General features: G+C 41.0%; 39 protein-coding genes (1 of these 39 only partly in view). 7 read left to right on the top strand and 32 right to left on the bottom strand.

The genetic code is table 11. The annotated features are described in order from the left end of the window. Window positions 1-371: 371 nt before the first annotated feature. Window positions 372-815 carry a helix-turn-helix domain-containing protein gene (locus NBH15_RS10955; protein WP_250822673.1) on the bottom strand — a complete coding sequence of 148 codons (444 nt, stop codon included), beginning with the start codon at window positions 813-815 and terminating at the stop codon, window positions 372-374. A 201-nt stretch (window positions 816-1,016) separates the two neighbouring features. On the opposite strand from NBH15_RS10955, the gene NBH15_RS10950 reads away from it, so the two are divergent. The 6 genes from NBH15_RS10950 (at window position 1,017) to NBH15_RS10925 (ending at window position 5,426) form a co-directional block, all read left to right on the top strand. Continuing rightward, a complete protein-coding gene (locus NBH15_RS10950) occupies window positions 1,017-1,457 on the top strand; it encodes a hypothetical protein (RefSeq protein WP_128135036.1) in 441 nt (146 codons plus the stop codon). 121 nt (window positions 1,458-1,578) lie between these two features. Beyond that, a complete protein-coding gene (locus NBH15_RS10945; RefSeq protein WP_010800923.1) occupies window positions 1,579-2,622 on the top strand; it encodes a sugar kinase in 1,044 nt (347 codons plus the stop codon). Window positions 2,623-2,655: 33 nt separating this feature from the next. Further along, a complete protein-coding gene (locus tag NBH15_RS10940) occupies window positions 2,656-3,324 on the top strand; it encodes a bifunctional 4-hydroxy-2-oxoglutarate aldolase/2-dehydro-3-deoxy-phosphogluconate aldolase (RefSeq protein ID WP_010800924.1) in 669 nt (222 codons plus the stop codon). A 3-nt stretch (window positions 3,325-3,327) separates the two neighbouring features. Continuing rightward, entirely contained in the window at window positions 3,328-4,731 is a 1,404-nt protein-coding gene (uxaC, locus tag NBH15_RS10935; protein ID WP_010800925.1) for a glucuronate isomerase, read from the top strand. A gap of 135 nt (window positions 4,732-4,866) precedes the next feature. Then, complete coding sequence (locus NBH15_RS10930; RefSeq protein WP_010800926.1) at window positions 4,867-5,127, top strand: hypothetical protein; 261 nt, start codon at window positions 4,867-4,869, stop codon at window positions 5,125-5,127. Next, window positions 5,124-5,426 (top strand): type II toxin-antitoxin system RelE family toxin, encoded by a 303-nt coding sequence (locus tag NBH15_RS10925; RefSeq protein ID WP_010800927.1) that lies wholly within the window; start codon window positions 5,124-5,126, stop codon window positions 5,424-5,426. Before NBH15_RS10930 ends, NBH15_RS10925 begins: the two co-directional genes overlap by 4 nt. Before the next feature lie 85 nt (window positions 5,427-5,511). On the opposite strand, the gene NBH15_RS10920 is transcribed toward NBH15_RS10925, so the two are convergent. From NBH15_RS10920 to NBH15_RS10905, 4 genes are read right to left on the bottom strand one after another with little or no spacing between them, the layout of a single operon-like run. Continuing rightward, a complete protein-coding gene (locus tag NBH15_RS10920) occupies window positions 5,512-6,639 on the bottom strand; it encodes a DUF4998 domain-containing protein (RefSeq protein WP_250822672.1) in 1,128 nt (375 codons plus the stop codon). Window positions 6,640-6,666: 27 nt separating this feature from the next. Further along, window positions 6,667-7,854 carry a DUF5000 domain-containing lipoprotein gene (locus NBH15_RS10915; protein ID WP_250822671.1) on the bottom strand — a complete coding sequence of 396 codons (1,188 nt, stop codon included), beginning with the start codon at window positions 7,852-7,854 and terminating at the stop codon, window positions 6,667-6,669. Window positions 7,855-7,875: 21 nt separating this feature from the next. Continuing rightward, window positions 7,876-9,792, bottom strand: a complete 1,917-nt coding sequence (locus tag NBH15_RS10910) for a RagB/SusD family nutrient uptake outer membrane protein (RefSeq protein WP_010800929.1) — start codon at window positions 9,790-9,792, stop codon at window positions 7,876-7,878. 18 nt (window positions 9,793-9,810) lie between these two features. After that, window positions 9,811-13,053 (bottom strand): SusC/RagA family TonB-linked outer membrane protein, encoded by a 3,243-nt coding sequence (locus NBH15_RS10905; protein WP_284706469.1) that lies wholly within the window; start codon window positions 13,051-13,053, stop codon window positions 9,811-9,813. 590 nt (window positions 13,054-13,643) lie between these two features. Between NBH15_RS10905 and NBH15_RS10900 the strand changes: the two genes are divergently transcribed. Continuing rightward, window positions 13,644-14,153, top strand: coding sequence for an RNA polymerase sigma factor (locus NBH15_RS10900; RefSeq protein ID WP_010800931.1), 510 nt, complete (start codon window positions 13,644-13,646; stop codon window positions 14,151-14,153). Window positions 14,154-14,212: 59 nt separating this feature from the next. Here NBH15_RS10900 and porW read toward each other — a convergent pair whose 3' ends face one another. From porW to NBH15_RS10765, 27 genes are all read right to left on the bottom strand, one after another. Further along, the gene (gene porW, locus NBH15_RS10895) at window positions 14,213-17,830 is read right to left on the bottom strand and encodes a type IX secretion system periplasmic lipoprotein PorW/SprE (protein WP_250822669.1); all 3,618 of its coding nucleotides are present in this window, start codon (window positions 17,828-17,830) and stop codon (window positions 14,213-14,215) included. A 47-nt stretch (window positions 17,831-17,877) separates the two neighbouring features. Then, on the bottom strand, window positions 17,878-18,684 hold the full coding sequence (locus tag NBH15_RS10890; RefSeq protein ID WP_250822668.1) for a metal ABC transporter permease: 807 nt from the start codon (window positions 18,682-18,684) through the stop codon (window positions 17,878-17,880). A gap of 77 nt (window positions 18,685-18,761) precedes the next feature. After that, window positions 18,762-19,181, bottom strand: coding sequence for a phospholipase (locus tag NBH15_RS10885; RefSeq protein WP_250822667.1), 420 nt, complete (start codon window positions 19,179-19,181; stop codon window positions 18,762-18,764). Between the two features lies 1 nt (window position 19,182). Next, entirely contained in the window at window positions 19,183-20,412 is a 1,230-nt protein-coding gene (locus NBH15_RS10880) for a 3-phosphoshikimate 1-carboxyvinyltransferase (RefSeq protein WP_250822666.1), read from the bottom strand. Window positions 20,413-20,678: 266 nt separating this feature from the next. Next, window positions 20,679-20,960 carry a hypothetical protein gene (locus NBH15_RS10875; protein ID WP_122326950.1) on the bottom strand — a complete coding sequence of 94 codons (282 nt, stop codon included), beginning with the start codon at window positions 20,958-20,960 and terminating at the stop codon, window positions 20,679-20,681. Window positions 20,961-21,158: 198 nt separating this feature from the next. After that, entirely contained in the window at window positions 21,159-21,614 is a 456-nt protein-coding gene (locus NBH15_RS10870; protein ID WP_250822665.1) for an HU family DNA-binding protein, read from the bottom strand. A 256-nt stretch (window positions 21,615-21,870) separates the two neighbouring features. Continuing rightward, complete coding sequence (locus tag NBH15_RS10865; RefSeq protein ID WP_250822664.1) at window positions 21,871-22,968, bottom strand: DUF4998 domain-containing protein; 1,098 nt, start codon at window positions 22,966-22,968, stop codon at window positions 21,871-21,873. A gap of 82 nt (window positions 22,969-23,050) precedes the next feature. Then, on the bottom strand, window positions 23,051-24,250 hold the full coding sequence (locus NBH15_RS10860; RefSeq protein ID WP_250822663.1) for a DUF5000 domain-containing lipoprotein: 1,200 nt from the start codon (window positions 24,248-24,250) through the stop codon (window positions 23,051-23,053). A 29-nt stretch (window positions 24,251-24,279) separates the two neighbouring features. Then, window positions 24,280-26,196 carry a RagB/SusD family nutrient uptake outer membrane protein gene (locus tag NBH15_RS10855; protein WP_250822662.1) on the bottom strand — a complete coding sequence of 639 codons (1,917 nt, stop codon included), beginning with the start codon at window positions 26,194-26,196 and terminating at the stop codon, window positions 24,280-24,282. 12 nt (window positions 26,197-26,208) lie between these two features. Next, a complete protein-coding gene (locus NBH15_RS10850) occupies window positions 26,209-29,679 on the bottom strand; it encodes a TonB-dependent receptor (RefSeq protein WP_443146938.1) in 3,471 nt (1,156 codons plus the stop codon). A gap of 112 nt (window positions 29,680-29,791) precedes the next feature. Further along, window positions 29,792-31,009 carry a FecR family protein gene (locus NBH15_RS10845; protein WP_250822661.1) on the bottom strand — a complete coding sequence of 406 codons (1,218 nt, stop codon included), beginning with the start codon at window positions 31,007-31,009 and terminating at the stop codon, window positions 29,792-29,794. A gap of 58 nt (window positions 31,010-31,067) precedes the next feature. Next, the gene (locus tag NBH15_RS10840; protein ID WP_250822660.1) at window positions 31,068-31,664 is read right to left on the bottom strand and encodes an RNA polymerase sigma factor; all 597 of its coding nucleotides are present in this window, start codon (window positions 31,662-31,664) and stop codon (window positions 31,068-31,070) included. A gap of 534 nt (window positions 31,665-32,198) precedes the next feature. Next, complete coding sequence (locus NBH15_RS10835) at window positions 32,199-32,654, bottom strand: HU family DNA-binding protein (RefSeq protein ID WP_250822659.1); 456 nt, start codon at window positions 32,652-32,654, stop codon at window positions 32,199-32,201. Between the two features lie 227 nt (window positions 32,655-32,881). Further along, window positions 32,882-34,354, bottom strand: a complete 1,473-nt coding sequence (locus NBH15_RS10830; protein ID WP_250822658.1) for a TolB family protein — start codon at window positions 34,352-34,354, stop codon at window positions 32,882-32,884. Next, a complete protein-coding gene (locus NBH15_RS10825) occupies window positions 34,341-36,023 on the bottom strand; it encodes a DUF6057 family protein (protein WP_250822676.1) in 1,683 nt (560 codons plus the stop codon). The genes NBH15_RS10830 and NBH15_RS10825 overlap by 14 nt, the downstream gene beginning before the upstream one ends. Window positions 36,024-36,167: 144 nt before the next feature. Beyond that, the gene (locus NBH15_RS10820; RefSeq protein ID WP_250822657.1) at window positions 36,168-36,848 is read right to left on the bottom strand and encodes a DUF4998 domain-containing protein; all 681 of its coding nucleotides are present in this window, start codon (window positions 36,846-36,848) and stop codon (window positions 36,168-36,170) included. A gap of 24 nt (window positions 36,849-36,872) precedes the next feature. Beyond that, window positions 36,873-38,045, bottom strand: a complete 1,173-nt coding sequence (locus NBH15_RS10815) for a DUF5000 domain-containing lipoprotein (protein ID WP_250822656.1) — start codon at window positions 38,043-38,045, stop codon at window positions 36,873-36,875. A gap of 25 nt (window positions 38,046-38,070) precedes the next feature. Continuing rightward, complete coding sequence (locus NBH15_RS10810; RefSeq protein WP_250822655.1) at window positions 38,071-40,014, bottom strand: RagB/SusD family nutrient uptake outer membrane protein; 1,944 nt, start codon at window positions 40,012-40,014, stop codon at window positions 38,071-38,073. A gap of 12 nt (window positions 40,015-40,026) precedes the next feature. After that, window positions 40,027-43,248, bottom strand: a complete 3,222-nt coding sequence (locus NBH15_RS10805) for a SusC/RagA family TonB-linked outer membrane protein (protein WP_250822654.1) — start codon at window positions 43,246-43,248, stop codon at window positions 40,027-40,029. 734 nt (window positions 43,249-43,982) lie between these two features. Beyond that, on the bottom strand, window positions 43,983-45,782 hold the full coding sequence (locus NBH15_RS10800; RefSeq protein ID WP_250822653.1) for an alpha-L-fucosidase: 1,800 nt from the start codon (window positions 45,780-45,782) through the stop codon (window positions 43,983-43,985). 26 nt (window positions 45,783-45,808) lie between these two features. Further along, the gene (locus tag NBH15_RS10795) at window positions 45,809-47,593 is read right to left on the bottom strand and encodes an alpha-L-fucosidase (protein WP_244050560.1); all 1,785 of its coding nucleotides are present in this window, start codon (window positions 47,591-47,593) and stop codon (window positions 45,809-45,811) included. 42 nt (window positions 47,594-47,635) lie between these two features. Beyond that, window positions 47,636-49,123, bottom strand: coding sequence for an alpha-L-fucosidase (locus tag NBH15_RS10790; protein ID WP_250822652.1), 1,488 nt, complete (start codon window positions 49,121-49,123; stop codon window positions 47,636-47,638). Window positions 49,124-49,166: 43 nt separating this feature from the next. Beyond that, on the bottom strand, window positions 49,167-50,414 hold the full coding sequence (locus NBH15_RS10785) for a uroporphyrinogen decarboxylase family protein (protein WP_128132808.1): 1,248 nt from the start codon (window positions 50,412-50,414) through the stop codon (window positions 49,167-49,169). Between the two features lie 36 nt (window positions 50,415-50,450). Beyond that, window positions 50,451-51,479, bottom strand: a complete 1,029-nt coding sequence (locus tag NBH15_RS10780) for an L-rhamnose/proton symporter RhaT (protein ID WP_250822651.1) — start codon at window positions 51,477-51,479, stop codon at window positions 50,451-50,453. Between the two features lie 6 nt (window positions 51,480-51,485). After that, window positions 51,486-52,187, bottom strand: coding sequence for a vitamin B12 dependent-methionine synthase activation domain-containing protein (locus NBH15_RS10775; RefSeq protein ID WP_250822650.1), 702 nt, complete (start codon window positions 52,185-52,187; stop codon window positions 51,486-51,488). After that, a complete protein-coding gene (locus NBH15_RS10770) occupies window positions 52,184-53,182 on the bottom strand; it encodes a uroporphyrinogen decarboxylase family protein (RefSeq protein WP_250822649.1) in 999 nt (332 codons plus the stop codon). The genes NBH15_RS10775 and NBH15_RS10770 overlap by 4 nt, the downstream gene beginning before the upstream one ends. Before the next feature lie 6 nt (window positions 53,183-53,188). Continuing rightward, window positions 53,189-53,525, bottom strand: the 3' portion of a protein-coding gene (locus NBH15_RS10765) for a cobalamin B12-binding domain-containing protein (protein ID WP_250822648.1). The gene runs 332 nt beyond the window's last position; only the last 337 of its 669 coding nucleotides appear in the window; the start codon falls outside the window, past its right edge; the stop codon is at window positions 53,189-53,191.

Below are 53,525 nucleotides of genomic sequence, written 5' to 3'. Positions count from 1 at the left end.
GCTATATCGTTATTAGTTAATAATGAATTTGATACAATACAAAGTTAACTAAAATGGTATAGCTTTTGTAGTGCTATCTCGTGCTATCCGTCTTTTCCGATTTTAAACATAGGAACTATTTTTAGAATGAAACAAAATATGAACAAATCTCCATATTCTAATGAAGCCTCTGGCATAAATTGACTTGGATCAATTCAAAATAAGGGGGAATTCTCGTTTTAAACGAGCCAAATTTCGTTTTAAACGGGGTTAAGGTTCGTTTTAAACGAGATTTTACCCGTTTTAAATGAACTTGAAGTCCGTTTTAAACGAGATTTGGCCCAGTCAATGATTTGAGTTATGATTCAAGTCCTACTTTCATAGATAAATCTTTATTTCTTTTCGTTCAATAGCTTTTCCAATAAGGCTACCTTTTCTTTTTCATTTGCCATCATACGTTCGTATAGGGATGCATTCTCTTTAGATAGTTCGATAATCTTTTCAACAGGGTGAATAATTTTTTGATCGTTAAACTCTCCTGCATAACCGATTCCACTGTTAATACTTCCATTCTCAAAATTATTATTCTCAATAACCACAGAAATCGGCGTCTCTTCCATATTTTCAATAACTTCGGGTGCCACTTTCAGGATAGACGCAATTTTTTCCATATAATCTTTTCCTATTACTTTTTGTTGTTCCAACTGGGAGACGAACTGCTGGCTAACACCCAATTCATTAGCTAACGTTATCTGTTTCATACCTTCATATCGGCGTATCTTACCGACATTAGCACCCTGATGAACTCTACTATCCTTTACATTTTCAGTTTCCATGTTATATATCTTAATTTAAGAATGAAACAAATATATAAACAAATCTCCATATTCTGATGAAGATACAAGGATATAACAGAACATCCGATATTTTTTCTCCTTGTATGAAATTGTAAAATACAAGCCAACAGCTGAATCTTTACAAGTAAAACAACTACAGCCTTTCAAAATTATATGCAGTCTTTTGCATAAAGAATTGTTATGAATAAAATATACACATTACTTTTAATGGCATTAGCCCTATCTTTGCTGGTGTTTTGGACCAGCAAAGAAAAAAGAGAGAAAGAGCCGTTTTGTATTATTTACCATGTTGCCGTACATACACTATCTGCACGCAAACTTATAATCACATATACAAACACCAATGGTCTTGTACAGGAAACCTTTACCGGTAAAAAATGGGAAAAGAAAGTTTGCTTATCCCCCGATGAGATCGCTTCGTTACGGATAGACGAAATCACCGATCCCGGAAAAGAATATCAGTCTTGTTTACCAGAACAAGAAGAATTACAGGACCCAATGGCCCGCGACTTTGCCATAAAACCCCTTTCTATATGGATCGAACATGAAAAGAAAACAGTACTCAATGCTGGATACAACCATTTGCAAATATCATTGCTGACTTCTGAAATAGATCGGTGATTGACAATAGAAACAAAATATGTTCGTTTTAATTCCATTTTGTATAAATGTTTTCGCACACACATAGTAGGAAATTAAATATAAACTACTACTTTTGCACTGGAATATAAAAGTTTATGCCATGGATAAAAAAGTAATCACCTTTGGAGAGATAATGCTCAGACTGGCCACACCAGATTATCTCCGTTTCAATCAGACAAATCAATTGAATGCTACCTTCGGAGGTGGCGAAGCTAACGTTGCCGTATCGCTGGCAAATTATGGGATCGACACAGAGTTCGTAACCCGTTTGCCGAAAAATGATATTGCTCGTGCCTGTGTTATGGATTTACGTAAATATGGTGTCGGAACCTCCCACATCGTTTACGGAGGCGACCGCCTGGGTATCTACTTCCTGGAAACAGGAGCCGTAGCCCGTGCCAGCAAAGTTGTTTACGACCGTGCCCATTCTTCTATTGCTGAAATAGAAGCAGGAATGATCAACTGGGAAGAAGTGCTGAAAGATGCCTCCTGGTTCCACTGGACCGGTATCACTCCGGCTATCTCACAAGGTGCTGCCGACGCTTGTCTGGAAGCTATCCAGGCTGCCAATAAACTGGGTGTACCTGTATCCTGCGACCTGAATTATCGTAAAAACCTCTGGAAATACGGCAAAAAGGCTTCTGAAGTAATGCCTGAACTGGTTGCCGGTTGCGATGTGATTCTGGGAAATGAAGAAGATGCAGAGAAAGTATTCGGTATCAAACCGGAGGGCTTCGACGTTGCACAGACTGAAGGCCAGGTAAATGCAGCTGAATTCGAATCGGTTTGCACACAATTGATGGAAAAATTCCCACGTGCAAAGAAAGTGATCATCACTTTGCGTGGTTCTATCAATGCCAATCATAATACATGGGGCGGCGTTCTGTATGCTGACGGTAAATTATATCAGTCACGCCGTTACGATATTACTCATATCGTCGACCGCGTTGGTGGCGGCGACTCTTTCATGGGGGGCCTGATCTACGGTTTGCTGACTTATACTACAGACGACCAGAAAGCACTCGACTTCGCTGTCGCTGCTTCCTGCCTGAAGCACACCATCTACGGTGACTTCAACCAGGTAACTGTCGACGAAGTGGAAAAACTGATGGAAGGCGACGGATCGGGAAGAGTGTCGAGGTAATTGAAAATTGAGAATTGAAAATTAAAGAGAAAGATGGCTAGATTTAGTAAAATGCAGGTATTGGATGCGATGATCAGCACCGGAATGGTACCTGTTTATTATAATAAAGATATAGAAACGGCTAAACAAGTATTAAAGGCTTGTTATGATGGCGGAGTACGTGCATTTGAATTTACCAATCGCGGAGACTTCGCTCATGAAGTATTTGCCGAACTAGTAAAATATGCTGCGGTAGAATGTCCTGAAATGGTTTTAGGTATCGGTTCTATCGTCGATCCGGCTACGGCTGCCCTGTTCCTGCAACTGGGTGCCAACTTCGTTGTCGGCCCGTTGTTCAATCCGGAAATTGCGAAGGTATGTAACCGCCGCCTGGTTCCTTATACACCGGGATGCGGATCTGTTTCGGAAATAGGATTTGCACAGGAAGTGGGATGTGATTTGTGTAAAGTATTCCCGGCCGGGAATGTGGGTGGTCCTTCTTTTGTCAAGAATATCAAAGCACCGATGCCATGGTCTATGATTATGGCTACAGGAGCGGTCGAACCGACAGAAGAGAACTTATCGGCCTGGTTCAAGGCTGGCGTTACTTGTGTAGGAATGGGTTCCAACCTGTTCCCTAAAGAATCCATTGCAGCCAAAGACTGGAATGCCATCACTGCTCTTTGCAGCAACGCATTAAGTATCATCAAAAAATACCGTTGATATATGAAACCTTTTCTTGATTCAGATTTCCTGCTACAGACGGAGACAGCCAAAAAACTGTATCACGAACATGCAGCGAAGATGCCGATCATTGACTATCATTGTCACCTGATCCCGCAGCAGATAGCCGACAACTACCAGTTTGCCGACCTGACAGAGATTTGGTTGGGCGGAGACCATTACAAATGGCGTGCCATGCGTGCAAACGGTGTTCCCGAAGAATATATTACCGGTGACAAACCGGCATTCGAGAAATTCCAGAAATGGGCGGATACCTTGCAACATGCTATGCGCAACCCGCTTTACCACTGGACTCACCTGGAACTGAGCCGCATATTCGGTGTCGATAAGGTGTTGAATCCTTCAACTGCACGTGAAATATACGACGAATGTACAGCCAAACTGCAAACCCCGGAATTTCGTGCGCAGGCCATCATGGAACGCATGAATGTGGAAGTTGTTTGTACGACTGACGATCCGGTCGATTCACTGGAATACCATAAAGCGATCCGTAACACTTCGTTGAAGACGAAAGTTCTTCCTACCTGGCGTCCGGACAAGGCGATGGCTATCGAAAATGTAGTTGCTTACAATGAATACCTGACGAAGCTGGAAGCAGCTTCCGGCATGTCGATCCTTTCTTTTAAAGACTTGTTAGCGGCTTTACAGAAACGTCATGACTTCTTTGAATCTGTCGGTTGCCGCGTATCGGATCATGGTTTGAGTACATTCTACGCAACTCCTTATACCAATGCCGAGATAGAGGCTATCTTCATGAAAGCCCGAATGAATAAGGCATTGACCGGCGAAGAGATCGACAAGTTCCGCTCTGCCATGTTGTATGAACTGGCTGTTATGGATGCCCGCAGCAACTGGGCACAACAATTCCATATCGGTCCGACACGTAACAACAATGCCCGCATGTTCAAAAAGCTGGGTCCGGATACCGGATACGACGCTATCGGCGACCTGGAAGTGGCAGAACCGATGGTTCGTTTCCTCAGCCGCCTGGAAGAAGAAGGAGCATTAGCTAAAACAATATTCTACAACCTGAACCCGAAAGACAGTGCCGTAATGATGACTACGGCTTACAGCTTCAACGACGGTTCGCTACCGGGCAAGATGCAGTATGGCGCCGGCTGGTGGTTCCTGGATCAGATCCATGGCATGGAAGACCAGATGAACACGCTGTCCGATCTGGGCCTGCTGAGCCGTTTTGTCGGAATGCTGACCGATTCACGCAGTTTCCTGTCTTATCCGCGTCACGAATACTTCCGCCGTATCCTTTGCAATATGCTGGGTAAAGAAGTGGAAAACGGCGAATTGCCTGTTTCTGAAATTCCTTTCATCGGTAAGATGGTAGAGGATATCAGTTATAAGAATGCGAAAGAATATTTTGGATTTTAAGATCAATAATTTAAGAAATGACGGAAGCGAAGGTTCGTAGAAATGAATCTTCGCTTTTTTATGACATACATGATATATACCGTATATATTGTATATATCATATATATTCCATATCTTTACCAAAAATTCAAAGTGATGGATGCAGTAATACCAACAAATAAAAGAAAAGTAATCGATCTGAAAGACGATACCTTTAGATCATTATCCGTAATGGCAGCACAACAGGGTACTAATCTTAAAAGACTTATTGAAAGCCTTCTAGATCGTACTGCAGAAGAATATAATGATACGGCTATGTACCGAATGCTATCGGAACAAAGACCAGAGGGGAAAATCAAACTTAACCCACAGGAAAAGAAAGATTTTGAAAACTGGTTAGGATTGGATATCAAATGAATGTAGACTTCTCGAAAGACTTTGAAAAAAGTGTCCGGAAATTATCCGGAAAAATACTTTTGTCTGTAAAAGAAGTGATCCAGGAAGTCATCGATGCTAAAGATCTGGATGATATAACGCACTGCATAAGACTTACCGGCTATGATTATGTATATCGGATCAGGATCGGGGATTACCGAGCTTTCTTTGTGTTTCACGTTCAAATTATTGGCGATACGGTAATGTTTGAATATCTGGTATCCAGGGGAGAAGCATACAATAAGAAAATACAACAAAAGCTAAGAAGGAAAGATAAATAAAACAACCACTTATACGGGAAAGGATGTACCAACCGTCACTGATTGATACATCCTTAAATAAAATAATTAGTACTATGAAAAACGATCACTTGCCATAAATATACACTTCTGCAATGTTAGTAAAAGGTTCACGGTTACTATCCGGCAAGAGGATCTTCATGTAACGGCCCTGGTTTGTATCTATTGATACGGGAACAGGCAATTCCAAACTATCACCATCACCGAACACTCCGGTTACCAACTGAATCCAATCTGTAGCGTTGGCATCCGGACTATTTCCTATATAAATTTCAACACTTTTCGTATCGGTGGTACCAGGACGGCGATAAACTTCTATTTTCGACATTTCTTTCGATGATTCCATATCTATCACAGCCCAATGCGGCAGAGGTGTATTTCCATCCGTATAATTGGAATGCCACCAGGTATCCAGTTTGTCATCAATGATCGCATCTTTCCCACCACCGTCACTAGCAGTTTCGTCGGAAACGGTTACCGTCCATCCGCTACGATCGAACTTGTATTCGGCAGGGAAAGCCTCATCATACTTACTCCATGCCGTATAAAAAGTATCGATTGACTCTTCTTCCGGAATAAATAAAGAACGGAACTCAAACTCTTCACCCGCCTTGGCATCCGGACAGAATGTCGTATATTCTGCCGACGACATCCGGATAATACTTTCCGTACCATCATTTTTTACGTATCTGACTTCATTGGCTAATAAGCCTTCTGCAGCCGAATACCATTCCACCGAACCGCCTTTGTCCGTAAGTGAAATATCCTTTATACGACGGTCCATTAGGGAAACCTGATAATTCTCACCATAGGAAGTTCCAAAATCTGTTACAGACAAAGAACGATGGTCGAAATTATCCACCAGTTGTACAGTGAATGTATATGACTTCTCTTCCATGTTATCCAATACGACCTCGATGCTGTCATAGCTTGAATTAAAGGATACCGGAATAAGCAATGAATCCAATCCGTCGTTCCAATACAGATTTACCGATTTCACATTTGGAGAATTATATGTCCTGCAAAAAAACAGAATACGCTCTTTTCCCGCAATGAACGCAATTGAATCCGGTTTAGGAGCATAAATGATCTCTCCGCCTTCAATATACTCTTTATGCACATCCATAAAATCTTCACAGGAAGTAATCAGGAGAGTGCATGCTATAAATACTAATAAACTATATATTCTTTTCATGGTTTATATATTCTTTTTTAATTTATACTATTCAACCACTTCCCCATACAGATCCACCTCTGCCGGATGAGTAAAGGCAGAACCACCCCAGGTACTCAATATCTTAAGACGGATATAGCGTATCGGTTCCTGTGACAATTCAAAAGCAAATTCATGTCCTTCTTCAGCAGCCGTAATATCTTCATCCGTCACTGTTCCGCTCGGAGATCCGGAAGGTTTGACAACCAGACAATCCATCACTTTTTCCCATTCACTCCAGTCACCGCTCTGCGAAGGTGTTCCCGTCCTTTTGAACACATACACCTCGAAATCCAACGGATTTCCCCAGTTATAATACGAATCGGAATATTTACGCTGGAACATCACAACACGGCTGGGTTTCGCAACACATCCCAGATCGATGGTAAATGCGGCAGGCATGGAATTGGATGCCGAATGGCCGAAAGTATCATGGTCGTCGTCGATCAGATAGCTGTCCATCCCCTCCCAATTGGTAAAGCTGGCATCAGAACCCAATTTCATAACGACCATTTTCTTTTTATTCAGTTTTTCTTCGAAAAGCGGTGTTATCTGACCTTCCGAAGGGAAAATAGTATCGGAAGCGTTGTCAAAGTTATCCCGCATGATCATCCCGAAATAACGAGGCTCGGCTTTATAGCCGCGCAAACTATAACGGTTCGAATCAGCTTCCGAAGTCATAATACGCATAGTCTGCATTTGCCCCAGCGAATCCTGTGCAAGAAACTCCATCGTCAAGGGAGCTTTGTCTTCATTCCGCCAGTTATATTGGGCACCGCCAAAATCCTGTACGATCGATATTGTCTTGATGGCTTTACTCAAAGAAGACTCCAACGGAGTAAAAGTCACTTCCACAGGATCCGACAATTCCTGAGCACGATTGATCACATAAATATTCGCTTTATTCGGGATGGTATCGTTATATCCTTCTATTTTGATCTTATTCTCATAAAAAGAAGCGACTCTTTCCGTCTCTTTTCCATTCGTAAGCGTATAAACGGCTTTCACTGCCAGGATATCTTCCGAATTGGGAATGCGGTAGGAAACGACGGCACCACCGGCTATCGGTTCCACATTTACATCGGTCACCACTCCGGGTTTTCCCAGACTTCCGGTTATAGGTTCCAGTGTCTTTTCCGAACAAGAGCAAAGCAATAGAACCGAAGTCAGTATACTGAAATAATATTTCGTTTTCATAATTCTGTATTACATTATTAATTACCACCCCGGATTCTGTACCAATTGCGGATTATTCACAATATCAGATTCTGGTATCGGGGCAAAATAGTTTTTATAAGTAAATGACTGCGTATAGACCGTAGTCAAAGTATAATAATCCACGACCTCTTTGGCATTGACATTCCAACCCTGTATCAGACGGTTCTGCTCTTTCTGGGCTGTTTTCCAGCGGCGGCTGTCCCAATAATAAACACCTTCACAAGCCAGTTCGATTTTACGCTCACGCTGAATGATCTCACGCATGCCGACTTTCGTAGACGGTTTATTAGCCTGATTCGAATATTTCTGCCAGCTTTCCACCACTCCTTTCAAACCGGCACGTTCACGTACCATGTCCACATACTTATAAACTTCCGCATCGGGAGCATCTTTCGATTCATTCAAAGCTTCGGCGCATAGTAAGAGAAGGTCGGCAAAACGCATATCCGGAAAAGCATAGTTTTCCCAGCTGATATCATTGGCATTACGGAAACTGGAATTGATCGAAACCAACTTTTTGGGCCAATAACCTGTCGCATTATAATTACCCGGATTGGCTACCGAAGAAAATTCACCGAACCGATTTTTAGGATATAGACACTCCGCATCGTCATCCGGTACGTTCTTATATGAGTTCCCATACCATTTACCACGGTCAAAACCTAATGTCGAATAAAAACGAGGCTCACGGTCAAAATTCATAGCGGCAGTCTGCTCACCTTTCTGAATATAATATTTATGATCCTCGTCTCCGGTCCGCACATTGAAACGATTCGAATAATCATATTCTTTGTCTTCCTCAATAGGAACACCATTTTTAGAATAAAACTGTTCGACCGTCGCCATCGACACACTCATACGTGTTCCATAGTTTAAAGAGGTTGCCTGCTCCAGATAACAGATGCATTCTCCCTGCAAACCACTATTTACCGGATAAGAAGAATTTCCCCATACCAACTCACAATTCCAGCGGTCACTTACAGAACCACGCAATGTCTGTACCAATTGAGTTTCATCCGAAAGAGTTTTAGTAGCAATATAATCGGAAATCTGGTACAGACGGATACCAGCACTCTCACAAATATCGACAGCCTCTTTACAAGCCTCCGCAGCCTTTTGCCAACGTGTTTCATCATACGTCTGATTAAAGAACGGTTCCCCGTTATAATTACGGAAACTGTTATAATCCGTATTCCCGTTAAACAACGGGCTGGCCCAATAGACTAAAACTTTTGCTTTCAACATATAAGCTGCCGGACGGGCAAAACGGCCTAATTCACTAGTCTGGTTTTCAATCACCAAAGGAAGCGGATCGCCTTCTATTACTTCATCCAATAATTCCAGGATATAGGCAAAGCAATCATCAACTTTTTCACGATATACCCTGACACCTTGTGTTGATTCGTTCACCGGTATATTTTCACGCAAAGGACAGATAGGGCCGTAATAGGTCAGCAAGTAAAAGTGCATATAGGCTTTAATCAGTTTAACTTCTGCAATCATACGCTTAATTTCGTACTGGTTCAGATCTTTTACACCAACAATTCCTTCCATAAAAGTATTACACTCACGAATACCTGCATACAAAGAACGGATCATGCTACCTGTACCACCCCAATAATTGATCAAAGCACTGGTAGGGCTATCGGTTCCCAGCCCGAATTTCATACCACCGGAAGTACTCCCTTCTTTATTAAAGATCATCTCTAACGATCCGAATATTCCCGGATTCTCGTTCCATCCGGCCGACTTTGGCATTCCCCAATAACAGGTAGCCAGATATTGTTCAGCTGTATACCGGTCTGAAAAGGCATTATCCAATGTCGGAACATTGTCCGGAACAACATCCAGATAGTTACAGGAGGCTATTGAAAAAGCCGTACATATATATATTAAATATTGATATATCGATTTCATATTTTCCGTTTTATTAAATTAGAATCCTAAATTAAGTCCCACATTGATCACACGTTGAACAGGATAACCTAATCCGTTACCTGCCATTTCAGGATCCCATAGTTTAAATTTGCTCCAACAAAGCAAATTAGTTCCACTCACATAAAAACGTAAGTTCTGAACCTTGAACTTCTTCACCAAATTTTTGGGTACAGTATAACCTATTTCCACAGATTTCAATCGAAGAAAAGTAGCATCCTGCATAAACCAGGTACTTGTCTGATTGTTATTTTCAACTGACTGATTTGCCAAACGAGGCCAGAAAGCATAAGGATTCCTGTTATTTTCCGACCAATAGCTATTAGCTATCACATCCAGCACTGCATTTTGTCCCAGCAAACCATCTTCACCATTCTCTCCGGCATCTCCATCTAAAAACGGAGTGATCTTTTTAAGATCCAGCCAGAAAGACTGGCGTCCCGACCCCTGGAAAAAGAAAGAGGCATCGAGTCCTTTGTAACCTACCGACAGACCGAAACCATAATTAATCTCCGGGGTTGTCGGATAACCGATAGGAACTTTATCCAATTCCGAAATTTTACCGTCACCGTTTACATCACGATATTTAATATCACCCGCCATATATTCACCGAATTGGGTAGGAGAATTTTTTACTTCTTCTTCATCAACAAACAAACGTTCTGCTATATATCCCCATGTCTGTCCCAACGATTTGCCAACTTTCGACAACCAAGGAGTTTCACTGTAATCCGGTTCTTCCCATTCCACAGCCTCGCTCGTTGCATACGTAAACGTTCCGCGTCCTGTGATCCATAAATCTTTATTGAAACTCTTCTCATAATTCAGTTCCATATCCACACCTTTACCTTTCGCCTTTCCTAAATTAGCCTTTACATCAGGAATGATCCCCATTGTATTCGGGATTATACGGTTCAGCAAAATATTTTCCCGCCGTTCCGTGAAATATTCAACATTGGCTGAAAGCCCAAATACCGTACGCATTTCTGCTCCCACATTCAATTTATAGGATTTTTCCCATCCAATCTCATCATTGGCATAACGGTCTACAATAATCCCCCCCGGATTGTAATTCAATTGAGTACCCCAATTCACATTCCGGCCACTGCTATTCAATGTTACTTGCGACAGATAATAGAACCGGTCATTACCATCTCCAATCTGATCCTGGCCTGTCAAACCGTAAGAGGCCTTAAACTTAAACTGGTCAAACACTGTCGTCAGAGGTTCGAAAAAGCTTTCTTTTGAGAGCATCCAGCCACCGGCTACAGAAGGAAAGAATCCCCAGCGATTATTTTTGGAAAAACGTTCCGAACCATTATATCCAAAAACGAACTCACCGAAATAACGCCCATCATAATTATAGGCTGCACGTCCGGCTAACCCCATATTACGCCCGGGTAAAGACAATTGAAGATTATCGGCTATACCCGTCTTTTTACTTTGCATTGTATAAACTAACAAAGCATTTACCCCATGTTTGTCAAAATTACGGGTGTATTCTGCTGCTCCTTCCAGATAAAAATTCGTATTTACATATCTATTTCCCGGATTATAATTAATCCATTCCGTACCGGTAGCCGGATTCAAACGATTCAGTTTATAAGTATTATTCTGAAGATTATAAGATGATATATTATAAAAGAAAGGAGAATAAGCACGGTCTACCGAATATTCAGAATAACGGTCTATATTGATCTTTGCACGGATAGCAAGTCCTTCGGTCAACATATCCAACTTCTGCTTACCTTCGAATTGAACCAGCATCGTATTCTTACTATAATCATTATACCCCTTCAATGCCTGTGCATACGGGTTTACATAATTACCGGCACCATAGTTACCGAATAAGATATGCTTGGAATATGCGTACTGTTCATCCGGTTCATAATAAGGTTTGAATAATACGGGATTGGCCATCATCACTTCCTTGTACATAAAAGAACCGCCGCCGATAGGTCCTGTATATTCATCAAACGTTCCGCTCATACGCAATACCAACTCCGTTGTTTTTGTCAGGTTGATATTGATATTCGAACGGATCGAATATTTCATCAGGCTGATATTAGAATTAAAATTATTTCTTTTATCGACTTTCATGTTACCATTGTCTTTCGAGACATTGGCAGCCACATAATAACGGGCAACCGTTCCACCACCGCTAAGGCTCAGATTGGCACGCTGGTTGGAGATCACATCGTTGAACATGGTATCATACCAGTCCGTTGTCGGGAAAATATTCGGATATAATCCACGTTCGGTCATCGTTATTTTTTCTTCCGAATACAAAGCCAATCCCAGTGGGGCACGGGTTTTAATCGCTTCATTCTGCATCCGCATATAAGTAACAGGATCGGTCTGACTGATTTTTTTGGTCGGAGATGAGAAAGAGTTTTCCACACGGGCGTTAATGGTTACTTTTCCTTCTCTACCTTCTTTCGTTGTAACAGAGATTACGCCATTCGCTCCGCGTGCACCGTATAATGCCGTAGCCGTAGCATCTTTCATGATCGAAAAACTGGCAATATCATCTGTATTCAAACGTGCCAGGTCATCCGTACTCAATTCAATACCGTCGATCAGGATAAGCGGATCTTTCTTTGCCTCAGCACCAAAAGTCGTAATACCACGGATAAAGAAACTGGCGTTATCCTGTCCCGGCTCACCACTTGTTTGATAAGAGATCAATCCGGCAACACGACCGGCAAAAGCCGTTGTCAGGTTACTGCTCGGAATTTTTAACTCCGTCGGTTTCACAGTCGTAATGGCGGATACCACACTTTCTTTTTTCTGTTTGGCGAAAGCGACTACGGTTACTTCTTCCAACTCATCCGTTTTTGCTTCCATTACAATATTCAGGAATTTCTGTCCGGTATACTTTATTTCCTTAGTTTCCATACCGATATACGAAACAACCAGGGTACTGTTAAGAGGACAATCATCAAACTCAAAGTTACCATCCATATCGGCAATAACCCCTTTCGTACTACCTTTTATCTGCACCGTAGCACCAGGTAAAGGATCTCCTCCCGTATCCGAGATTTTACCTTTGAATTTCGACGATTGTTGAACTTTGGCTACCACGGGAAATACTTCAGCCCGAAGGTTTCGACAGGGTAGTCCCACAACTGTTAATAAAAATGCCAAAAATATCCATCCATATGAATATTTTCCAGGCTTCGTGCTTTGAATCTTCTGAGGCTGACAGCATTGACCGCTACACCTCTTTCGCAATCTAATCATTACACTTGCTAATTTAAGGTTAATAAACAAAAAACAGGTCTAAGAATTATTTAATATGAACAGTCATTTTATCATCATAGTTCTTGGAGAACTATGGCTACAATATAACCTGCTAAATATTAAGCACATAAGCATATTGATTGAAATATAAGACAGACAGAGAGATGATAGATGAAATCTGAGAAGGCTCTAATTGGTTAAATATAGTTATATTATCGCATATAGTTTTGTTTTAATTTCTATTTTTATATAATTTTGTTTTCACAATGTGATATAGTCTTTAAATGAAATAGTTCTCCAAGAACTAATATCCGGAAAAATATTCTTTACCTTACCAATATCCTCTCCAATAGTAACTAGATAAGAACAAAAGAAGATCATTTCTATCCGATATTTACAATAAATCTATTCAGCATTCACCGAGAGACCATCTACTGTCTACCAAAAGTACGAAATCATCCGACAAATATGCTCTAACGGGTATGTAAAACAATTTCTGAATCTTTCCGTACGAAATCGAACACGCCATAACGAACATAAAAAATAGATTTGCAGCAGATAAAAACGTAAATTAATAAACAACAAACATTATGAACAGAATACAATTTCAACAAAGATTACTCGGATTACAAGATCACATGATGAATTTCGCTATCAAGCTAACAGCAAACAGGGATGACGCTCTGGATCTGTTGCAAGATACTACGCTGAAAGTGTTGGACAATCAGGAAAAATTCGTAGACAATGTCAATTTTACAGGTTGGGTTATGACCGTAATGCGCAATCTTTTCATTAATAACTATCATAAGATTGTGCGTGAACAGACTGTAGTAGATCAAAATACTGATTTGTACAACTTAAACATAACCAATGACTCCATCTCTGGTTCTCCAGACAAAGTCTATCAAATTCAGGAGATCACAAAAGCTGTTGCAGAATTGAACGATGAAGTAAAAATCCCATTTTCCTTATTTTTAAATGGCTATAAATATCATGAAATTGCAGAACAACTAAATCTCCCTTTGGGGACAGTAAAAAGCCGTATTTTTTTCGCACGCAAAGAATTACAGCAAAAGCTGAAAGACTACCAATATGCATAAGAAAAACTGTTTTGTCATGGCAGACTCGAGCCATGACAAAACAGGGGTATCTGTGCAGATCACCTCTTACGTGCCGCCTCTTTCGCTTTTTGCGCTTCGCGACGGGCCTTTTCTTTTGCTTTCAGTGTTTCTTTATACTGTTTTTCCTTCTGCTTACGCTCTTTTTCCTTTTGTTTGAGCCTTTCCTTGTATTCGCGCTCTTTTTGTTTGCGAAGTTCTTCACGAGCTTTCTGCTTCGCTTTACGGTCGGCTTCGGCCTGTTTCAACTTGTTCTTACGATCCTGTTCAAGTTGCTTTTCACGGTCGGCTTTCGCTTTCAGAAGGGCTTTCTCTTCTTCTTCCTGTTTCTTCAACAGGTCAGCACGTTCCTTGGCTTTCTGCTCCTGCAATTCTTTCTCGGCTTTCTGTTGTGCTTCGAATGCTTTGCGGTCAGCTTCCTTACGGGCTTCTTCGGCTGCGGCTTCGCGTTTGCGGATTGCTTCTATTTCTTTTAATGTAAGCTCTTTCCGTTCTTCCGGTGCCTGCACGGCAGGGACAGTATCCTGAGGAGAAACAACCGCAACAGTATCGGAAACAGCCGGCTGTACGGAAACCGTATCAACAGGAGCTTCAATTGCCGGAACATTGGCAACAGTATCCGGGACAGATATCTCCGGAATGACAGTATCTTTCGGAGCAACCTGTTCTACTGGTTTTTCAGCTTCTTCTTTCTTTTCTTCCTCGGCTTCTTTTCTACGTACCGACTTGATTTCTTTTGCCGGGGATTCATCTTCCGGTTGAACTGTTTCGTCTGGTTGATCTTCGCCCGGAAGTTCTGATTCAGCTTCAGCTTCGGCTTCTTTCACTTTTTCTTCTTCCACCAACATACGATTATTCCAACGTGTTGCCAATTCCGGGGCTTTACCGCCAAAGTTTTCTTCAAAGAAGTTGATATATTCTTCCAGCGTCTTACCTCGCATCAATGTCTCGTAATTGTCCTCGGAGATCGGAAGGATAGCAACATTTTTATCCAGAGCCTGGGCGTAACCGTCTTTACCATAAATCATTTTATAGTATTGCAGGATTTCTTCTATACCTGTAAATCCGCTGATGTTCAGCATTGACATCGGGCCTGCTTCTTCAAAAGCCAAATCAAACTCCTTCACCATAAAGTTGGCAAAGTTGTAAGCTGCCACGGCAAACAGCAACTGGTTTTTATCCACACTTCCGGTCGGATACATCAAGATCATACGGTAAGGAGTATTCGGTTCAGCTGTAAATGTACGTGCAGAGTCGGCTGCGGACAAAGAACCGTCTTCACCCAGACCAAAACGCAGGTTCCAGGTCATACCGGTCACGCTGCCTTGCATCAAGGTACGGCCGCGAAGGATACCTTTCAGCATCTCACCTGCCAGTTCCGTCACATCGGCTGTCGGATATTTCTCTACCAACGCTTTCAGGGCCGTTTTGAAACCTTCGGCATCACCGGCTTGTACATAAGTCAACGCATCCAGGAACATAAATTTCGGCATCAGGGTTGCCAACGGATATTTAACACTGACATCGCGGAAATTCCGACGCACGGTAACAGTATCGCTTGCCAGATAACTATTATAGGTCTGTTGATAGATCGAATCCTGTACGGAATCCATCATACGTATATTATATTCATAATTCGGATCAGAGATGGCAATCGTATAATCCTCATTCGGGAAGGCATTGATCATCTTCGTCTTGTACTCGGCAGCCAAAGAGGTATTACCCGTACGGAGCGCCATCAGATAGACCTGGTAATAACTCTCCAAGCGGTGCGAATTATCCGGAAAACGACGTTCCAGTTCTTCAAAAGCCTCGATCGACAAAGGCAAATCCTCCAGTTTATCTTTATAGATCATCGCCATATTATACAATCCGTCCTCAATAATTATATTCGAGGCATCCACATCTTCCTGCGTGAAAGGTAACTGCTGCAAATAATATTCGCGTGATTTCGGGTCATCGGCAGCAACCTCCGGCAAACCAGCCTCCAGCGAGTCGGTCGGCAAAGGCTGACCGTCCGGTCCGATGGCTCCGGCTGCTGTCTCCGCCATTTCACCCTCTTCCTGAGCATCTTCGTTGAAGGTCGACATTTCTTTTTTACGGCGACGCCAGTTATCTTCCAGTGTACGACGTCCCCACTTACGCTGGAACTGTGCCTTACCCTGCGATACGGTCGAAGGATTATAGAAGTAAAATGAAGTACCGCCCGATGCAGTCGGGAGAACGATACCGCCGGTTTCTGTCCCAGGACGGTTAATACCCGTTCCTTTAGCAGCCTGGTCAGCCAGATAAGCCTCTTTCTCAGCCAAAGCCTTGGCCTCTTCTTCTTCTTTCTTTACCTGTTCTATAATTTTGTCGATGGCAGCCAAACGTTCCGTCTCCGGCATTTTTGCCAGGGTCTGCAAGCTATCCTGCAAATGGACGGCTTCCACATGTACGACCAGTTCGTCCAGAACTGCCGAAAGTTTCGACACACGCTTAAAGTCTTTGTATTCTTTTTGGATGCCGGACAATGCGCCACTAAAACAGGGCTGAGCCTTTACATAATCACGCATGGTAAAATAGATATCGCCCAGTTTGATCTGGCAGATAGCTTTCTCCAGTCCGTTCTGTGTGCTCTTTTCGATACCCAATTCATAATTCTTTATGGCATTTGCCGTATCCTCCCGGTTCAGATAAACATTTCCGAGGGCATAATAAACCTGATCCAGGTAATCCTTATTCTTATCGCTCTTCGCCATGCGTTGAAGCATCTTGACTACCTTTTGATAGTTAGCGCCTGAGAACACTTCCGTCTGACGGATACGGGCCGCAAATTCAAGTTCATAGGGAGGACTGGCTTTGGCTACTTCGTTGAACATTTTATAGGCGAGCCCGTCCTGATCCTGCGCGGCATAGATCTGTCCCAACAGGTATTTCATACGGGTACGCTGAAGTTTGCTTTTCTCCGATTTGATTGCCGTCTTAAAATAAGGGATAGCTTCTTCATACTGTTTGCTCTTGACCAGATAATCGGCATAAACGGCGGCATACTGGTTCAGGTTCTTGCGGGGTATTCCATTGGTATTCAGTTTACCCAAAATATCTTCGGACTCATAGAACCAATCCATTTCCGAATAACAACGGGCCTGCCACAAACGGGCTTCGGCCACTACTTCCTCGTCATGGGAATAATGGCGGGCAATATAAGAAAAAGTGGCAGAAGCCTGCAGGAAATCAGCATTATAGAACTGTCCCTGCCCGATCAACAACCAGCATTTCTTCAGGAAAGGGTTATATTCTTCCTGTTCCTGCAAAGCACGTTGTTTGGGATCGTTACGCCAACCCGGTTTCTTTGCCGGCTTGGCTTTGATGGAATGAAGTTTTATAGCTTTATTGCCTTTCTCGATGGCGCGGTCGAAGGGGCCGCCGGTTTCCTTTTTATCTTTCGGCTGTGCACTGATCGGATACATGTGGATCATTTCGGAATAACTTTCTTTGTAGCCAGTCTCCATAGATTTCAGGGCTTCATCAAAAGAAGTCTTTCCGTTATAATAGATATTGTATCTCGATGTAAAGGAATGGTAGAACCGGCTTGCTTTGGTGTTTTTCTTCGTACTGCACGACCAAAGCAAGAGAACCACGAATATCGAAATTATATAGTAAAAACCTTTCTTCACGTATTATGTGCACTCTTTATCATATAATAAACTGAGAAGAACCTGTTTTATTGCCTCTTCGTAAAGAATAATACTCCTTTCAGGACCAAAAAGACCAGCACCAGCACCAGGATGATAAAAGCTCCCGACGGTACATTCAGGAAATAAGACAGAACCAGCCCCACCACACAACTCAGAAAGCCAAGGACAATACTCCCCCAAATGATCTTCTTAAAGTCGGAAGTAAACAGATTCACTGTAATTTGCGGCAAAGTCAACAAACTCATCAGCAACATAATACCGACCAGCCGGATGGAAAGGACGATAGTCAGGGCAATAAAGAACATCATCATATATTCGATCCACTTTACATGGATATGCTGCGTCTTGGCAAAGTCGCTATCAAAAGCGACATAGACTATCTCCCGCAGATAGAGGGAAAAGACTGCGATCAATACCACCGCTAAAGCTGCTATCCAGATAATATCAGACAGGGAGATCGTCAGGATATTACCGAACAAATTGGCAGACAGATTGGGAGAATAGCCGGGAGTAAGAAATATGAAAATCACTCCGAGCGCCATTCCAAGTGCCCAAACACCGGCAATTGCCGAATCTTCACGCACATCCTGTGTCTTGCTCGCCCATTCCACCCCGAAAGCGGAAAGTACGGAAAAGACCATTGCCATCAAGATCGGGTTTGTACCCAGATAAAAGCCAAGCCCCAAACCACCGAAAGAGGCATGAGTTATACCGCCACTGATAAACACCAGTCGACGTGCGACAACGTATGTCCCGACAATACCACAGGTGATGGCTGTTAGCAAGCTGCCCAGCAAAGCATGTTGAAAAAAAGTATATTGTAATAGATCCATATTCATTCCATATGATGGTTCGTCTTATTTGTGCAATCTTATCTTTATGCCGAACACTTGTAGACGTTCTCTACCGTTTAATGTATTCTTCTCTCGCCGACAATAAGGAATGCTTCATCCTTCAGTGCATCCGGTAGGTTCACGCCACGAAGTTGCAGGCTACGGAGCCATCCGGCCACCTCTTCCGATTGCAGGGTATAAAGTACCTCGCGGAACTCATCGACGGTATCCTCTTCATACTCATCTCCCTCCAGTCCCCGGAAACGATCCAGTTCCTCGTCATCATAATATTCAATCTTTTTGCTAACGGCAGCCAACAGGCTGTCACGCTCACAAGTCTCATGCTGGCCGCAGCATTCTTCGGGAATTTCACGCGCTTCAGGTATCTCGCTGATCTCCCCACGTTCCAGCATCTGCTGTAATTTTTTATTCCTGAAATAACCGGCTATGGCAGCAATAACGCCAAGCACGATAATACTAATGATAATGTACCACATGTTAATTTTCAATTAAAGCAAATCCTGCTCTGCGCAAGTCTTCCCAATAGGCAGGATAACTCTTTGTCACCACTTCCGGATCAGCCACTTTAAGACCTTGCGGCAATACCAGCGAAGCCGGGGCAAATGCCATTGCCATCCGATGGTCTTCGTATGTGGCGATAATCGGATCAGCTTCCGGTTCGCAACGTTCCCCGTTCCATTCCAGAATACTGTCGTTGCTGTCGGTCAACAGATAGCCGAGTTTACGAAGTTCCGTTTTCAAGGCTTCGATACGGTCGGTTTCTTTTATCTTCAGCGATTGCAATCCGGTGAAGCGGAAGGGGATATTTAGTAACACGCAGGTGACAACAAATGTTTGCGCCAAATCGGGTTCATTGACAAAATTGTAGATCAACTTTTTTGTCACGTTACCGTTATATTTCAGCATGACGCCCCGGTCGGTAAAGGCCGTACCAACACCCAGTTGGGCAAATAGTTTTGCTCCGGCGGCATCTCCTTGCAGGCTGTTCTTAAAAAGCCCCAGCAATTCTATTTCGGCATTTTTCGACAAAGCCATGATTGCATACCAGTAAGAAGCGGCACTCCAATCCGACTCCACGGTAAAACGGATCGGTTTATATTCCTGGGGAAGAATCTTGATGGTTTGGCCGTTCCAGGCAGCTTTCACCCCGAACTGTTCCATCAATTGTAACGTCAAATTGATATAAGGGCGGGAGATGATATTTCCTTCCAGATGTAATGTCAAGCCATTTTCCATCAAAGGAGCGATCATTAACAAGGCTGAAATATATTGCGAACTGACACCTCCGGCCAGAGAGATCTCGCCTCCTTGCAACGCACTTCCAAAGATACGCAAAGGGGGATAACCTTCCTTCTCGATATATTCGATGCGGGCGCCCAACGAGTTCAGTGCATCGACCAGCAGTTTGATCGGGCGATTTTTCATCCGCTCCGTTCCGGTGATCGTCCATTCACCCACTATTTTAGAAAGGAAAGCAGTAAGGAAACGCATAGCCGTCCCGGCAGCTTTAATATCGAAATCACGACTATCGGAGTTCAGCGCCTTAACCATCACTTCCGTATCATCGCAATCGGAAAGGTTCTGTATATCATACGGACTATAACTTAGTGCATTCAATATCAAAGCACGGTTACTAATGCTCTTGGAAGCAGGAAGTTGTACAGAAGCCCGAAGTCTTTCTTCCGGGGCCTTTATCAGATATTTCATTGCTTTTGTCTGTTCGTTTTAAACTGATGACAAAAGTACGGAAATTTCCGGATAGTTAGGTCTTCTTTTTACGAATACGGCTTATCAATGTAGAGGGATCGCGGCGAACATCCCAAAGAGAAACGATATAAAGTACAGATTTCTTCTCATCCACATAATACACCAGTTTAAATAGTTTATGAACTAACAAAGTTCGACGAATGTTTTCACACAATATTTTGTAGCTTTAGTTAGTTCTGCCATGGCAGTTTTCTTCCATTCGCATGTCATAACGAAGCGAGCATTTGTCGTACATCCTTCATCACATCTTGATGCGAAACCGTTTCTAATATATCAGCATCAAGATCTGCCTCAAATGCCGTAATATTCTGCTTTACCTCTTCCAATGAAGAAGGGACACCAGGAATAGATTCCGTGTTCTTAGCTTGAGCCGCTTTAACCGCCCGATTGAAAGATTGTTTCATCTTATCAAGAACTTCAACACTATCCGTTTCCATAATCTTTCGGATAAGTTCCATCCGACGAGCATCCAGTTCCATTGCTGTCATAATACATTCCTTTCATTAATTATATCCGATGACAAAAGTACGGAAATTTCCGGATAGTTAGGTGGTATTTCTGCGAATAGGATTATTCACTTATTATGCATCTAACTCCGATCAAAAAAAAGTGTTGCAATCACTTCTCCCGTCCCGACGGACAAGGCAGTTACTTTGCAACACTTTCATCATACATTCAAGGAATGATCACTCAATCTCCGGGCGGTCTCCACCGCCTCCTTCTTCAGGAGTTGTCTCGGGTGCAGCGTTCAATTCCATCCAAAAGATGTTGTCGCTGATAAGCGAGCGGTTCATCGTCTTACTACCGCTGTTTTTCGTGGCTTCAGGGATGAAACGGACACGAACGCCTGCTATTTGCGAAATACTCACCTTATCTGCCGATTCGACCCCGTTACCTCCCGCAGTAAGGGTGTAATAGAAAGTACCCAGCCCGTCAAGCTTTACGGTACGTCCCTGTGACATGTAATCAGCCAGCACGCCTGCCAGTTCCATGAGAACAGCATAGGTGTCGGCACGACTCACAGTCGATATCTGTGCCAAACGGTCAGATACCTCTTTTGTTGTCACGGGTTTACCGACAGTAACAGACTTCGGATACCACTTTCCATTAATCTTCTGTTGAATTTTTTTGAAAAAAGCCATACAGTTCAGATTTAAGTTATTTCTGATGCCTCTCAAAAAGGGAGAATGACAGGTGACGGACCTGGCATAGCTCGATGCCGGACACTTGTTATTTCCCTCCGGAAAGTATCAAAATAATTCCATATGTCGGAGTTCCCGCGCCATCTCCGGCTCAGCGTGCCTTGTTTGAATCTGGTTCAGATGGAGGATGGCCTTTCCTTTTATGATATAAAGTAAGGAGATATTTTTGTGATATCTCCCTACTTTGTTTATAAAATCATTCTGTTCCTAACACATACACCTCTGATATAGAGGCAGACGGAGAACGATGGCTTTCTGTAATAACCAACTTCATATATCGAGCTTTTTTTATTTCTCCCAATACAATCGTTTTAGCATTCGGATCAGCCGTTTTTTCAAATTCCACTTTCCCGGCAATTTCCCAACTACGGTTATCTGTACTGATTTCAATATGAGCAGTCTTCAAATCCGTATTACCCTGTCTTTTAGCGATGGTTACACATTTTACGCCTTTTACTGTGTTCATATCAATTGTAATAGAATGCGGTAATTGAGCCGTAGTTGCCTGCCATTCACTATGCCAGAATGTTGAAGGGTCATTATCTATAATCTGAGCTGCACGACCGTTGGCACCTGTCGGTTCTTCCGAAGAGAAATCATCTATCTTCCAGGTCCCTCTGTCTAATTTCAAATATTCAGGGAATATATCATCCAAAGAACCATCTCCTACATAATAGGTTGGAAACTTATCAACAGGAGAATCCAACTCGAATTGATCCAAGGCATTTTCCTCCGGCAAAAAGATCGTCTTATAACTGTATTCACCTCCCAACACATAATCATCGATCACAGTAACAGTTTCCGACGCAGGAATATTGATTGTCTTTTTTTCCCCAGTTCTATTGATATAAGTAAATAAAACATTCGAAGAATTTCCACCCTCTTCCCAATACAGGTTAACTTTATCAGCCAATGTCTCCACTAACCGGATCTTCCTTGGATTTAAATTAGATTTATAGATATCACCATAAACAGTTCCCTCAATTTCACTGCCCATAGACAAACTATTATCCACTCCGACATGATATAAATTGAAAATAAATGTACCTTCCGGCATATCTTCTAAAATATAAGAGAGATATCCATTCTTATCGACTTCCCCTCTGTCAATCGGGAAACTCACAGAATCTTGTTTATCATTCCAAAGAATTTTACAAGAAGTGATACGCGGGTCTGAATTTATTTTCCACAGGAGTTTAATCCGGTTGATTCCTCCTGCAGTTGTGACAGAATCCGCTTTTCCGATATAAGCTATTTCTCCTCGGTCCAAATATTCTTTTATATTATCATTCATACCATCACATGATACAAATAATACTGCAAACAAACTACATATAATTATTACAGCTTTCATAAATATAAAGTTTATATATAAATTATTTTTCTACAACTTTCCCCCAGAAAGACAATTCCGAGATGTGTATATTTGCTGCTCCTCCCCACGTTTCATGCACATGGAAACGAAGATAACGAACAGGAGGTGTATCTAACGGAAATTCGAACTCAAAACCATTCTCTGCATACTCCTGATCTTCGTTTGTAATAGGGGTATTTTCTCCGGAGGGTTTAAAAGAATAGCAACTCAATAACAGATGCCAGTCTTCTTTGAATCCACCTTCAATCCAATACTCTTCATCATGATTTTCATATTTAGGAGAAGTAGTTCCGTACACATCCCATCTTTTCGGATTAAAATGTTTATAAGCCCAACCGCTAAGCCTATGCCACAACTTATACCGGCTCAACTTGGCAGTAACCCCTAAATCGATTGTAAAATACATTGGGGATTTTGCAGTATTTGTATGCCATCCCTGGTCCCCGGCGATTCCATCTCTGATTTTATTCCAGGCCCAATTACCTCCGAGTTCAGTCATATTATCTCCTAAAAGTTCTTCCCGTTTCCATTTGGATTTATCCATTTCCATTTCAAAAAGAGGAGTGAACGTGTTAGAAAGTGTATCAGAAAAATTATCCCATCGATCACGAATATATACACCAAAAACACGCGCTTCATCATTAAAACCACGCAAAGAATATTTGCCTTCGGCAGTACTCGTATAAACAACATCGGCCACATTTAAATCACCTATGGAATCGGCAGCTACCAAATAGATGGCTATATCCGCCTCCGTTTTATTTTCCCATTCCACTTGTATACCACCGAATCCTTCTTTTACTTTCAATGACTCATAGATCAATTGCACAGGAGGTGTAGTAGGATGGATGGTAACTTCCACCGGTTCTGAAACATTGTTGCTTCGGTCAATACAATACAGTTTTATTTTTTGTTCATCCGTACTTCCGAAACCTTCAACCATCAACTCATTATTATACATGGAAGAAGAAGTATTCATCTCCTTTCCATTAATATGATATACAGCATTCACATACAATAAATCATCATCATGAGGTAAATCGTATGTTATTTTCGCTCCACCCGGTAAATTTTCCACCTTGGGATTTTCTATTTTACCCGGAGGTACCGAGTCTATTCCAGGTTGTCCGACATATTCTTGTTTGCAAGCATTCAGTAAAACTGTACATGCAATTAAAATATAAAATAATTGTTTCTTCATATCGTTTCCTTAATTATATGACCATTAACTCAATTTGTACTCCCCCAACCAAAGTTCTGAACCAGATTAGGATTCACATCAATCGACGCTTGTTTTATTGGGAAGAAATAGTTCTTTATGCTAAATGAAGGATTTGCAATCGTTTGTATCTTATAATAACTTTCCGTATCACTTGCTGACACATTCCAGCCTTGTATTGGATGTTTAAACTCTTCTCCAGCCTCTTTCCAACGTAACAAATCCCAGAAAGTTTCACCCTCAAAAGCCAATTCAATCAAACGTTCGCGATGAATAATTTCACGCATACCATCCTGGGTAGAAACCTTATTCGGCATAGTAGAATATTTAGTCCAACTCTCAACTACCCCCTTCAAAGAAGCTCTTTTCCTTACCTTATCAATCCATTGGTATACTTCCGCATCAGGACTGGATTTTATTTCATTCAGTGCTTCCGCATATAATAAATAGAGGTCGGCCAATCTAATTACAGGAAATGAATAACGATAGGAGGTAAAAGTGCCCTGGTTTCCTACAGTCTCGACCGCAACCAGTTTTTTAGGCAAATATCCAGTGATGGAATAGCACTGTGATGCAATCATTCCACCTGGTTGCCCCTTTTTCATCTGTGCATAAGTCAATTTAGAATAATCATTATCTCCAACTATACCATTCCCATATACAATGGCACCGTCAAAAGAAAGTGAGGCATAAAAACGCGGTTCACGAGCGATGTTCAGTCGAGCTGTTTTATAACCGGTTTTCATATAATAACAATCTTGTTCCGCCACTTCAGTTATTTTATATCGGTTCTCATAATCCCATTCTTTATCTTCATTGATGGGAACTCCATTTTTAGTATAAAAACGTTCTACCGATCGGATGGTAGGTGACAAAAGAGAAAGCATAACCTCCGTCTTCTGATCCAATTTTGTTCTTACAAAAGATACTTTCTGCAAAAAATTATCATTCTTTGTCGATCCCCAAATTATCTCTTTATTCCAACGTTCAGTTATTGCTTTACGAATATTCAATTTTTGACGTGTGGAATCAGTTACCGGATCAAAACCTTTGTAATAATATAGCTCGGCTCCCTGACTTTCGGCAAAATCGATAGCCTCTTTTAAAGCCTTTGCTGCAACCTCCCATTTACCAGCATCATACGAGGTTGAAAAAAGATTTCGACCTTGATTATCCTTCAAATTTGTATAATAAGGATTTCCGTTGAAAAGAGGGCTAGCATTCAACACAAGTGTTTTAGCCTTCAATGCCAACGCAATTGATTTCGTAACACGTCCCATCTCTTCAATTTCGATTTGAATATTATCCGGCAAATCGACAACCGCCTCATCCAGCAACTGCACGATATAATTAACCACATCATCCACCGGATCACGATAAACCCGTACTTCTTCCGGAGAAGCCGATACCGGAAGGTTTTTCTCTATAATAGGGATCGGACCATACAACCGCAACAGATAATAATGATAATAAGCCTTCAGAAATTTAGCTTCAGCTACCCACCTCACTTTTTCATACTCTTCCAAATCGACAGGCTTATCAATATTTTCCAAAAATATATTACAATCGCGGATGGCAACAAAAAGATTATGACCATCATTTCCTCCATCCCAATAGTTTAATAATGGATTATTGGATTTCTGCCCGATCTTTGCTGCGTTAAAAGAATTCAAACTCCCCCAATAATATGTACCTTCTTCTGTTATCCAGGACTCATATCCACACAAAAATCCGGGATTCGTATTCGGACTGGTAGGATTAGGTAGATAAGAATAACAAGTAAATAAATATTTCTCTGCATTAATCCTGTTATTGAAAGCATGATCAATAGTCGGTATATTATCCGGAATAACATCCAGATAATCACTACATGAACCTAAACTCAATAGGCTGATCAGCAAAATAAATACATTAATTATCTTTTTCATATAGTACTCGTTTTATAAACTAACATTAACTCCAACATTAAACACACGCTGTACAGGATACCCTAAACCATTTCCTGCCATTTCCGGATCCCACAATCTGAACGGACTAATCACAAATAAGTTTGTTCCACTTAAATAAAACCTTACCATTCCCAAATGGATCTTTTTAGTCAGTTCTTTAGGAATTGTATATCCTAGCTCAGCCGATTTCATACGTAAAAATGCTCCATTCCGCATAAACCATGTACTGGTTTGTGTATTATTGCTAATACTCCGATCTGCCAAACGTGGCCAAAAGGCATGAGGATCCCGATGTGCTTCCGACCAATGACTATCAACGATTTCTTGTAACAGTGCATTTCTGGCAACTTTACCGGCATCTGTATCCGAACCGTTATCCGTATCTATAAAAGGAGTAATCTTCCTCGAATCAATCCAGAAAGAAGAACGGGCCGATCCTTGAAAGAATGCCGAGAAATCGAAATTTTTATAACCCACTGAAAAACCGAATCCATAAATAATCTCCGGAGTTGTTGGATAACCGATAGGAACTTTATCCTGATCATCTATAATTCCATCCATATTGATATCCTTATATTTAATATCACCCGCCATATATTCACCGAACTGCTGAACCGGAGAGTTTTTTACATCCTCCTCATCTATAAAAAGTCGTTCGGCAATAAGCCCCCATCGTTGGGATAGTTTCTGTCCTTTATGCCTGCGCCAAGGGGTACTGCTATATTCCGGTTCTTCATAAACCTTGAATTCTGCCGTCGCATACGTAAAATTACCTCTCATTGTCAACCAAAAATCTTTATTAAACGATTGTGAGTAATCCAATGACATATCGACGCCCGAACCAAAACTCTCTCCGACATTTGACTGAGGTGTTGCCTGTAAACCCATAGTTGATGGAATAGCAGAACGCTTTTGCAATATATTCTTCCGATTCTCCCTAAAATAATCCAATTGTAATTCTGCTTTTCCCCATAATCCCAATTCTATGCCATAGTTTTGCTTATAAGCTTTTTCCCAGGTAATAAACGGATCTTCATAACGACTAATGGAGACACCGTTTTTTGAATAGCCGAAATCCGTTCCAAAAACATAACCACGACCCGAATTATCTAAATTCACATTCGACAGATAAAAAAAGCGGTCTTTTGCTTCCCCTATATTATCATTACCTACAAGCCCGTAAGTACCTTTCAGTTTTAATTTTGTAATGATATGACTTAACGGCTCAAAAAACTTTTCATTTGAAATCATATAACCGACACCTGCTGAAGGGAAAAATCCATAACGTTCTCTGGAAGAAAAACGCTCTGAGCCATTATATCCAAAATTTCCTTCTACGAAATAACGATTATCGAATGCATAGGTTAAACGTCCGGCAAGACCTATATTCCGAAAAGGAAGGGATTGTTGCAGATCACCGGCATTACCTATCAGTTCTTCACGAGTTGTAAAAACCAGCATACCACTTACACTATGTTTTTCTCTGAAAGTATTATTATATTGCGCTGCCGCTTCAAAATAAGTCGTGCTGCTGACTGTCTTTTGGCCTTCATTATAATCAAGATACTCCTTACCACTCTGTTCATTCAACCCCGTAAGCCTGTAAACATCCTGATATTTATCATATGAACCTACTTTATAATAAAAAGGTGTGTAATATCGGGATACGTCAAAATAAGAAGACCTGGAAGTATTGAACAATCCTCTCACCGACAATCCTTTTAGCAGGAAATCAAGATCCTGTTTCAATTCCAACTGAGCTAATATAACCGTTTTACTGTAATCTTTATACCCTTTTACCATATCAGCATATGGATTGATATGATTAGCGCCGTCATAATTTCCAAATAAAATATGTTGTGTATACTTATGAGTTTCATCCGGTTCATAATAAGCAGGGTACAATACCGGGCTTGTTCGCATCACTTTATTATATAAACCGCTACCACCATCTAAAGGGCCGCTGTAATCATCGAAGGTTCCGTGCAAACGGACTATTAATTCGGTTGTTTTTGTCACATTAATATTAACATTACTGCGAAGCAAATACTTTTTCAAATTAATATTACTATTAAAATTATTCCGCTTATCAACTTTCAAAATACCATTATCCTGATTAAATGAAGCTGCCACATAATAACGTGCTACTTTCCCACCACCACTGATATTCATATTCAAGCGCTGGTTCATCGTATAATCTCTAAACAACATATTTTTCCAATCAGTGGCGGGATATACATTCGGATTTCCTATGCCTGTATTAGCAATTTTCTCATTCGAGTAAGGAAGTACGCCTAATGGGTCACGTGTTTTTACTGCCTCATTATGCAAATTCATATAAGTAATCGGATCAGCCAATTTCACTTCGCTAGCCGGAGCAGCCAGGGAGTTTTCGAAACGAATGGAAAATTTAGCTTTACCTTCCTGCCCCTCTTTAGTTGTAACAAGTATTACCCCGTTTGCTCCACGAGCACCATAAAGAGCCGTTGCATTGGCATCTTTCATAATTGAAAAACTATTGATATCATCGGTATTTAACCGTGCCAGGTCCTCGGAAGTAAATTCTACACCGTCAATCAGGATCAACGGATCACTTTTACCTGTACCGAAGGTAGTTACCCCACGTACAAAGAAGTCTGCATTATCCTGACCCGGTTCTCCGCTTCGTTGATAAGAAATAACGCCGGACATACGTCCTGCCAAAGCTGTAGTCAGGTTACTGCTTGGGACTTTCAACTCAGAAGGTTTTATCGTTGTAATAGAAGCCAATACACTTTCTTTTTTCTGTTTGGCAAATGCAACAATAGTGACCTCTTCCAGTTCATCCGTTTTCTCTTTCAGCGTAATAAACAACTGTTTCTTATTTTCGACTGCTACTTCCTGGTCTTGCATACCCAAGTAAGAAAATTGTAATATATCAGTATCACTGACATCGATGGAGAAAGTACCATCGATGTCAGTAGTAACACCACGTGGTGTCCCCTTCACCTGAATAGCAACTCCCGGCAAAGCTTCTCCCATTTCATCAATAACTTTACCGGTTATTTTCTTTTGCTGTTGAGTAATTGCTGATGCTAAAATTGTTTTTTCAGCTTTTCCATTTTTTTTGGTAATGTAAATCTGTTTATCAACAATATTATAAGCATTGTCGGTACCTTCGAACAACTCGTCCAATATTTTATCGACAGTTTGTTTTTTCACGTTTATTTCGACTCGCTTGTTAGCATCGATTACACCTTCATAATAAAAAATGACAAACTCGCTGTTTTGTTCAATTTCTTTAAAAACGTCCTTTAAAGTCTTGTTGGAAAGATTTAAGGATATCTGAACTTTTTGTGAATAGGCTAAACTGGCCGGCATATCAGCTGACCAACCGGATGTTGCTATTAAACAAGCAACTGCAACACATAGTAATTTTCTGGATTTACGTGTTTTTAGGTTTATTATTCGTTTGTTTTCCATACATTTGTACTGATTTTTGATTTAACTGGAAAGAATCTTCGCACAATTCTTTCTTTTAAATTTACGACCGGATAATACCTCCTATTATCCGGTTTTGTTTTTCAGATTTTCTTTACATCATATTCTTACTTTTTTTAAGGTTTAACAAAACGGATATATATTCTCTCTCTATTATAAACTTAACCGGCATGGTCGACTCTAAGCCGGTCAATACTTTTACCATATCATCACTCAAATTCAGTGAACCAGAACAGCGTAACGCTCCTACTTCGGTATTATATGTTATTTTTTTGCCATAATAATCCGATAGCTTATCCAAAACAATTGAGAAACATTCATTATCAAACGTATAAAATCCATCCTTCCAAGAAATATAATTCTCCACATTTACTTTCCTTATATTAGTAGCTCCCTCTCCATAAGAAAGCCGATCCGAAGGTTCCAAGACGGATTCCGACCGATTATCAGTCCGCACATTTACTTTACCTGATACAAGAACGACCGATGATTCCTTATTCGCCGCATAAGCAGAAACATTAAACTTCGTACCTAATACACGAATATTCATTTTTTCTGATTTAACTATAAAAGGCCGTTTCTTATCAGGAGAAACTTCTATATAAATTTCTCCATCTACATATATTTCACGCTTCTTATCTTCAAATATAACCGGATAAACCACACGTGTATTCGCATTCACCCATATTTTAGAACCGTCTGCCAACTCTATAAATGAACGTTTAGCTGCAGGCACAATCAACTGATTATAAACAGGTTCTTTCTGTCCTTGTCTATTTGTATCCGTAGATTTCTGAGAAAGATCTACTTTTTGAGTATTAATACGCAACTCCCCTTTTTTACTATACTGCAAACGGGATCCCTCTTCCTCTATATTTACTTTTTTTTCATCTGCTAAAATTAACTGGACCGTTTCTACCGAATGTTCAGGCTTTTGCACTTTTTCAATTGCTGTCAAATTATCCTTTGCATAATAGCCTGTATAATAAAAGCCTCCCACCAACAATAGCAATACAGCCACTGCCGCAACCGAAGAATACCAATACCTAAATAATTGTTTTTTATGAGTTGTACGAGAAATCCGCTTCCAAAGTAATTCCGTATCATCCGATGAAAAAGTACGCTTACGGTGGGGGATTGAGCTAAGAATGGTATTTGCACATAGAATTTCCTTCGCAAGGACTTCATCCTTACGTTTCAATTCTTCCCAAAAAAAATGTGATTCAATAGTCGGATTGAAAAATGATTCGAGAAAGAAATCATCTTCCAATAACTGCTCCGCTGAATAACCTATATAATTTTTATCGTTCATTCTGATTGCATTTAGAAGGTTCCCCTATAAAGTATACAACCGAATTCAAATTATATACTCAACAAAAACACTCTTTTTTCAAAAAAATGATAAAAAAGATGATAAACGGTATGGAATCCCGTATTTTTTTGAGCGAACGTTGGATAGAATTTTGTACTGACTGATAATTCATATCCGTCAAAACTGCAATTTCCTCTATGGATAGTTCCTCCATATAACGGTAATAGATTATCTCCCGCTGACGGTCAGTCAAAAGACCGAGTATCATGCGAACCGTTTTTTGCTGTTCGCTTTGATTTAATGCATTTGTTACCTGATCTTCAGCTCCCGGATCTAAATATTCATTATCTTCCAAATCAACTTTATCAAAAAACAACTCCCGTCTCAATAAATTATACAAACGATTTTTTAAACAAGTAAACAAATAGAATTTGATATTAACCTCTGCTTTCAGGAGCTTCCTGTCATTATGTAATTTCACAAAGATATCATGGATCGCATCCTGAACAAGATCTTCATCAGTAGTGAACTGAATGCCATATCGAAACAAAATACCAACATATCTTCTATATATGATTTCAAAACAGTTATTATCCCCGTTTATGAAGTTCATCCAAAGATCATTATCCGATGTTTTATGATTTTCTAATAGCATATCTTCGTTTCTCTTTTCCTATTTCCTGTATACGACATTAAAAGTAGGAAAATATTTGAATCCATCAATCCCCAGGACTGGATAATAAATAAAAAGAGGGCTGTTGATATATCTAACATTGAGGCCTTCGACTGCCTAGATAATTGATATAAACAACAGCTCACACCCTTTTATTTTGAATATTCCCATATGCAAATACACAGGGATATAACAAAAACAGGTATGTGAGCGTTCGCTGTCTACTATCCAATTATCTGAAAGTGTCGAAGTTCCAATGTTAGGATAATATCATAAAACGCTTCTCGTAATTAATCCAATCATTTTACGGCAACATTTTACCAACGATTGGATTACAAAAGTAGAAAGAAGCCTTTGGTTTCACAAATTATAATATACTTTTTTCCACCTATTACAACAAAGACGAAAGTTAATTCATCTAACTCCGATCAAAAAAAAAGTGTTACAAGCACTTCTTCCGTTCCGACAGGCAAGACAGTTACTTTGCAACACTTTCTTCATACATTCAGAGAAAGATCACTCGATCTCCGGACGATCTTCACCGCCTCCTTCTTCAGGAGTTGTCTCGGGTGCGCCATTCAATTCCATCCAAAAGATGTTGTCGCTTACGAGCGTACGGTTCATCGACTTACTACCGCTCTTCTTCGTGGCTTCAGGGATGAAACGGACACGTACACCGGTGATCTGCGATGCATTCACCTTATCTGCCGAGTCAGCTCCATTGCCGTTAGAGGTGCAGGTGTAGTAGAAAGTACCCAGACCATCGATCTTCACGCTGCGTCCCTGTGCCATATAATCGGCCAAAACGCCTGCCAGATCCATCAAGACAGCATAGACGTCAGCACGACTCACGGTAGAAATCTGCGACAGGCGATCGGCTACCTCTTTCGTCGTTACGGGTTTGCCCACAGTAACTGCCTGCGGATGCCACTTGCCACTCATCTTTTTAAGAACCTTTTTAAAGAATGCCATAATTGAATAATTTAAAAACTCCCCCTTACTTTCTGCACATACAACAAGTCTAAGGATTGGCATAGTGACCTATAAGAAGTCACCGTGTCACCTATAAGAAGTCACGATGCCACCTAAGATTAGTGGCATTACCGCCCTACAGAGCTGTTCCAATACATCAAGTAACGGGATAAATCTGATTACCGGAGTTCCCACGCCATCTCCGACTTAGCGTGTCGTGTTTAAATTCAGTCATTTCGTATTTTGTATTTACTTTTTATTACAGGAGCTTCCATGACTGTTTTCCTAAGGTTATAAGGATCAATACTTACCTTTCCTTTTACCAATTCGGGAACATTATAAGAAGTCAGACAATAAATATAAAAATCTGGGTCCTCCTGAGGCAAAAGAAACGGTTTGGAAGCCTTCCCGGCATCATTGATTTGTGTAAACCAAGGGTACGTATAATATCCGTCATTCCGACGACTGCTAAATACCACCCATCCACCCACAGACGACCAGGAATGAAAACTATCCACATCCTCCGAGTTTATCTCGTCTAGCGTCCTATGTGTCTTATTTTTTAAATCATATAAAGCCAAATCAGATGATTTATGATAATTGGAAAACGAACCGTATTCCACCTCCGTATAAAGCAAAAAACGTCCGCAGGGAGAGACTCTCGGATGTAACATACTTTTATTAATCCGAGAAGCTGACACTAATGTATCCACCGTTTCCCCAAATTCCATTTTATCCACATCAAAACGAATCGCACAAAGAGATAATTTTAAATCACTCTTATATTCAGGAACCTGAACTGCTTTACCCCCGCAATAAATCAAGGTTTCACCATCGGGCGTAAACACAGGATAGTTATTATGTAATGAATCTGCAAATAGTTCCGGAATTGTATAACTTTTCTTGTCTTTCAAATCATATACTATCACATCCGACCCCAAGTCAAAGACCTCTATGGGAGTCTTCCCTTCATAAAAAATTTGTCGCGTCTGACTAACAGAAAAAGCAATGTAGTTGCCCGACGGATGCCAAAAAGGATATCCGGCGGCCTGTGACATTTCTCCCGCCTGAGTATCCACTTTCTCTATTTCTCCATGTCGGATAAAATAAGTCCCCGGATTTTTCTGACGTGAATGAAACAGCATCTGATCCGGATCATTCTGACAAAAAGAATGGCAGTTTATACAGCCGGTTTCCGATTTCATATTATCGATTAAAACTTCATCATTAAAGTTTGTCAAATTCCGCTGGTTAATCGACATAGTATTAGTAGTTGTATACCCTGGTTCTATTTTTCGATAAACCAGTACCGGATCGATTGGAGCAATCGACACCTCCCAGTCAAACGGAGCGTATTGATATGTCTTTCCATCCCATTCGGCTTTCAATGTCACCGATATACGACCTCCTTTAGCCTTTTCAAGCCATTGTTTCCACTTCTTTTCCGGGAAAATAATCTTTTCTTCTCCTGTAAGTACCCAACTCTCGTCAGAAAACCGCAACACAGCCTCAACGCGCTCAGGGCGGCCAACCACTTTAAAGTTCAACGGGGCAATATTGTAGGGTATGACAATATCGGTATAATCGGGAAACAACCGGGGTTTCTGCGACAGTTCCTCAGTTATATCCTTGGATACGGATTGACACGAAATGCATACCCATACCAATAAACAGAAATAACAATACCTATTTATGAACATCGACAGATTCATAATAATAAAAGTAACTGGATTTATAATCATTATTCATTACCAAATAACCGGATATCGTATTTAGCGGACGTTTTCCCTGAGTACAATACTCTTTGAAACGCGCCAATACGCCTTCATCATAGTTTATCTTTAATTTCCGGTCTTCACTGATTTTATTCTCTCGCTCATAGATTAAAATTCCTTCCTGACACAGGATCGGGATTTCCGAGTTCGGAGAAAAATCCAATTTATAGCGGACCATCCTAGCCACCCAATCAACCTTTTTCTCCAGTAATGCCAAATTCCAAGCATATTCCAAAGCCAATGTTTCAAATGGTAATTGGATAGCTAGGTTTGTTATATTTTCTAATGGCCTGTTCATACCTATTTGGAAACCATATGAAGGAAGCATCTTCCGGAAACGAATGATCCAATCGACCTGTTCCAGATCTGGATCATGTTTCATCCGGTTCAACAAATCGACAGCCCAGCGATTATACATCACCGTTTTTTTCAATATACGCAGAAGTTTTATTGCCAAATCATTTTCCCGATAAATCAAATGGATCATCGCCAAGCGTTTAAGATGATAAGGGTTCACCCCCGTATCCAACATCGACATGGCTTCAGTCGAGAACACCTGGCTAGCCCGAAAACAACCTAAGTTCCAATAGATATCGCTCAAACGAGTTTTCGAAACATACGATTGCTCACCCGCTGAAACCAATGACTTCGAATAAGGGAATCCATCCCGAAACAAGGCATTGCTCAATTGCCCGGTTTGTGCCAATGCCATATAATAATAATTCAAGGTTCTAGAGTTCAGTTTTTTGACATCACCTATACTACCCAGTAATTTATTCCATTCACCTTGTTGCATTAGGTAAAACAATTTCATCTCAAACTCTCTGGCACGGTCGGTATTCACACAACAAGCATATATAACCAGCAGAAGATAACCGGAGGCAACAAAAAAATACCTCCGTGTGCAACGCAATAAAAAGATACAACCGACAAAAGAAATCATATAAATCAGATACCAAGGATACCAATCCAATTCCCATTCAGCAACAAACACTTCTTCCATCGGGAAACAATATCGGAGCAATAAAGTCGTGAACAATGCTGAAAAGGCAAAAAGAGAACAAAGAAAAATCAGATAAGAATAGTTTCTCACACCTTTCAGATACTCATAAACAAATATATACAAACAGGCTGCAAATGCCGCCTCTTTACAAACGAACCAAAGAACGCAAGCGAGGAAATAGCCGAACAAAACACGTATGCGCTTATCGGATAACCCGATATAGAAACGGCAACAGATAAAAGACATCAATAAAGCAAGATCCTTCGACAAAGGATAATCGGAAAAAGTATGTAGAGACCAAACAAATGTCGTCGAATATAAGAAAGACAAAGGAATACGGTAACGAGATCCGGCAAAAGGCTTTAACAACATATTTATCAGAAGCCCCAGGAGAAACGCCATACTTATCAAGACACCGATACCCCAATACCTAATCACATAAAATTGTACAAAAAAAGAGGCTAGATAATCTACAATTCCTTGTATCCGAAGAAGAAAAGAGGTGAAAAAATCAGTTGTTGCTAAAAAATAACCAACCTGTCCAGATAAAATAATCCGGTAAGATTGGGTATAAAAGAGATATGTTACCATACCTACGAATAGAAACAGGACAAATAATATGTCCGCAACCTTCCTGTTCATAATGAATTCACTTTAGAAGAAAGGAGGGTATGTTGTAACCCAACACACCTCTCCTTACATTCAACATGTTTATCTACAAGTTATAAAGAATACTCATTCAGGAAAATCCCTTGAATCTTCTTTCGTATTAAAGCTATCCGGTGAATTAGCCGCCGGCTTATATACTGTATAATACGTAAATGAAGATCCGCTTTGGACATTCTGCACGATATCTTCCGATACAGTAGCCAACACCTCACGAACCTGTTGTTGACCGGTTGCATCGGTATAAGTTATCACACTCTTCACCGCACCGTCATTTGCCGCACCCCAGGTTATCACCATATCGCCTTCTTCCGTCTTTGAAATGTTTTCAATATGACGGTTAGGTAAAGTGTTCCGATAATCTTCACCGCAAGCTCTACCGGTTGCTTCAAACGGAAGTGAGCGATTTCCGTATTTATCAAAGCTGACGATTTGGAACAGATATTCACGCTCCGGCAGATTTTCTATCATAAGAGAGAACTCACCGACTTGCCCGCCGACATTGAAGTCGACAGAATCCGTATAAGCATTCCAGTAAATACGGAGCTTCTCAATACGTTGGGCATTGATGAACAATTCCATCTTAACACGACCGTTACCCGGGCCGACGGATGCACTATCCACTTTCGCCGCATAAATAGTTTCGCCTTCTTCCAAGAAACCAATATGTAAAGCGTCCATATCATCACAAGACGTAGAAAATACCCCGACACAAAAAATCAGCAGGGGAATAACATATTTTACTATCATACTTCTATACATTTAATAATTACCTTACTTATCCTCACCAACCTGTCCATAGACCTCTATTTCAGACATATGGAAAAAGTCACCATTAGACCAAGTTTGCAAAGCATGCAAACGGAGATAACGAACCTTAGGTTTACTTGGATCACAAACGAACTCTTCACCTGCTTCGGCCCATTGCCTGTCTTCATCGGATATCTGTCCTAATGGTAATCCGGAAGGTTTAGTACTCTTACAATCCATCATCAAAGTCCAAACCGAAGGATCATTCAAATTTTCAGCATCTGAGGTTCCCCAAATTTCAAAATGTTCCAAGTTTCCATGTTTATAAATCCAGTCACCCAAACGTTGCCATACTTTGATACGGCTGATCTTCCCGGTCACACCTAAGTCGAATGTAATCCATTGCGGCCAAACACCAGACCCATTAGCTGTATGGAATCCTTGATCACCTTTCTTCCCATCAAACAAGTTTGCGAGAACCCATCCCCAAGCCGAAGGTTGGTCGCCTTCAATAGACATACCTGTGATTTTTGTTCGATCAAATTGTTCCTCAAACAGAGGAGAGATGGTCGTTTCCAAAGCTTCACTTACATTTCCCCAACGATCCTGTATATAAATTTTAAAATCTTTCGGATCGGTATCCATTCCACGAGTCGCGGCACTACCATCTACTACTGTGCTATAATAAGCATCGATCCGATTGAACTCATTGTTATTGTCTTTTTGTTCCAGAACGACAGAAATCTCAGCTCTCCCAGGATTATCCCAGTAGGCATGTACCCCTCCAAAATCGGCAATCAACTTTAAAGTGCGTCCGATAGTGACCACCGGAGCCTCCAGTGGCTTCACGGTCACTTTCACCGGTGACGATTCATTCAAACTACGGTCTATGGCTACCAGTTCCACGGTGCGTTCATCTTCCGTACCGAATCCCTCGATTTTAAGAGTATCCACAAATAAGGAAGCCTTCACTTCACTCGGAACTCCTGATTTCAATTCATAATTCGCTTTTACACAAAGCAGGTCCTCATCGTCCGGTAAAGTGTATTTTAAAATAGCCCCACCAGGAATATTGGTAACTTCTACATTGCTAACAGGCTGCGGAGCGACAGAATCCGTTTTAACAAACGTACGTTCCTCTTCCGAACATGCGATCAGAAGTAAAACGGAAAGTATATATAATAAATTCTTTTTCATTATTCCATTTATTATGATTACTAATTTACCAATCAAAATTCTGAACCAAATTCGGATTAATCGAGATCTCTTTCTCATTGATCGGCCAGAAATAATCTCGTACAGAAAATTCAACAGGAGTTTGGGCAACTGAAGTCACCGTATAGAACAAATCTTGAGTATCTCCCAGAATGACATTCCACCCTTTCGGTTGTTCATTAAAATCTTGAATTTTCTTCCAACGTCTAAGATCCCAAAAATGTTGTCCTTCAAAGACCAATTCGATTTCACGTTCATGCTGTATAATTTCCCGTAAGCCTTCTTTGGTAGAAACTTTAGAAGGAGAAATAGAATATTTAGCCCAAGAAGTTTGAACACCTTCCAATCCTGCACGTTCACGAATCATATCTACATATTTATATACTTCACCGCTCGGGCCGCTATATTCGTTCAAAGCTTCAGCATACAACAAATATAGATCTGCCATACGCATGATCGGGAATGGATAATACTCTATACTATAATCGTTCGCCGTCATAGCATCTTTAAAACTATGCATTTTCTTAGCTCCGTATCCTGTAACAGAGAATGCCTCGGAAGCAGAAGCAACTCCTGAATATTCTTTCGCACAAAATTCGCAATGTTTTACATTGTCCGGAAACTTATTATAACCGTTACCGAAATAGATACCTCGGTCAAAACCTATATTTGCATAGAATCGGGGTTCACGATTATAATGTAGATTAACAGTCTTCTGCCCCTCCTTTACATAATACTTTTCAGCACCGGAAGAGACTTCCGGACGAATTTCGTAACGTTGGCTATACCAGTTGTTCTGTACCCAGTCTCTATCTTCATTGATAGGTACGCCATGGGATGAATAGAATTTTTCAACCGTATTCAATGTTGGGGCCCACTCGGTACGAACTACTGTTCCCATTTCTGCACCAACACGCAAAACACGGGATTGACATCGTTGAACAAATGAATATTGGTCATTATTAGTACTCCCCCAAATCAGTTCACAATTCCAACGATCACAAATAGCCTGACGTAAAGTGGTCTGCAATTTGAAGGTATCGTTCTGCGTACTCAACAGTGGATCTACACTCGTATAAAGCCGTTTATTCTGTGCATGAGCCATATCAATCGCCTCCAAACAAGCATCTGCTGCTTTTTTCCATTTTTCAGGATCATACGTTTGAGGGAATAATTGTACTCCGCGATTATCGACCAAAGAGGCATAATCCGTATTTCCATTAAACAATGGACTTGCAGCATATGCCAGAACTCTAGCTTTCATTGCTTTAGCCACCAGATTATATACTCGTCCGGCTTCAGTGCCTTCCACCAAGTCGTCATTAGAAGGAAGACCTGCAGCCGCTTCATCCAGCAGATTTACTATATAATCAACAACATTATCTACCGGTTCACGATATACTTTTACCTCTTCCGGAGTAGCCGATACCGGCAGATTGACATCCATAATAGGTATAGGACCATACATTCGGAACAAATAAAAATGATAATAGGCTTTCAGGAATTTTACTTCTGCTATCCAACGGTCACGTTCATACGAAGGTAAATCTGTTACTTTATCCACATTCTCAAGAAAGATATTACAGTCACGAATACCATCCCACAAAGCCGGAATGACAAAGGAACCCCCTGATTTAGCTCCACTCCAGAAGTTCATATAAGGATTATTCACTTTCTGCATACCACGAGCAATATAACGCCCGGCAGTATTAATATAGGAATGGCACCAAACTTCGTCTGTAGCAGCAATTGCCGGATCCCACTGGAAATCACCATGTCTCGGACGATAGCTATAACAAGTATATAAATACTTTTCACATGCTGTACGATTACGGAATGCATAATCAATTGTCGCCATATTATCCGGAACAATATCCAAATAATTACAAGAGATACATTCCAGTAATACGATACAGAACAGTAAACTTTTTAATAATATATTTTTCATCATCTTATTTACATTTTAGAATGACAACTGAACTCCGGCATTAAATACTCTCTGAATAGGATATCCCAAACCATTTCCACCCATTTCCGGATCCCACAATTTAAATTTAGAGAAAGTCAGCAAGTTGGTTCCGCTTAAATAGAAACGCAAATCACTTATATGAGCCTTAGAAATAATATGCTTCGGAATACGATAACCAAATTCTAACGACTTCAACCGTAAAAACCCGCCATTCTGCATAAACCAAGTAGACTTCTGATTATTATTCTCAATAACAGTTGTAGACAGACGCGGCCACAACGCTTGTGTATTACGATCTGCTTCCGACCAATGGTTATCAGCATACGCTTGCAACAATGCTCTTTGGTTATTAATAAATGGAGACGTTTTTTCTACATCTATCCAAAAAGATTCCCTTGCTAATCCTTGGAAGAAACAAGAAAGGTCAAAATCTTTATATCCCGTAGAAAAACCAAAACCATACACAATTTCAGGACTGGTAGGATAACCTATGGCTGCTTGGTCCAATTCCGTGATTTTCCCGTCACCGTTCAAATCTTTATATTTAATATCTCCAGCCATATAATTGCCAAACTGAACCGGAGAGTTCCGGATATCTTCTTCATCAATGAATAAGCGTTCAGCAATATAACCATATCCTTGAGCCAACGAATGACCGATACGTGATTTCCAAGGCGTACTACTATAATCCGGCTCTTCGTATACTAAAAACTCACTGGTTGCATATGTGAAATTGGCACGTCCCGTAATCCATAAATCTTTATTAATTGAATGATTGTAATCAAGCGACATATCGAAACCACGGCTTTTGGCTTCTCCAACATTTGCCCTCAAACTACTTTGAAGTCCCATCGTCTCCGGTATAGCAGCACGATCCATCAAAATATTCCAACGCTTTTCCGTGAAATAATCTGCCTGGATTTCAATTTTGTCAAATAAGCCTAATTCAATACCATAATTGGCCTTACGTGCAATTTCCCAAGTGATGTCTTCATTCGGATAACGGCTAATGGAAATTCCGCTCAACCCACGGCCGCCTCTATTACCTAACGTACCGAAAGAGGAACCCAGATATGAATTATTCATATTTACATTAGACAGATAGAAGAAACGGTCTGATTCACTACCGATCGCATCATTACCAACCAAACCGTAAGTTGCTTTCAATTTCAATTTGGTTATGCTCTTTTTCAAAGCATCAGGGAAAAATGCTTCATTGGAAATATACCAACCTAAACCTCCGGAAGGGAAGAAACCAAAACGTTCTTTTTTTGCAAAACGCTCAGAACCGTTATAACCAAAGTTAAATTCAGCGAAATAACGCCCATCGAAAGCATAAGTATAACGTCCTGCCAAACTGATGTTGCGTGATGGCAATGACTTTTGCAGATCACTTTCATTTCCATTCTTCGATTCCCTCATCGTGAAAACCAACAAACCACCTACATTATGTTTATCTTGGAAAATACGATTCCAGTTCAATGCACTTTCAAAATAAAGGGCAGAATTAACCTTTTTATCTCCCGGTACATAATTCAAATATTCCGTACCACTCTGTTCATTCAAAATATTCAGTTTGTAAGTATCCGAAACCTTGTCATACATACCCACCGAATAATAAAATGGATTATAAGCACGTTTTACTTCAAAGTATGAATAACAACTTGTATTAAACAATCCCCTTAAGGAAAGGCCTTCGGTTATGAAATCCAGCTTTTGCTCCAATTCAAACTGGGCAAACATATTGGAAGTCGAATATTCCTTGTACCCCTTTACCATCTCTGCATACGGATTCATATACTGTGCTTTATCGGCATTACCAAACAAGACATGTTGAGTGTATTTATTCGCTTCATCCGGTAGATAATAGGGTGGAAACAACGCCGGATTGGCATTTATCACTTTATTATACAAGTTATCTCCTCCATCTAACGGACCGCTATAATCATCAAAAGTACCCTGCAAACGGACCTTAGCTACTGTTGTAGGTGTTACTTTGATATTTACATTGGAGCGCAAAATATAGCGGTTCAAATTGACATTATTATTAAAATTGCTTACGCCATCTACTTTCTGATTCCCTTTATCAGAGTTGTAAGTACCTGTAATATAATAACTGGCAACCTTGCCGCCACCACTTAAGTTGAAATTCAAACGACGGCTATGAGCCTGTTTTTTAAACATAATATCATACCAATCGTTGGCCGGGTAAACATACGGGTTGCCGCCGGCAATCGTGTTATCTATTTTCTGCTGCGAATACATAGTCGCCCCCAGCGGGTCACGTGTTTTGATGGCTTCATTATGCAACTTCATGTATGTTACCGCGTCTGACAAATCAACCAAGCTGGTAGGGGTCGTAATAGATTCTTCATAGCGGACATTCAGCCGGGCTTTCCCTTCAACACCTTCTTTGGTTGTAACCAAAATAACACCATTTGCACCACGCGAACCATACAGGGCCGTTGCTGCCGCATCTTTCATGATATTAAAACTAGCAATGTCATCCGGCTGTATTTTAGACAAATCAGAAGAAGATATTTCATTATTATCCAACAATACCAACGGGTCTTTTTTGTACCCGAACGTAGTTACACCGCGAACGAAAAATTCCGCATTGTCTTGCCCGGGTTCTCCACTTCTTTGATAGGCAATCAAGCCGGAGATACGACCGGCCAAAGATGTTGTCAAGTTACTGCTTGGCACTTTCAATTCTGCCGGTTTAACGGATGTAATAGAAGAAATAACCGATTCTTTTTTCTGTTTGGCAAAAGCAACGACAGTAACCTCTTCCAATTCATCAACCTTAGGTTTCAGTGTAACATCCAGTTTCTTTTTTCCTATGACAGGTATTGTTTGCGTTTCCATGCCTAAATAAGTAAAGACCAATTTGTCTGATTCTTTTACTTCTATGGAATAGGTCCCGTCAACATCGGTTGTTACCCCCCTCGGCGTCCCTGCAACCTGAATAGCAACTCCAGGCAAAGGTTCTCCTAAATCATCTGTCACTACTCCACTGATTTTTTTCTGTTGTTGCATTGGAGCAGGAATAAGAGCCATTCCTGCTTTTTTGACTTTATTATCTGTAATAGTAGATTTTTCATCAGCTCCAGTGGCAAAAGCCGATTCTGCCAAAACAAATAAAAATGTCGTAAAAACGAATATAGGAAGGGATCTTTTAGCTACCATCCCTATTTCAATTCTTTTTTTATTCATAATAATTACTTAGTTTAAGAGTTTTAACCAGTCTTACATTTGGTTTAATCTTACGTGAACCGAATAATTGTGTAAACATTATCCGTTTTTAGCATACTGTCCTTTTCTTTATATCATAGGCATTAATATTTAAGTTTATAATTCTTTTATATTCATCAATACTAACACTATATCTCTTCCACCTTCAATTCGTATTGAGATTAGAGATAAGGTCAAACAAAAGTTAATACAAAATCAAACGACTATTCATAAGTCTAAATCATAAAAATCATCACCTTTGCAATCTATTATTGCATACTTATAAAAAAGTCTCTGAACCATAGTCTTTGTAGAACTATGGTCCAGAGACTTAAATTATGACTGGAACAATCAGTAAATTACATTAAAAGCCCCCGGGAAAGGCTTAATATTTCACATCAACCGTTGTATTAAAGATTAAAACTTCATCTTTTGTCCTTGTTTTAATAATACAATATCGGATTTTGCAAAAAAAAGAACGGATTTTTTAAATGATTTTATTGAATATTTTTTCTATTTTTGCAAAATATACGTAGTTCTACAAAAACTATGGTCAATACAGGACTAATTTTAAAAGCCTACACACATTCCTCTGCATATTAAACTATCGAATAAACATGACCTCTAAGTATTCTTGCCATTCCTATCATACATTCGACACAATATGATTATGGAAAATGGATTTATTATGTTAACATTCTCTTTTACAAAAAAAATCAATTACCATAAACATGACAAATAACATTAGATGCCATGCCCGAAGCAAATTGTAATTTGATTTTCTGAGTAGCTATACCTTCCACTAGAATACCTGCGACATAAGTTGTTATCGGTATTTCTGTATTAGTACCAGTTAAAGCTAATGTCTGATAGAGTTTCCAAGTATTTCCCCCTTCGGAAAGCCAAATGGATACATTCCCTTTTTCAGTCGGTTCTTCTGAAACCAACTGTACTCCCTTTAGATTTCTTTTTCCGCCCAAATCTATCACAATATCTTTAGAAGTTGCTACTACCTGTGAACAGATTCGTTTTCCATATGTTTTTTCATCACCAAATAAACCTCCGGACTGTGGCTGACGTAGAATATCATCCGACGTTAAATTCCTGGATGCAGTCAATTCTATGATTAAAGGTGCTTTCTCTGTTAAAGCCAATTTACAATCCAACTCATAATGGTCTCCTCCATCCTTAAACTCCACAGTTTGTCCGGTAAGAACTTTACATTGTTCGATAGAGATAACCGGCAGTTTAGGTAATGAAATAATACCGATTTGCGATTGAAATACATGTACATATATTTTGTTATTCCGAAAAGTTGTACCACCCCAACTTTCCGGGAGCCACGGACCACCGTGCGTTTTATAGATACTTTCCCCGTATGCCTCAAGAAATTCTCCGGCATCAATCAGTGAGTTTTTTTGTTTCTCATCCCATTCCCCATTCCATTTCATTCCCCAACTCAACAACACATTGCCATTTCCAATTGCTGTAGATTGTATGTTACGAAAAACCTCCAACGGACCTTTTACACGGGTCGGAGAATATGCCCAAGTATCACACAGACACATGCAAGTCTCCCACATACGACGATCTTGAAACATACCTATACGTTGTTCGGGAGAATCATAATCTCCCGGCAAACTGGCTCGGTTGTTAATTATGATTCCGGGTTGTAGTTCTCGTATCATCCGTGTTAATTGTTCCGCATCCCACATGTCAGCCGTAAACATACCGTTCCAATAAGAAGCATCGAAGTTGAACATGTCGATTTTCCCATAATTGGTACAAAGTTCCCGTACAGTATTGAACATATATTCGATATATTTACGATGCTTCTTTCCTGGCTTAACAATTTTACCCTCTTTCGCTCTGAAATAAGGAGCAGAAGATATACGTTCTATTGTGGTTGTATCTATCGGTTCATAATCTGGATGATACCAATCCCTTTGCGAAAAATAAAAACCGACTTTCACATTTGCCATACGACACGCATCGACTACCTCTTTCACAAAATCTTTCCCGTAAGGAGTATTTGTAACCTTAAAATCTGAATACTGAGTATCGTAAAAATGAAAACCATCATGATGTTTAGCCACGACAACCACATATTTCATACCAGACTTGCGAATAATATCAGCTAATTCCTCTTTTGAAAATTTCTCCAGTTTCAGCCGATCAGGCCAGGAAGTCCATTCGCTACGCGGATAAGCACCTTCACTCTTGTCGGGAGCTACCCCGTCAGCCATTCCCCAACTCAAATCCCGATTTTTATAAGCACCTAAACCAAAGTGAATATACATTCCGTAACGGACCTCTTTATACCACTTCATATCAGCCTCGGATGCGAAGTTGCTGTTGTTCCATTCCGCATCCGGCATGATATGAACTAAATAAGGACTAGCTTTATATATTTGTTCCAATGGACTCCCCTTGAAATCACTCTCTTTCACAGTCCATTGGGCATTTAATGTTCCTGCCAATACAGACAGGAACATTAAACAATAGAATCGTTTCATACACTTGTTCCTTAAAATTTATATTCTTATTCAAAATTGATTGGAGTCATTGAAATAGATGCCAAATCAGCCTGTCCGCCTTCAGGCATGCAAACAGTCACCGTATGTATACCAGGCTTATCGAAACGAATCCAACCAATCGGTCTTTTCTGAAAAGCAGACGATACACTTTGTTGGTTTTGTGCAATATGCCCTTCATCTGTTTCTACCTTCCATACCGGACGTTCTTTACCTCTTACTTTCAGATCTACTTGATATACGCCAGGAGTTTTAACTTCAATATTCCAGGCAACATTACCTTTACGGTTGAGGTCGCTTATGCAATATACATGTTTCCATTCGCCAAATTTTTCCATCCAACTAGATTTATAAACATGACAATTAGCAGCTTTTGCAAACTTAACCGATAAGTCGTTTATTCCTGTTTCAGGATCCAAAGCCAAAGTATTATTTACTATAATCTCACTATCCTTCATTTCCAATTCGATGACAGTTATCATCCGGTCCGGCTTTTGGAAAGGTACTTGAAATACTGTCCAGTTATCTTCCTTTTCAAATTTAATTCGTTGTTTTTTCTTTTCACCAAGAATTCCGGCTGAGACTATTTCCGTTTGTAATCCGGGTAAATAAAGTTTACCAGACGTTGGCCATTCATATACGTTCAAATATAGTTTGTTACCTTGTTTCACGACGTCTCCCCACGGAAGTGCATGTTTCCACGGAGAAGGTTCCGCTCCATAAATAACTTGAGGGTAACGGGCAATCCATTTCCCGGAAGCACGCAAAGTCTGTGAAACGAATTCCGGAACATTTCCCATTCCATCAGGACCTATATTCAACATATAAGTACCTCCACGGGCAATAGTAGAGATCAGATATTGCAAAATTTGTTTCGGAGATTTCCAGTTTTGATCATACCAAGCATACCCCCATGCGTCATTTGTCACGTCAACACTCTCCCATAGGCCATCGATATTTTCTAATGGGACTTCCATATCTCCTAATGTTTGGTAGTCTCCTAAATTATAACCAATACGCCCGGAGACAAGCGCCCGAGGCTGATTCCGATGTACAACTTCAACTAATTTCTCTGCATATTTTTGGGGTATATCTCCCGGTGTATCGAACCAAATTAGCTCCATATCACCATAATTTTTAGTGATTTCTTCCACTTGTGGTAAACATTTCTCATGGAAATAATCATCAAACGTCCGGGGATTCCCATCTTTATCCACTCGGGGAGCACCGGAAGCACCGGGATGAGTCCAATCTTGATTATGCGAATAATAGAATCCAAAACCCAGTCCCAGCTTTTTACAAGCATCAGCCAGTTCTTTCATCGGATCACGGGCAAAGGGGGTTGCATCCACTATATTAAATTTGTCACATAAGGAATGATACATGGCAAAACCATCATGATGCTTACTTGTAATAATGATGTATTTCATTCCTGCATCTTTAGCCAACTGTACAATTTTCATCGCATCGAAATCTTTGGGATTGAACGAACGACTAACAGCTTTATATTCATCCCGATTTGCATTGGCCATATTCTCATTAATCATCCATTCTCCAATACCATAATATGTTTTACCATTCCATACATTTCCCAGATGGGAGAATAAGCCCCAATGAATGAACATGGCGTAATTTCCCCATTCAAACAAATGACCGCGTTTCTCTTTCAGTTCCTTGTTCTTTGCTTGCTGATCCCCCCACATTTGATCCATTCGCTGTTGAGCCAAAATGGTCGTGACTGTTACTATCAGCATGAAACCTCCCAATATAATTTCCCTTAAAATTTTATTCATCTAACGTCATTTACAAATTTATTATTCCTTCTTAAACCTACCTCAATATTGAATCACATTAAACTCTTTAATAGACGGAGGAGCCAGAGCCTTTGTTATTTCCAACCGGATTTTAGAAGCACGATACGACTGTGGGAAACGAATTACTTTACAATCTCCCATAGACTCGTTATCCAAATATATGGTTCTCCATTCATTTTGGTGGAAAATAGCGATATTATATTCTTGTATACGATTGGAACGGTAACAAGAAAAACCATCCTGTGAATAATCCTCATCTTGGTATTCAAAGATAGAGATTTTATTAAACGGCTTACTTTCATCCAATTCAATTGTCAAAGTCGCCAATGTGTCTGCTGAGGCCCAACGTGTTTGCATTCCCCCGTCGACCGCCATCCGGGCACCATATTTCTCCACATCTTTTCCGTAAACGGATGTGGCCCGGGCTGGTGCATGCATGGAAATGAATGTCCCGTTGGTCGGAAGAGGTTTGTTGGGTTTCAATCCGAGCCTGCGTCCCAAATCAATGATCGTATTGGCTTCATGTTCCCTGATCCGACCGGTTTGATCGGGAGGAATATTCATTACCAATGTATTTTGGTTGTCTGTACACCAATAAAACAACTCTTCCAATTCATCTAAGCTACGTGTCGGAATGGGGTCTTTTTTCCCGAACCATGACCAGTTTTTACTAATGCAAATCGTATGTTCAAAAGGAACATAATAAGATTTACCGTCATGCAGGTATTGCTTCTTATCCCCTTTATGTGCAATCTTCGGATCCCACAAACGGAAATCACTCGGGAAATATTGGAAAAAGTATTTATTATCCGTGATCATAGAGTCAGGTAAAGCCGATTTACGCTCGTTCTCTTTATAGACAATCGTATGATTCACACCAATGGCACAATGGGGTTGTAGCTTTTTTACCAAGCCATAAACACGCGGCAAGTTCCAATCTTCCGGTTTCCTGTCCCATCCCCCATCAAACCAAAGTTCACAGATCGGGCCATAATTAGTGAACAACTCTGTCAACTGGTTACACATGTAATCCACATATTTTTCAGGATCTTCATCTTTATAAGAAGGAGCATTCCTGTCCCATAAGGAATAATAGACCGCAAACTTCAAACCATATTTTTTACATGCTTTAGATACCTCAGCAACCACATCTGTCTTTACAGGTGAAGAAGCGACATCATACTCCGTATATTTACTGTCCCAAAGACAAAAGCCTTCATGATGCTTAGTCGTGAGCAGTACATAACGGAATCCGGCGTCATGAGCAACCCGTACCCATTGGTCACAGTCCAGTTTTGTTGGATTGTATTTTTCAACAGGAATAGAGCCATCGGACCATTCCGTCTCACCAAAAGTGTTTATTCCGAAATGGATAAACATTCCATAGCCTCGCTCTACCATCTTCTGTTGAGTAGGATTAGGACGCTCAGACGGAACGATTTTCTGTCCGAAAGTTCCTGATGATCCAATCAATATCAATAAAAATATCAAATAATATAATCGTTTCATATCTCAGTTTTTAGTTCCTGTCTAAAAACAGAAGGTTTAAAGCCTATCGGTCATTAAATTCTTCAACTGCATCAAACATCGCAATAATATTAGCCGGCGGAACATCCGGCAGGATATTATGTACAGTGTTAAAAACAAAACCGCCACCGTCCGACATGATCTCCAAACGTTGCAAAACCTGTTCGCGAACCTGCTCCGGTGTACCGTTATTCAGAGTGCCGACAGTTTCCACACCACCACCCCAGAAAGTACAATCCTGTCCGAATTCTCTTTTTAGAAACTCAGGCTCCATATCCACAGCATTGGTCTGTACCGGGTTGAAGATCTCAATACCAGCCTCTATCAAGTCAGGCATTAAGGGAGAGATGGAACCGCAAGAATGGATAAAAGTATGCATCTGGCTATGCGACTTTACATAATCACACAACTGTTTATGACGGGGTTTAAAGAGCATTTTGTATGTATCAGGGTCCATAAACGGACCGGTCGTCATCCCCAGGTCATCGCCAAAACGGATAATATCCACGATGTCGCCAACAGAATCACAGACTTTTTCCAAAGTAGCCAGATGGCGTTTCAACAATTCGTCCAGTACACGTTCTACCTGGTCGGGGTCGCAAAGCAAGTCCATCAGGAAATTATCCATCCGCCGCAGGAAAGTTCCCCACTCGAAAAGATTACAACCGCAAACGATCATCAGTGCCTTATCTGTTGTTTCACGCAGGTGAAGGGCATTCTTACGCAGTTGTTCCCAAAAACCGGGGTCGGCAGCATGATCCCAGGGACTATGCACATAACGAGACCAAAGGACACGTCCCATTTCCGCATCCAACCCTTCGTAACTATCCGGATAACCATCTACATAAGGGAAATAAGACTGGTCAAAAAAGGTGGCACCTTTCGGCATCATAGCCAGTAGGCGCTTGCCGTCGGTATCGTAACAGTGATACGACCCGTTAGGCTGGACTACAGGATTGAACCAAGCAGGATACAACGCTTTGTCACCATTTGCCAGAATCGTGTCATGCCAATCAGACGGCTGTACATTAAAAGTACGACCAATGTCAAGGACATCAATACCGAACTGATCGATAATCGACATATCCGGCTGTGCCAGTTGCTGCACGACATCGTAAATTTGAACCGGGAGATCTGTACGTCCTAGGTGTTTTAATAAATTGGAATAGGCGATCGCAGAGATGCCTGAACTGGGAGTTGCCCCCATATCGACCGGCACACGGTCGGGCTCTTTATGAGCTATTGCAGCTAAAACGCGTTCTCTTGAAGTCATAATTTTCAATTCTTAATTCTTAATTTTCAATTTCCATTACTCTCCCCCGCTCATTCCTATAATAAACGAAGCAGCGATCAGAACTATCAGGCCGGCATACATCCAAGCTTTTGTTTTTGTATCAGTAGCTTTCCATTCTCCTCGATACAATCCCCAAAGGGTTGCAAAGACAATGGTCAGCGACATCAGTATCCCCCAGGCGGTAAACGAAAATTCTCCCATCCGACTCTTTCCCATGCCATAAAATATAAAGTTGACGAACCACAGGAAACCGGCCAGGCCGCAATACAGATAGTTACGGGAGACAGCGATATCCTTCGTTTCAACAAAAGCCTTCAGGTTGTTATTCTTTTTCGACAGGAAGAGACACCAGATCGCGGTGATCAGAAAAGAGCCGCCAAAGAGCACAAAAAAGACAGGTAACGTCTGAAACAACGGATCGATACCAGATGTGACCAAAGCAGACGAGATACCATTCCCCTGCTCTATCCCCAATGCCTGTGAAGCCCCTGTTATGCCGACAAAGAAGACAAGTACCAATCCTTTCCCGAAGTTCAACTCCGGATTAGCTTCCGATCCCGCCCCCTTATCTTTCCGGTAACCGGCATATCCGCTCAGAGCTATACCGACGGCAGCAATCAAAAGGCCGGCAATCAGCATTGTTCCGCCGGATTGCTGCAACAGTATAGTTAACCGCCCATCAATAGCCGGCGGAATGATCGTGCCCAATATCATCATCAATCCGAGGGAAAGAGAGAAACCGAGCGAAAGTCCCAGATAACGGAGTGACAAACCAAATGTGAGATTACAGATTCCATAAATAATTCCCAAAAGGAATATCCATCCCAATGTTCGTGACGGGACACCGGACAATACATCCATAAATCCCGGACAAAAAATAAGACAGGCTACTACTGGTACTATTACATAGGCGAACAAACTATATATCAGCCAATAGTTCTCCCACGACCAGTTACGGGTCTTACCAAAAGGGATGGAGAAACTCCCGGACGAAAAAGCGCCGATAGCGATCAGTCCGATTCCAAATAATAATTCAAATGTCATATATTCTTATTGGTTTTTTCTTCTAATATTTCTATACACACAAGAGGAACTGTTGCAAATATCACAGCCATAAGACCGTTTCTTCACCTCATCCCCTATTCCTATAATTCCGCTGACCGATTTAATCGGTTGCATCAAACAAGAGTCATTGATCGTTATTCCAGTCGGATGATCGCCAATATAAGAGAACAGATCACGCTGACCAGACAAAGCCCATTCACAATAACCGGGACTATACCGATTCGTGATCTTCTTGCCCCGAGCCGTTATTTCTTCTTCCAAACAACACTGAACTTTATCCATGGCATTCTCTACGGTAGCCGAACCAATCGACTCGACAACAAAGGCTTCCAGAAAATCGCCGTTCTGCTGATAGGCATGGGACAGATCTGTAAATGTTTTTCCCGCTGTACAAAGAAATAATGCAATCTCTGTGGCACCGGTCATATAACCGCTGATCTTACGTCCGGTATGCAACGGACCTGGTGAACAAAAAACTGTACCTTCCCTTATATCCAGTCCTTTACAATCCAGTATCCTGTATCCTCCGATGATCTCCTTTGAATTCGCCAGTCCGGAAAAAGTCTTCTCTACAATCTCCGAGACAAGCGAATAACTTTCTGCATCCGGGATTTGCAGATACTCCATCAGAACAGACTTTTCCGGCTTGACCTCTTCAAATGAAAATGTATATGAGCGAAACATCATTTCACTCCATTAAAATCAGCAACAGCCTTATAGAACGCTTTGATATTAGCCTCCGGAACCAAAGGCGGCATATCACAGCCGGAGGAGATAACAAAGTTTTTATACTGTGCAGTTTTTGAAAGTAGCTCGGCAGTAGTTCGGTACACCTCTTCCGGTGTGGCTTGCTTCAGAATACCGACAGGGTCGATGTTTCCCATCACGACCAAGTCCGACGGGCACTGCTCCAACGCCTCAACCATATCTACCGCATTTCCAAAATGCAATGCTGCTGCACCGGAGTCGATCATCGCCTGTGTACATTGGCCTTTATTCCCGCAATTATGCAGGATTACCACAAAATCATCATCTTGCACCGCCTCCACAATCCGTCGGACATAAACGGTTGAATACTCCTGACAATCCTCATTGGAAAGCAGTCCGGCAGCCGGTTCGGCCATGATCACGCCTGTCGCACCGATCGCTTTCAGTTCCCGGCAATAAGCCGTAATATAGGCCGTACATTTATCCAATAAGGTTTTAATCACATCCGGTTCGATATAAATGCCGACCATGATCTCAGACATGTCATAAAGTCTTCCCGCCAAAGAGAAAGGGCCGATACAACCGGACAAGACAGGCTTGTCTTTGATGTTCTCCACTGCCAGGCGATTCGCTTTCAGATATTCCGGCATTCTTCCGGCAGCCAAAGAGGGAATTTGCAGATTGTTCACGCTCTCCTCATCATAAACCAAACGTCCCGTAACACTGGGTACTTCATCTTCCGGCATGCTGATCGTACAACCAAATGCCTCCGCCTCGACCGTCAGATCCATGATGACCGTGCAAGCCTTCGTATCATAAGTTTCCGTCACATGACGGATTGCCTGATAATGGATTTCTCCATCCGTAACAGCATCAACCACCTTTTTCCCGATCGCTTCAATACCGGGATGGGTCATAATAGGGATGGCGATCCGTTTGTCACTATCCTGTAATTGTTTGATAAACTTATTCATACGTTATCAGGCTACGATTGAATCCAACCAGTTGATATCATCCTGTGGATCACGAGCATAAGCATCAGCTCCGATCTTTTGTGCAAACTCCGCATTCAACGGCGCACCACCGACAATCACTTTCGTGCCAGGATGTTTTGCCCGGATAGCTTCAATCATCGGTTGCATATTACTCATGGTTGTAGTCAGCAAGGCAGACATGCCGCAAACAGCTCCCGGATGTTCGTCCAATGCCTGAATATACTTCTCGGCCGGCACATCCGTCCCCAGGTCGATCACTTCCCAACCGGAACCTTCCACCATCATACCCGTCAGGTTCTTGCCGATATCGTGCAAGTCGCCC

This window comes from Parabacteroides caeci (genome assembly GCF_023656795.1).
In the GTDB taxonomy this organism is placed as follows: domain Bacteria; phylum Bacteroidota; class Bacteroidia; order Bacteroidales; family Tannerellaceae; genus Parabacteroides; species Parabacteroides segnis.
The sequence above is the reverse complement of the archived record's forward strand: the minus strand, read 5'-3'. Positions and strand labels throughout refer to the sequence as shown.

Bases quoted from the DNA above. Each gene is read 5' to 3' on its own strand.
- NBH15_RS10955 (WP_250822673.1), bottom strand. From the start codon at position 815: ATGGAAACTGAAAATGTAAAGGATAGTAGAGTTCATCAGGGTGCTAAT.
- NBH15_RS10950 (WP_128135036.1), top strand. From the start codon at position 1,017: ATGAATAAAATATACACATTACTTTTAATGGCATTAGCCCTATCTTTG.
- NBH15_RS10945 (WP_010800923.1), top strand. From the start codon at position 1,579: ATGGATAAAAAAGTAATCACCTTTGGAGAGATAATGCTCAGACTGGCC.
- NBH15_RS10940 (WP_010800924.1), top strand. From the start codon at position 2,656: ATGGCTAGATTTAGTAAAATGCAGGTATTGGATGCGATGATCAGCACC.
- uxaC (WP_010800925.1), top strand. From the start codon at position 3,328: ATGAAACCTTTTCTTGATTCAGATTTCCTGCTACAGACGGAGACAGCC.
- NBH15_RS10930 (WP_010800926.1), top strand. From the start codon at position 4,867: ATGGATGCAGTAATACCAACAAATAAAAGAAAAGTAATCGATCTGAAA.
- NBH15_RS10925 (WP_010800927.1), top strand. From the start codon at position 5,124: ATGAATGTAGACTTCTCGAAAGACTTTGAAAAAAGTGTCCGGAAATTA.
- NBH15_RS10920 (WP_250822672.1), bottom strand. From the start codon at position 6,639: ATGAAAAGAATATATAGTTTATTAGTATTTATAGCATGCACTCTCCTG.
- NBH15_RS10915 (WP_250822671.1), bottom strand. From the start codon at position 7,854: ATGAAAACGAAATATTATTTCAGTATACTGACTTCGGTTCTATTGCTT.
- NBH15_RS10910 (WP_010800929.1), bottom strand. From the start codon at position 9,792: ATGAAATCGATATATCAATATTTAATATATATATGTACGGCTTTTTCA.
- NBH15_RS10905 (WP_284706469.1), bottom strand. From the start codon at position 13,053: ATGATTAGATTGCGAAAGAGGTGTAGCGGTCAATGCTGTCAGCCTCAG.
- NBH15_RS10900 (WP_010800931.1), top strand. From the start codon at position 13,644: ATGAACAGAATACAATTTCAACAAAGATTACTCGGATTACAAGATCAC.
- NBH15_RS10890 (WP_250822668.1), bottom strand. From the start codon at position 18,684: ATGGATCTATTACAATATACTTTTTTTCAACATGCTTTGCTGGGCAGC.
- NBH15_RS10885 (WP_250822667.1), bottom strand. From the start codon at position 19,181: ATGTGGTACATTATCATTAGTATTATCGTGCTTGGCGTTATTGCTGCC.
- NBH15_RS10880 (WP_250822666.1), bottom strand. From the start codon at position 20,412: ATGAAATATCTGATAAAGGCCCCGGAAGAAAGACTTCGGGCTTCTGTA.
- NBH15_RS10875 (WP_122326950.1), bottom strand. From the start codon at position 20,960: ATGACAGCAATGGAACTGGATGCTCGTCGGATGGAACTTATCCGAAAG.
- NBH15_RS10870 (WP_250822665.1), bottom strand. From the start codon at position 21,614: ATGGCTTTTTTCAAAAAAATTCAACAGAAGATTAATGGAAAGTGGTAT.
- NBH15_RS10865 (WP_250822664.1), bottom strand. From the start codon at position 22,968: ATGAATGATAATATAAAAGAATATTTGGACCGAGGAGAAATAGCTTAT.
- NBH15_RS10860 (WP_250822663.1), bottom strand. From the start codon at position 24,250: ATGAAGAAACAATTATTTTATATTTTAATTGCATGTACAGTTTTACTG.
- NBH15_RS10855 (WP_250822662.1), bottom strand. From the start codon at position 26,196: ATGAAAAAGATAATTAATGTATTTATTTTGCTGATCAGCCTATTGAGT.
- NBH15_RS10850 (WP_443146938.1), bottom strand. From the start codon at position 29,679: ATGGAAAACAAACGAATAATAAACCTAAAAACACGTAAATCCAGAAAA.
- NBH15_RS10845 (WP_250822661.1), bottom strand. From the start codon at position 31,009: ATGAACGATAAAAATTATATAGGTTATTCAGCGGAGCAGTTATTGGAA.
- NBH15_RS10840 (WP_250822660.1), bottom strand. From the start codon at position 31,664: ATGCTATTAGAAAATCATAAAACATCGGATAATGATCTTTGGATGAAC.
- NBH15_RS10835 (WP_250822659.1), bottom strand. From the start codon at position 32,654: ATGGCATTCTTTAAAAAGGTTCTTAAAAAGATGAGTGGCAAGTGGCAT.
- NBH15_RS10830 (WP_250822658.1), bottom strand. From the start codon at position 34,354: ATGTTCATAAATAGGTATTGTTATTTCTGTTTATTGGTATGGGTATGC.
- NBH15_RS10825 (WP_250822676.1), bottom strand. From the start codon at position 36,023: ATGGTAACATATCTCTTTTATACCCAATCTTACCGGATTATTTTATCT.
- NBH15_RS10820 (WP_250822657.1), bottom strand. From the start codon at position 36,848: ATGATAGTAAAATATGTTATTCCCCTGCTGATTTTTTGTGTCGGGGTA.
- NBH15_RS10815 (WP_250822656.1), bottom strand. From the start codon at position 38,045: ATGAAAAAGAATTTATTATATATACTTTCCGTTTTACTTCTGATCGCA.
- NBH15_RS10810 (WP_250822655.1), bottom strand. From the start codon at position 40,014: ATGATGAAAAATATATTATTAAAAAGTTTACTGTTCTGTATCGTATTA.
- NBH15_RS10805 (WP_250822654.1), bottom strand. From the start codon at position 43,248: ATGAATAAAAAAAGAATTGAAATAGGGATGGTAGCTAAAAGATCCCTT.
- NBH15_RS10800 (WP_250822653.1), bottom strand. From the start codon at position 45,782: ATGAAACGATTCTATTGTTTAATGTTCCTGTCTGTATTGGCAGGAACA.
- NBH15_RS10795 (WP_244050560.1), bottom strand. From the start codon at position 47,593: ATGAATAAAATTTTAAGGGAAATTATATTGGGAGGTTTCATGCTGATA.
- NBH15_RS10790 (WP_250822652.1), bottom strand. From the start codon at position 49,123: ATGAAACGATTATATTATTTGATATTTTTATTGATATTGATTGGATCA.
- NBH15_RS10785 (WP_128132808.1), bottom strand. From the start codon at position 50,414: ATGACTTCAAGAGAACGCGTTTTAGCTGCAATAGCTCATAAAGAGCCC.
- NBH15_RS10780 (WP_250822651.1), bottom strand. From the start codon at position 51,479: ATGACATTTGAATTATTATTTGGAATCGGACTGATCGCTATCGGCGCT.
- NBH15_RS10775 (WP_250822650.1), bottom strand. From the start codon at position 52,187: ATGATGTTTCGCTCATATACATTTTCATTTGAAGAGGTCAAGCCGGAA.
- NBH15_RS10770 (WP_250822649.1), bottom strand. From the start codon at position 53,182: ATGAATAAGTTTATCAAACAATTACAGGATAGTGACAAACGGATCGCC.